The 57,671-nt window shown below is 54.2% G+C and carries 46 protein-coding genes and 2 pseudogenes (2 of these 48 only partly in view); 38 read left to right on the forward strand and 10 right to left on the reverse strand.

What is annotated here, in order from left to right:
- On the reverse strand, window positions 1-500 hold the 5' portion of the coding sequence (locus tag FHT67_RS06075; protein ID WP_167196371.1) for a GNAT family N-acetyltransferase. 31 nt of this gene lie to the left of the window's left edge; 500 of the gene's 531 nt are visible here — the first part of the coding sequence; its start codon is at window positions 498-500; its stop codon lies beyond the left edge, outside the window.
- A 137-nt stretch (window positions 501-637) separates the two neighbouring features.
- On the opposite strand from FHT67_RS06075, the gene FHT67_RS06080 reads away from it, so the two are divergent.
- Window positions 638-1,753, forward strand: a complete 1,116-nt coding sequence (locus FHT67_RS06080) for a DNA alkylation repair protein (protein WP_132304881.1) — start codon at window positions 638-640, stop codon at window positions 1,751-1,753.
- 170 nt (window positions 1,754-1,923) lie between these two features.
- Here the strand turns inward: FHT67_RS06080 and FHT67_RS06085 are convergent, their stop codons facing one another.
- Complete coding sequence (locus FHT67_RS06085; protein ID WP_132304883.1) at window positions 1,924-2,355, reverse strand: VOC family protein; 432 nt, start codon at window positions 2,353-2,355, stop codon at window positions 1,924-1,926.
- Window positions 2,356-2,543: 188 nt separating this feature from the next.
- On the opposite strand from FHT67_RS06085, the gene FHT67_RS06090 reads away from it, so the two are divergent.
- The 3 genes from FHT67_RS06090 to FHT67_RS06100 all read left to right on the forward strand — a co-directional run bounded on the left by FHT67_RS06090 (window position 2,544) and on the right by FHT67_RS06100 (window position 7,263).
- Entirely contained in the window at window positions 2,544-3,809 is a 1,266-nt protein-coding gene (locus FHT67_RS06090; protein ID WP_167196374.1) for a class I SAM-dependent methyltransferase, read from the forward strand.
- A 2-nt stretch (window positions 3,810-3,811) separates the two neighbouring features.
- Window positions 3,812-6,400: a metallophosphoesterase gene (locus tag FHT67_RS06095; protein ID WP_167196376.1), complete on the forward strand. Its 2,589-nt coding sequence runs from the start codon at window positions 3,812-3,814 to the stop codon at window positions 6,398-6,400.
- 185 nt (window positions 6,401-6,585) lie between these two features.
- Complete coding sequence (locus tag FHT67_RS06100; RefSeq protein ID WP_167196379.1) at window positions 6,586-7,263, forward strand: HAD family hydrolase; 678 nt, start codon at window positions 6,586-6,588, stop codon at window positions 7,261-7,263.
- A gap of 24 nt (window positions 7,264-7,287) precedes the next feature.
- On the opposite strand, the gene FHT67_RS06105 is transcribed toward FHT67_RS06100, so the two are convergent.
- Both FHT67_RS06105 and FHT67_RS06110 read right to left on the reverse strand, forming a co-directional pair.
- Complete coding sequence (locus FHT67_RS06105) at window positions 7,288-7,896, reverse strand: hypothetical protein (protein ID WP_132304890.1); 609 nt, start codon at window positions 7,894-7,896, stop codon at window positions 7,288-7,290.
- 271 nt (window positions 7,897-8,167) lie between these two features.
- Window positions 8,168-11,641: a glycoside hydrolase family 2 TIM barrel-domain containing protein gene (locus tag FHT67_RS06110; protein ID WP_167196382.1), complete on the reverse strand. Its 3,474-nt coding sequence runs from the start codon at window positions 11,639-11,641 to the stop codon at window positions 8,168-8,170.
- 219 nt (window positions 11,642-11,860) lie between these two features.
- Between FHT67_RS06110 and FHT67_RS06115 the strand changes: the two genes are divergently transcribed.
- The 22 genes and pseudogenes from FHT67_RS06115 (at window position 11,861) to FHT67_RS06210 (ending at window position 39,007) form a co-directional block, all read left to right on the forward strand.
- Window positions 11,861-12,061 (forward strand): hypothetical protein, encoded by a 201-nt coding sequence (locus FHT67_RS06115; protein ID WP_132304894.1) that lies wholly within the window; start codon window positions 11,861-11,863, stop codon window positions 12,059-12,061.
- A 145-nt stretch (window positions 12,062-12,206) separates the two neighbouring features.
- Window positions 12,207-13,064, forward strand: coding sequence for an AraC family transcriptional regulator (locus tag FHT67_RS06120; protein ID WP_243866992.1), 858 nt, complete (start codon window positions 12,207-12,209; stop codon window positions 13,062-13,064).
- Window positions 13,065-13,473: 409 nt separating this feature from the next.
- The gene (locus tag FHT67_RS06125) at window positions 13,474-14,475 is read left to right on the forward strand and encodes a LacI family DNA-binding transcriptional regulator (RefSeq protein ID WP_132304898.1); all 1,002 of its coding nucleotides are present in this window, start codon (window positions 13,474-13,476) and stop codon (window positions 14,473-14,475) included.
- 15 nt (window positions 14,476-14,490) lie between these two features.
- Window positions 14,491-15,363, forward strand: coding sequence for a carbohydrate ABC transporter permease (locus tag FHT67_RS06130; protein WP_132304900.1), 873 nt, complete (start codon window positions 14,491-14,493; stop codon window positions 15,361-15,363).
- A gap of 13 nt (window positions 15,364-15,376) precedes the next feature.
- Complete coding sequence (locus FHT67_RS06135; RefSeq protein ID WP_167196385.1) at window positions 15,377-16,228, forward strand: carbohydrate ABC transporter permease; 852 nt, start codon at window positions 15,377-15,379, stop codon at window positions 16,226-16,228.
- 126 nt (window positions 16,229-16,354) lie between these two features.
- Entirely contained in the window at window positions 16,355-17,656 is a 1,302-nt protein-coding gene (locus FHT67_RS06140) for an ABC transporter substrate-binding protein (RefSeq protein WP_167196389.1), read from the forward strand.
- A gap of 70 nt (window positions 17,657-17,726) precedes the next feature.
- Window positions 17,727-18,992, forward strand: a complete 1,266-nt coding sequence (locus FHT67_RS06145) for an amidohydrolase family protein (protein WP_167196392.1) — start codon at window positions 17,727-17,729, stop codon at window positions 18,990-18,992.
- A gap of 28 nt (window positions 18,993-19,020) precedes the next feature.
- Window positions 19,021-21,060 (forward strand): YyaL domain-containing protein, encoded by a 2,040-nt coding sequence (locus FHT67_RS06150; protein WP_208403119.1) that lies wholly within the window; start codon window positions 19,021-19,023, stop codon window positions 21,058-21,060.
- Between the two features lie 13 nt (window positions 21,061-21,073).
- A complete protein-coding gene (locus FHT67_RS06155; RefSeq protein ID WP_167196397.1) occupies window positions 21,074-22,459 on the forward strand; it encodes a sedoheptulokinase in 1,386 nt (461 codons plus the stop codon).
- Complete coding sequence (locus tag FHT67_RS06160; protein WP_167196400.1) at window positions 22,449-23,120, forward strand: aspartate/glutamate racemase family protein; 672 nt, start codon at window positions 22,449-22,451, stop codon at window positions 23,118-23,120. Before FHT67_RS06155 ends, FHT67_RS06160 begins: the two co-directional genes overlap by 11 nt.
- 3 nt (window positions 23,121-23,123) lie before the next feature.
- The gene (locus tag FHT67_RS06165) at window positions 23,124-24,044 is read left to right on the forward strand and encodes a class II fructose-bisphosphate aldolase (RefSeq protein ID WP_167196403.1); all 921 of its coding nucleotides are present in this window, start codon (window positions 23,124-23,126) and stop codon (window positions 24,042-24,044) included.
- A gap of 25 nt (window positions 24,045-24,069) precedes the next feature.
- The gene (locus tag FHT67_RS06170; RefSeq protein ID WP_167196406.1) at window positions 24,070-26,502 is read left to right on the forward strand and encodes an alpha-mannosidase; all 2,433 of its coding nucleotides are present in this window, start codon (window positions 24,070-24,072) and stop codon (window positions 26,500-26,502) included.
- Window position 26,503: 1 nt separating this feature from the next.
- The gene (locus FHT67_RS06175) at window positions 26,504-27,175 is read left to right on the forward strand and encodes a class II aldolase/adducin family protein (protein ID WP_167196409.1); all 672 of its coding nucleotides are present in this window, start codon (window positions 26,504-26,506) and stop codon (window positions 27,173-27,175) included.
- Window positions 27,172-28,482 (forward strand): four-carbon acid sugar kinase family protein, encoded by a 1,311-nt coding sequence (locus FHT67_RS06180; protein ID WP_167196412.1) that lies wholly within the window; start codon window positions 27,172-27,174, stop codon window positions 28,480-28,482. The genes FHT67_RS06175 and FHT67_RS06180 overlap by 4 nt, the downstream gene beginning before the upstream one ends.
- Before the next feature lies 1 nt (window position 28,483).
- A complete protein-coding gene (locus FHT67_RS06185; RefSeq protein WP_167196415.1) occupies window positions 28,484-29,116 on the forward strand; it encodes a D-sedoheptulose-7-phosphate isomerase in 633 nt (210 codons plus the stop codon).
- Window positions 29,113-30,087 carry an ROK family protein gene (locus tag FHT67_RS06190; protein ID WP_167196418.1) on the forward strand — a complete coding sequence of 325 codons (975 nt, stop codon included), beginning with the start codon at window positions 29,113-29,115 and terminating at the stop codon, window positions 30,085-30,087. The genes FHT67_RS06185 and FHT67_RS06190 overlap by 4 nt, the downstream gene beginning before the upstream one ends.
- Window positions 30,088-30,108: 21 nt before the next feature.
- Window positions 30,109-32,268: a Sip1-related alpha-galactosidase gene (locus FHT67_RS06195; RefSeq protein WP_167196421.1), complete on the forward strand. Its 2,160-nt coding sequence runs from the start codon at window positions 30,109-30,111 to the stop codon at window positions 32,266-32,268.
- A gap of 51 nt (window positions 32,269-32,319) precedes the next feature.
- Window positions 32,320-32,835: pseudogene (locus tag FHT67_RS30625) on the forward strand (FAD-dependent oxidoreductase); the annotation flags it as partial.
- A 681-nt stretch (window positions 32,836-33,516) separates the two neighbouring features.
- Window positions 33,517-34,011 (forward strand): annotated as a pseudogene (locus FHT67_RS30630) (FAD-dependent oxidoreductase); the annotation flags it as partial.
- Window positions 34,012-34,038: 27 nt separating this feature from the next.
- A complete protein-coding gene (locus FHT67_RS30635) occupies window positions 34,039-35,487 on the forward strand; it encodes an FAD-dependent oxidoreductase (RefSeq protein ID WP_481856684.1) in 1,449 nt (482 codons plus the stop codon).
- Window positions 35,484-36,980: an FGGY-family carbohydrate kinase gene (locus FHT67_RS06205; RefSeq protein WP_167196426.1), complete on the forward strand. Its 1,497-nt coding sequence runs from the start codon at window positions 35,484-35,486 to the stop codon at window positions 36,978-36,980. The genes FHT67_RS30635 and FHT67_RS06205 overlap by 4 nt, the downstream gene beginning before the upstream one ends.
- A 575-nt stretch (window positions 36,981-37,555) precedes the next feature.
- The gene (locus tag FHT67_RS06210) at window positions 37,556-39,007 is read left to right on the forward strand and encodes an AbfB domain-containing protein (RefSeq protein WP_167196429.1); all 1,452 of its coding nucleotides are present in this window, start codon (window positions 37,556-37,558) and stop codon (window positions 39,005-39,007) included.
- A 103-nt stretch (window positions 39,008-39,110) separates the two neighbouring features.
- Here the strand turns inward: FHT67_RS06210 and FHT67_RS06215 are convergent, their stop codons facing one another.
- Window positions 39,111-39,986 carry an AraC family transcriptional regulator gene (locus FHT67_RS06215; RefSeq protein ID WP_167196432.1) on the reverse strand — a complete coding sequence of 292 codons (876 nt, stop codon included), beginning with the start codon at window positions 39,984-39,986 and terminating at the stop codon, window positions 39,111-39,113.
- A gap of 112 nt (window positions 39,987-40,098) precedes the next feature.
- Between FHT67_RS06215 and FHT67_RS06220 the strand changes: the two genes are divergently transcribed.
- Window positions 40,099-41,229 (forward strand): glycoside hydrolase family 88 protein, encoded by a 1,131-nt coding sequence (locus tag FHT67_RS06220; protein ID WP_207918107.1) that lies wholly within the window; start codon window positions 40,099-40,101, stop codon window positions 41,227-41,229.
- Between the two features lie 47 nt (window positions 41,230-41,276).
- The gene (locus tag FHT67_RS06225; RefSeq protein ID WP_167196435.1) at window positions 41,277-42,419 is read left to right on the forward strand and encodes a DUF2264 domain-containing protein; all 1,143 of its coding nucleotides are present in this window, start codon (window positions 41,277-41,279) and stop codon (window positions 42,417-42,419) included.
- A 52-nt stretch (window positions 42,420-42,471) separates the two neighbouring features.
- On the opposite strand, the gene FHT67_RS06230 is transcribed toward FHT67_RS06225, so the two are convergent.
- The gene (locus FHT67_RS06230) at window positions 42,472-44,403 is read right to left on the reverse strand and encodes a glycosyl hydrolase family 18 protein (RefSeq protein WP_167196438.1); all 1,932 of its coding nucleotides are present in this window, start codon (window positions 44,401-44,403) and stop codon (window positions 42,472-42,474) included.
- A gap of 192 nt (window positions 44,404-44,595) precedes the next feature.
- Between FHT67_RS06230 and FHT67_RS06235 the strand changes: the two genes are divergently transcribed.
- The 6 genes from FHT67_RS06235 (at window position 44,596) to FHT67_RS06260 (ending at window position 51,885) form a co-directional block, all read left to right on the forward strand.
- Complete coding sequence (locus tag FHT67_RS06235) at window positions 44,596-45,300, forward strand: methyltransferase domain-containing protein (RefSeq protein ID WP_132304944.1); 705 nt, start codon at window positions 44,596-44,598, stop codon at window positions 45,298-45,300.
- The gene (locus FHT67_RS06240) at window positions 45,293-46,480 is read left to right on the forward strand and encodes an NAD(P)/FAD-dependent oxidoreductase (protein ID WP_167196441.1); all 1,188 of its coding nucleotides are present in this window, start codon (window positions 45,293-45,295) and stop codon (window positions 46,478-46,480) included. The genes FHT67_RS06235 and FHT67_RS06240 overlap by 8 nt, the downstream gene beginning before the upstream one ends.
- Window positions 46,453-46,941: an SRPBCC family protein gene (locus FHT67_RS06245; protein WP_132304948.1), complete on the forward strand. Its 489-nt coding sequence runs from the start codon at window positions 46,453-46,455 to the stop codon at window positions 46,939-46,941. The genes FHT67_RS06240 and FHT67_RS06245 overlap by 28 nt, the downstream gene beginning before the upstream one ends.
- A gap of 1 nt (window position 46,942) precedes the next feature.
- Window positions 46,943-48,175, forward strand: a complete 1,233-nt coding sequence (locus FHT67_RS06250; RefSeq protein WP_167196444.1) for a beta-ketoacyl-[acyl-carrier-protein] synthase family protein — start codon at window positions 46,943-46,945, stop codon at window positions 48,173-48,175.
- Window positions 48,176-48,413: 238 nt separating this feature from the next.
- Window positions 48,414-51,644: a fused isobutyryl-CoA mutase/GTPase IcmF gene (gene icmF / locus FHT67_RS06255; RefSeq protein ID WP_167196448.1), complete on the forward strand. Its 3,231-nt coding sequence runs from the start codon at window positions 48,414-48,416 to the stop codon at window positions 51,642-51,644.
- 82 nt (window positions 51,645-51,726) lie between these two features.
- Window positions 51,727-51,885, forward strand: a complete 159-nt coding sequence (locus FHT67_RS06260; protein ID WP_167196450.1) for a hypothetical protein — start codon at window positions 51,727-51,729, stop codon at window positions 51,883-51,885.
- A gap of 71 nt (window positions 51,886-51,956) precedes the next feature.
- Here FHT67_RS06260 and FHT67_RS06265 read toward each other — a convergent pair whose 3' ends face one another.
- Together FHT67_RS06265 and FHT67_RS06270 are read right to left on the reverse strand one after the other, a co-directional pair.
- On the reverse strand, window positions 51,957-52,241 hold the full coding sequence (locus tag FHT67_RS06265; RefSeq protein ID WP_132304954.1) for a YxcD family protein: 285 nt from the start codon (window positions 52,239-52,241) through the stop codon (window positions 51,957-51,959).
- Entirely contained in the window at window positions 52,242-52,670 is a 429-nt protein-coding gene (locus tag FHT67_RS06270) for a hypothetical protein (RefSeq protein ID WP_132304956.1), read from the reverse strand.
- A 138-nt stretch (window positions 52,671-52,808) separates the two neighbouring features.
- Here FHT67_RS06270 and FHT67_RS06275 point away from each other — a divergent pair, with 138 nt between their 5' ends.
- On the forward strand, window positions 52,809-53,342 hold the full coding sequence (locus FHT67_RS06275; protein WP_132304958.1) for a DUF309 domain-containing protein: 534 nt from the start codon (window positions 52,809-52,811) through the stop codon (window positions 53,340-53,342).
- Between the two features lie 29 nt (window positions 53,343-53,371).
- Here FHT67_RS06275 and FHT67_RS06280 read toward each other — a convergent pair whose 3' ends face one another.
- The gene (locus FHT67_RS06280; protein WP_132304960.1) at window positions 53,372-53,935 is read right to left on the reverse strand and encodes a beta-class carbonic anhydrase; all 564 of its coding nucleotides are present in this window, start codon (window positions 53,933-53,935) and stop codon (window positions 53,372-53,374) included.
- Between the two features lie 31 nt (window positions 53,936-53,966).
- On the reverse strand, window positions 53,967-54,287 hold the full coding sequence (locus FHT67_RS06285) for an iron-sulfur cluster biosynthesis family protein (protein ID WP_132304962.1): 321 nt from the start codon (window positions 54,285-54,287) through the stop codon (window positions 53,967-53,969).
- A gap of 135 nt (window positions 54,288-54,422) precedes the next feature.
- Between FHT67_RS06285 and FHT67_RS06290 the strand changes: the two genes are divergently transcribed.
- The 3 genes from FHT67_RS06290 to FHT67_RS06300 form a co-directional block, all read left to right on the forward strand.
- The gene (locus FHT67_RS06290; protein WP_132304964.1) at window positions 54,423-55,934 is read left to right on the forward strand and encodes a carboxypeptidase M32; all 1,512 of its coding nucleotides are present in this window, start codon (window positions 54,423-54,425) and stop codon (window positions 55,932-55,934) included.
- A 240-nt stretch (window positions 55,935-56,174) separates the two neighbouring features.
- The gene (locus FHT67_RS06295) at window positions 56,175-57,185 is read left to right on the forward strand and encodes an ABC transporter substrate-binding protein (RefSeq protein WP_132304966.1); all 1,011 of its coding nucleotides are present in this window, start codon (window positions 56,175-56,177) and stop codon (window positions 57,183-57,185) included.
- Between the two features lie 78 nt (window positions 57,186-57,263).
- A protein-coding gene (locus FHT67_RS06300; protein WP_132304968.1) for an ABC transporter ATP-binding protein crosses the window boundary here: on the forward strand, window positions 57,264-57,671 show its 5' portion. It continues 387 nt past the right edge of the window; 408 of the gene's 795 nt are visible here — the first part of the coding sequence; it begins with the start codon at window positions 57,264-57,266; its stop codon lies beyond the right edge, outside the window.

Genomic DNA, 57,671 nt, shown 5'->3' on the forward strand with positions numbered 1-57,671 from the left:
GTATCATGCGCCTTCCCGTATTGAACCATATAATCTCTCAAAATGCCTTCTTGTTGAAAGCCGAGCTTCGCAAGCAGACGACTCGAGGCCACGTTGTCCGTAAATACCACGGCGCCAATGCGGTTGAGCCCAAGCTCCCGAAATCCGTACCGCAGAACTGCGGAAATTGCTTCGGAGGCGTAACCATTCCTCCAGGATTCGGGAAGAAGCTCATATCCGATCTCTGCCCTTCTATGCTTGGGGGACCATAAATGAAAGCCGATGGTTCCGATGAGTCCCATTGTTCCCTTGCGTTCGATTCCCCAGCGTATGCCGCGCTTTTCCGCGTAGCCCGCTGCGAAATAATCGATAAGCGCTTGCGCTTGGTCCATGCGCTCCAACGCTTCTTGTCCGTAATATCGGGTAACCTGTTTGTTTGAAAAGCAAGCAAAGATATCTGCTATATCCCCGCCGGTGATCTCTCGTAAATGCAAGCGGTCCGTTTCTAAAACAGGAAACATGCCATTCCTCCCTCTCACCGGCGAACATGATCCGGATTGTGTTATTAGTCTGCTTATCACGCTTTGCAAAACAGGAACAAATGTTCTATAATGGACGTATGACTACGACAAAGAGATTATCGAAGAGAGGTACTCCATTGGCTGAGCCGTTAAAAGATATTTACGATGAAGCCTTCCTGCGGCAATTCGCGGATAAAGTGCTGGCCGCTTATCCGCGGTTTGCGAAAGAGGCTTTTGTAACCCAAGTTATGAATGATGAGTGGAACGATCTGGCGCTGAAGGGGAGGATCAGGAAAATCTCGACCGTGCTGGGCAGGCATTTGCCGGCGGATTACAGGGACGCGCTGGAAGTCTTGTATGCGATATGCGAGAAGTGCAGCGGATTTCCGTATCTGTTCTTCCCGGATTTTGTTGAGGTATACGGCGGAGCAGAGGAGCATTGGGACGTGTCCATGCAGGCTCTGGAGAGATTTACCTCGAAATCCTCGGCTGAATTCGCCGTACGCGTCTTTTTGCTTCGCGATCCGGAACGGATGATGAAACAAATGTTCACCTGGGCAAGCGACCCGGATGAACATGTTCGAAGATTGGCAAGCGAAGGCTGCAGGCCGCGTCTTCCATGGGGCCAAGCCCTTCCCGTCTTTAAGAAAGACCCAGCGCCGCTGCTTCCGGTGCTTGAATTGCTGAAGGCGGATCCTTCGCTTTATGTTCGCAAGAGCGTCGCCAATAATCTGAACGACATTACCAAGGATCACCCGGATGTTGTATTGGACATAGCCCGGAGATGGCAGGGAGAGCATCCGTACACGGATTGGATTATCCGTCACGCTTGCCGGAATCTGGTCCGCCAAGCCAATCCGGAGGCGCTGGCCATATTCGGATACGCCATGCCGGAAGACTCTGCTCCTATCGTTATCTCCGCAGACCTTCAGGCCCGGCCTTCCGTTCTGGAGATCGGCGACAGCTGCAGACTGGAATATGCCCTGCAAGTTCAAGAGGGCGAGCCGCTGCATCTTAGGATTGAATACGGAATAGATTTCGTGAAATCCGGAGGCAAAACCTCCCGTAAATTGTTTCTGTTATCGGATAAGACGGTGCCCGGCGGTTCAAAGCTATCCGGCAGCAGGGTTCACCGGTTCGCGGATTTATCCACCAGGCGTCATTATGCGGGAGAGCATCGCATCGTGCTGCTGGTGAACGGCGTTGAAACGGCGTCCGCAATGGTTGAGCTGCGACCGCAAACGGTTCAATAGTGAGTAGAAGAGCTATGCCGATGCCTCAAGCATTGGCTTAGCTCTTTATTTTGTATTGGTAAAAGGCAGCCGGGTATCTCTCCATGGTTAATCTCTCTCCAACCGGCACGAAGCCATGCCGTTCGTTAAAATTGACGCAGCGCGGCGGTCTTCGCAATTCCCCTATCCAGTTAGAACGAGATCATTGCGCCTCGCTCGTCAAATACGGCAGTGGGGTTCCACGCCACTTCCCACAGGTTGTTTTCCGGATCCGCAAAATACGCCGTACGCCCTCCCCAAAACGCATCGCTTGGTTCCCTTAAGACAGTTCCGCCAATCTCCCGGATTTGATCAATGATTGAATCTACTTGCGAGGGCTCGTCCACGTTAATGGCATATGAAACCGCGCGGTAGCTATTTCTGTCTTGCGAAAAAGTGATTCCGGCGTCTTTGGCTAGTTCTTCAATCGGGAATAGGGTCAAGATGACGCCAGCTGTCAGAAATGAAGCATAGTTATCTGAACTATGAGCGCCCTCCGCCCAACCGAGCTTCAGGTAGAAAGCGCGAAGCGCAGGCAAATCGTAAGCACCAATCGTTATCAGGCTGACACGTTGAGGGATCATAACACTTGTCCTCCTAAAATTTTTGGAATATTGATCCAATTATATCGTCTTAAAATCTGGAGTGGCAATAGAGAAATGCATAGAAGCTGCTCTTTTTGCCTGCGTCGTAATACTTTTGCCATGTTCGTTCACGGATAAATATGTAAAAATCCGAAATAGAAGCTGCTAAGAAAGAGGGGATGAACCATATGGCAATCGTTCAATTGAAATCTACAAATCCGCAATTTACTTATTTGATAAAGAAAAATCCAAGTTCCGGCATGCAAATCCGGTCCGTCCGGAAAGGGCTGGCCTATGGCTGGTATACCGACGAATCGGTCTACAACGTGTATTTCAAGGATGCGGATAACGAAGTGTCTTATAAAGAAAACGAGCAGGAGCAATTCGAATATTTGAATGTATCCCGATACCATACACCGCTTTTCCCGCTGAACGCGATTAATGAGTTTTTCTCGGCTCCGTACAAAAACCGGCACGAGCAGGATGCAGACGGTTATGAAAACACCTTTCATATCAACATGATTCATGTGGAATGGATCCGTTACATTGAAAGCTTCGAGAAACATATGAGGGATTGCCGCTTCGAACGCCAAATGTTATCCAACAAAAGCTATTCCTTAACGATTATTACGGATAAAAGCTTGTACCATCTGCTTCATGTGGTAAGCGTTTTATGCTTGTTCCTGGCGATGTCGGGCCATGAGTATATCGATCTTAATGACGAGATTCTTGACAAATATATTCAAAGCATTCAAGTCATTGACGCTCCTTTCTACATTCGCAGCTTATTCGCAAGAAACTTCCTGACATCCAAGACAAACTTCTGGAAATATAAAAAAGCTTTGGAGAGCACGGACCGCTATGCTATTGACTTCGATTTTGGCGGAACCGCCTTTCAGAGGAGAAATTATATCGGGAGTTGCCTTAAATTCGATAAATCGATTCTGGATGTAGGCTGCGGGGAAGGCTTTTACGCCATACCGTTCGCCAAAAAAATAGAAGGCTGCTATTATGCGGTCGACATTAATCAAGATTCACTTGCGACTGTTGAACGAAAGGCAAATGCGAAAGAACTGGATAATATCTCGCTTTACCCGTCGATTGAGCGTTTCCTTGCGGATTACAACGGAGAGCAGGTCGATATTATCATGACCGAAGTTATTGAGCATATGAGCAAGGATGAAGCCAAACAATTCATTCAAACGATTTGCGCGAATATCGATTTTGATCAATTTATTATTACTACGCCAAACGCTGATTTCAACCCTTACTACGAGCTTCAACACATGAGGCATGACGATCATAAATGGGAGATGGGGCAAGAGGAGTTCCGGCAGTGGTTCAGGGATGTCGTTCAAGAAATCAAATGGGAGGTTGAATTCATTGCCATCGGTGACGGCGTGAACAGCATCCGGACGACACAAGGCGTTATTTTGAAGAAAAGAGGGGCTTAAACATGGAAATCTCAACGAAAGTGCATACCATCTTTCTAATGGTGGGACCGACGGAATGCGGGAAGTCTACTTTTGCGAATGAAATCCTTATTCCAGGCCTGCAGTTTCAAGCGAAAGAGAGTGGCGTAAAATCCAACATTCAATATTTGTCTTCCGACTCCATCCGCCAGGAAGTACTTGGGTTTGACTATGACAAGTACGACCGGGTCATGCTGGAAGCCAGCGAGCAGGCCTTTCAATTGCTGTTTGCCAAGCTGAAGCTGGTCACTTCCTTCCCGGTTAATGCAGAGTTTGTGATCGTAGATACAACCGGCCTCGCGGATGACTTCCGGTCAAAAGTGAGAGAGATTGCTCACGAGAACAACTATAACGTAGAGGTTATTTTGTTCGACTATCGCAACCGTGCCGATTACTATGCGTCGGAGCGGTCCAAGAAGCTCATTACGGCTCACATCAACCGGATTAAAACCGAAGTTTTGCGTGCCTTGTCCAAAGAAGGCTACTCCGCTATTCATAAGATAAGGGCCAAGGACTTTTATTCGGTAACCGAAAAGAAAGCAAATCCCGAATACCGGGTTCATATTGAAAATCGGGATGAATACCTCGATACCGCGCTGCCAAGCCGATATAAATATATCGTTGTAGGAGATATTCATGAATGCTTGGATACGTTTAAAGCCCTTTTGCGCAGCCACGGCTTTCAGATTGACGGAAATGTCTTGACTGCAGCTGACCGTGTAAAGGATACAAAAATCGTGCTGGTCGGAGATTGGATCGATAAAGGCAAACAGACAAGGGAAACGATCCAGTTTCTGCATGAGAACCGGGAACACTTTTATTTTGTAATGGGCAATCATGAGAATTTCGTCCACAAGTATTTAAAAGGAGAAGTGCAGGGAGTCGACGAGGAGCTGCTGCATACGTATTTCGATTCCACGCGGGAGCTGCGCAGCCATCCCGAATTGCTAGAACAGTTTCAACGGCTGATCGCCGTTTCCAAACCGTTCTATCGTTTCGTTGGCGCAAACGGTGCGTCCTTTTACGTCACACATGCGCCATGCCGGAACAAATATATCGGTAAGCTGGACTCGAACTCTAAGCGGCACCAGCGAAACTTCCGGATCGACCGGGAAGCCGACCTCGAGGCACAGCTCAGATTCCTGGAAGAAGAAGCGGTAAGCAATTATCCTTTCCATGTATTCGGGCATGTCGCTGCGAAGAACGCTTTCCGGATCAAAAACAAAGTCCATATCGATTCGGGCTGCGTACATGGAAACGCGTTGACCTCCGTAAGCCTGTCCTATAAACCGTTCTTCAAATCCCAAATTTCCAGTCAGGCTTTCATGGCGGAGGAGCTGCGGCCGTTATTTGTTTCGGAACGAAAAGCAGCGATTCAGGATTTAGGGGAAGAGGAGCTCCGGCGCCTGCGTTACGCGTCTTATAACAAGATTAATTATATTTCGGGGACGATGGCTCCGGCAGATAAGGATGATGAATCCGGACAGTTGGAATCCATTAGCAAAGGCTTGCGCTATTTCGCAGAACGTGGCGTGAAGGAAGTCGTATTGCAGCCGAAATATATGGGTTCGAGATGCAATATTTATCTCTATTCCGATGTGGAGCAATGCTTTGCGATCAGCCGAAATGGGTACAAGATCAAGAAGGTCGACTTAAGCGGGATTTATGCCGGTCTTCTCGGTAAATTTGGCGGTTACATGAAGGAAAACAATATCGAGATGCTTCTGCTCGACGGCGAGCTGCTGCCATGGCAGGCGATGGGGGAAGGACTGATTCAGCGGCAATTCAAACCGATCGAGAAGGCGCTGGAGACAGAGATTGCTTTTCTGCATCAGAATGGATTCGAAGCGGCGCTTCGACAATTAACGGAGGATTACCGAGCTAGCGGCTTTGAAAAGGATCAATATCATATGCCGAAGGCGGAGTTAAGCCGAAAATACGGATCGACTGCTTATCAGAGCTACAAGCATCTGCGTGCCGTTCTCGATTCTTATATGCCGCTTGATGTACATGAAGCTGCTTACGAAACCTATAAGCACCAAATGAAGCTGTACGCGGAAGAAGGCGAGCTTGCCTACAAGCCGTTTGCGTTATTGAAAATTATCTATGCATCCGGCCGGGAAGAAATGCCGGCGAACCGGAAAACCTCTGAGATGTACCGTTTTCTCTCGGAGGATGAATTCCTGCTTGTTGATTTGTCGGATGAAGAAGCTGTCGGTAAAGCGGAGAAGTTCTTCGCCAAGCTTACGGTTGACCAGCAGATGGAAGGCGTTGTCATTAAGCCGGAAATCATCGGGGAGAATATGGTACCCTTTATCAAGGTCCGAAATCCGGAATACTTGTCCATCGTTTACGGATATGATTATCGATTCCCTCATAAATACAATAAGCTGATGAAACAAAAGAATGTGAGTCAAAAGCTTCGCACTTCGGCCAACGAATATCGGATTGGCCAGCGGATGCTCGCCGTTCCGTATGCGGAGATATCGCCTGAAAATAAGCTGTACAAAGAAATCGCGGCGGGACTGCTTTTCGAAGTAGCCAAAGAGAGGGAAATCGACCCGAGGCTTTAAGAGGAAGCATCGAGAGAAACGCACTTTAGCAGGTGCGTTTTTTTCTATTGCCAATGTACAGACTGTTGTGGCCGTCATCAGGTGAAAGATATTCAGGGAATTTCCAGTATTTTATAATGGTTCCGCCTGTGATATTCTCTTTCTATCATAGGAATATAAGGACCATTCGATTAAGGAGTGCCTGGATGAATAAAATAACTGCCGTTATCTTCGATCTGGACCAAACGTTACTGGATAAGCATCAATCGTTAATCGGGTTCGCCAATCATCAATTTGATACATTTGCCCTTGCAGCCTTCGGTATAGCCAGGGAGGAGTTTGTGGAGAGATTTACGGAAATGAATCATGTCGTCCGTCCGAAGGAAGACGTCTACATGGACTTATTCGAGTTATTTGCAATCGACCGCGCTTTATTTCCTGCCATGCTGGAGGATTTGAACGGGAACTTCTCGGAATACGCGATTGGTTATCCGGGACTTCTTGATATGCTGAGCGAATTGAAGAAAGCCGCGGTCAAATTAGGCATGATTACGAACGGCAGGGCGTTTTATCAGCGGAATAAAATAAGGGCTCTCGGCATTGAAGGTTATTTTGACGACATTATTATCTCGGAAGCAGTTGGTTTAAGAAAGCCGGATCCTGCAATCTTTCAGTTATCCTTGTCCAATCTGAATGTATCAGCAGCCGAGACTGTCTTTATAGGCGACAACTTGAAGAAGGATATGATACCGGCGAAGGAGCTTGGGATGCGGACCATTTGGAAACAAACGGCTGGTCTCAACGAATACACCGATATGGTCTCCGATAATTTGGCAGAAATACCGATGCTCATTCAACGCTTTATCCAAACAAAAACCGGGTAACACGATGGTGTTCCCGGTTTTGGTTTACTTTTTATTCGCGGCCAAATAGTTGTCCATCTCATCGCGGTTCGCATGATCACCGGAGGGAACGGTGTCTGTTACACCCCAGTAATCTCTCTGCACGGTATCTTTATTAGGGAATGCGTATAAGTCCAAATCATGCAGGATGCGGTGCATAAAACGCAAAGCTTCCGGATCATGCTTCTTGCGGGCAATATCGGCGAGCGCGATCAAGGTATTCATATCAAGCTGCAAGCCTTGGACGCTTGCAAGGGTCTTGCCAATCTCTTCGTAATTTTTCGTATCGAAGACCTCGGACGCCAGAAACTCATCCCATGCGGTTTTATTATCGGACTTGAAATTATCCAGACCTCCGCCGGTTACCTTAAGATCAAAGGTAGAATGGTACTCCTTAATCTTGGTTACCGCACGCCCTTCGGCTGAATTCGCAGCAAAGTCAACCTGCGGTACATGAATCGGCTCGGCCTTAGTGGTTGTTTCCGCAGGATCCGACGCTTCTGCCTTATCCCCGCCGCCCATGGCTTTAAGAACGTAATTCGCGCCAATGGCACCGGCACCGCAAATCAGTACAAAGGCGATAGCGGCGCCAATCAGATTCTCTTTTACTCGCAATATAAATCCTCCTTAGCTGACTGTGACAATGGTAACGTTTAGTGTACCAAAATATGATCCCTTATGGAAATCTTCGAAAGTACCAAAAGTGCCCGCATCGAATTATAGGATTTCGTAAAGAAAGGTCAGGATAAGACGGTAACCTCGTTCTTTTAACCTTCCCTAATTCCTGATTTATACAATTGTACGTATTTTTGTAGGGGTAGTTGCGGTGGTACTTGGAAAGAAAAGACCTCAGCTGTCCGCTGAGGTCCGTTTGGCTCACGTTTCATTACTCCTGGAAAAACTGAAACGATTTGAAGTTGAATTGACTGCCCGGCAGAAAAATAAAGGTCACGGTCTGAAGGCCGGTAATCCGTTCCAGCATGTATTCGTTCTCGCAATAGCCTTCCGAATAAGCAAATTCCACAAGCTGTTTGGTCTCGCCGTTCGTGCCGCTGAACAAGATATGAATGGTATTGTTGTCGATTGGCGATTGACCGCAGATCGCAAGCCTGCTTGCTCCCGATTCTCCAAAGTCCATATCCTGGAATACAAGCGACACGTTGTTACCGATGTTTTCGATCGCATCATCCTTCAGGGTGTAGGAGTCCCCGTAAATCTGATTATTCTCCCGTGCTTCCAGACGTTCGAATGCCTTGACGGCTTGCCTGAACTGAAAGCCCTTTAGATGAATTTTGCGCTGCAGGACAAAGCTTAGCGAAGTTATTCCTTTGAGCCTGCGAGGCAGGCGATACGTTTCTTCCTGGTACACGTTCCATTTCGTCGGCTTTTGATAACTAATCCGCGCAAGCAGGGAGGCAGCTGTCTCGCCGGGAATGCCTTCCCAAATGTCTATGAAGAATTTTTCGCTGTCTAACGAGAAGATCGGAAGCGTTATCTCGTCTGCCCCATAGCTTCCGAAGTCAATGTTATCGAAGCAAATCCAGCTTTCGCCGTCCCGGCTGGTCGCAACGCCACGTTCATTGCCGTTCGTCAGGTTGCGGCTGGACCCGCTATGGTAGCCAGCGGATACAAATTCGTACGGATTTATAAAAGTCTGTCCAATGCCGTCTATCCGGAATTCCATTAAGGCATACATCCGGACTTTGTCCGAGCCGTTCCTTGTTGAGCAGCGGATATAGAACTCGCCGTCGCTTAATGCGGTAACCATAGCATGATGTCCGGCCGACTCAAGGCTGGCAATATTGGCGTCTACGCCGGCCGCATTTGTTACCCGCCATTCAACCTCCTGATAGGTTGCGTTGCTTGGATGAATAACTACCTGAACGGGCACGGAGCGGTTGTCTGCCGTGAGGGCATTGCCTTGCGGGCAAATAATCTCCAGCTTGCGCACCGGAATTTCATCGGTGGGTTCGGTTACGCCCGAAGTTTCGGCTGCTTGTCCCGGCGCATAGGCATACAAGGAATATTCTTCACCGGGTGCAGCAGGTTCAGGCATGACAGATTGGAGCACCGCTTCACCAGCAATCAGACCTTCGGAAGCAGCGCGCACAGTGATTGTTCCGCTCTCCAGCGTAGGTGCAATAACAGCCAGAAGCTTGCCGCTGAACATGCGGCGGTTCGTGCCTTTGTACGAATCGTAGTCGGTGCTGTCCCCATTATCGAGTCCAACGAGGCGGCCAGGCCCTTCCACGGTAACGCGTATGCGATTATTGGCATTGGCTACCGGCCGGCCCTCTAGGTCAAGGGTTGAGATTTCGATAAAGACCAGATCGGAGCCGTCTGCCGCCATGGTTGTTTTATCCGGAATCAGCAGGACGGAAGCCGCGTCTCCGAAGGAAGACTGGATATCCGTTGCGATAGGTTGACCGGCTTCATCGTAAGCGACAGCTCGGAGGAGTCCTTTCGCGTAAGGAATCCGCCATTCGCCAAGCAGCTGCTGGCCGTGGACATGATCGATATCGCAGGTTCCCATTGATTCGTCGTTGAAGAATAGCTCAATCTTTGGCGCATTCGAGCAGACGCGTACATCAATCAGCTGTCCTTCAGAGAAATCCCAATACGGGAAAATATGAACCATCGGCTTCACTTTATAGTCGGTCCATTCCGCTTGATAAATGTAGAAGGCATCCTTCTTGAATCCCGCTGTATCGATCTGTCCGAAATAAGAGTTCTTCGTATGGTACGGCGTCGGCTCGCCAATATAGTCAAAGCCGGTCCACAGAAATTGTCCAAGCGAGAAGGCGGCGTCGCGGTCCGCAATGATGCAGGCCTCCGTGCTCTTTGCGCCCCAGCTGGTCGAGCTGTTGCCAAGCGACGAGCATTGCTCATCGTCATCCGCCAGAACGGATTGGGCGAGAGGGAAATGATAGATCCCCCGGCTTTGTACCGTCGAGCAGGTCTCGCTGCCATAGATGAACCAATCCGGATGCTCCGCATGATGCTGCCGGTAATATTTATCCCCGTAGTTGTAGCCGGCGAATTTGACAAGATCCGCGCATTTCCGCGCATTTTCCCAAGGCATATAGTTCGATCCAATGGTCACGACGGCATTGCCCTTCGGATCAAGAGAATGAACCTTATCGCGCAGCTGGATGGTCAGCTCCTGTCCGCGTTCATCGGCATGCGTATCGTAAATCTCGTTGCCGATACTCCACATCAGCAGGCTTGGATGGTTCCGGTCTCTGCGAACCCAGCTGGCGACGTCTTTTTCCCACCAGTCCTTATAAAATCTCGCGAAGTCATAAGGCGTCTTGGCCCGCTCCCACATGTCATACGCTTCAGAGACGATAAGAATCCCCATCTCGTCGGCCAATTCCATGAGCTCAACCGCAGGCATGTTATGAGCGGTACGAATCGCATTAACGCCCATCTCCTGAAGAAGGGAAACTTGTCTTCGAAGTGCCGTTTTATTAACGGCTGCACCCAGAGAGCCGAGATCATGGTGCTGACAGACCCCTTGCAGCTTGACGTGTCGGCCATTTAGGAAAAAGCCTTTCTCCGAGTCGAAGCCGAAGGTGCGGAATCCGAACGTTTGCCGATGCTCATCCACTACTTCGCCATTAAGGAGCAGCTCGGTATGGAGCCGGTAGCGGACCGGTTCATCCAAATCCCAAAGCCGGGGCTGCCAAACGGCAAGTAATTGATTGATGGTTACCGTCTCGCCTGCTATCGGTTGAATCGTGGTTTCCGATTGGCCAATTGCAGCCGCTGCTGCATCCAGAATCGTATGGCGCAGCTTATAGGCGGATGAAGGGTCGGCCAGCTCCGCAAATACGACCTCGCTGTCGATATCAACGGACCATGCGTCATCGTTATTCTTTTTAGCGGAAATATAAATGCCGTCTGATGCAAGATGAGTGTCAGGTGAGGCGACAAGCCAAACAGACCGGTAAATGCCTGCGCCGGAATACCAGCGGGAGTTCGGAGACTCGTGAATAACCTGGACGAGAACTTCATTATCGCCCGCGGTCAGGAAAGTGGTTATATCCAATTCAAAGGTCGAGTAACCGTTTTTCCAGGTACCTGCAACACGGCCGTTCACATAAACCGATGAATTCATGTAAACGCCTTCAAACCGCAGCGCAAACCGGCTATTAGAAGGGATTTCTTCAAAGTGGATCGTTTTGCGGTACCAACCGACGCTGTTCTCGTACAAGTTATTCGTGTCATAAATTAACCAATCATGCGGGAGAGTAACGGGGGACCAGTCTGCTCCGCCTTCGAGTATGGCATCGAGCTCCGTGCCAAGCGGGTGCTTGGAGAAATACCAGTCATTGTTCAGCTTTTGTTTCCGGCTCATGGGAGAACTCCTTTCAATCTGACGATTCTACTTCGATAGTGGCATCAGGTGTGCGGGAGTGCAATGAAATTAGAAAAGAAGTAATATTATCCAAGTATATTATTTAATTTTCTAAGTATCGAAAGATTGAATTGTGCATTGCGTAATGATCTATTAGAATTAACGAATAAGTCCCATTTTTGTATAACTAACGGAGTAGTTCCGGTAGCAGAAGGGGAGATGAGAACAATCTCAACCATTCGACTGCACTTATTACATGCACAGATTGCGCAGCAGGCTGTGGCTGTTCGGACCAACAAGGGAAAAACGTGGAGCGGGAAAATCGAAAAGGTGGAGGATCAGTTCGTGCAAATCCGTTACGAGTCCAATTTACTGGTGCATTTACCGATCTCCGTCATTGAAGAAGTTAGGCAAGCATAGCTAGTCAAGCAGGAGGCAGGCCGAGCGGCTTGTCTCTTTTACATAAACCAGTCAATATCGTGCATGAAATGTCGGATAGGCAGATTCGATTTTTGCTAATCTAATGATGAGGAAAGGAGGGATGCGGGTGAATACGCTGGAGCATATGAATCAGGCTTTGAGCTATATCGAAGATCATTTAGCCGAGGAGATCGATCTCAAGGAAGCGGCTAAACGGGCACGCTGCTCGGAATATCATTTATCGCGGATGTTCTCATTCCTTGCCGGTGTCACCTTGTCCGAATATATCCGGCGAAGAAGGTTAACGCTGGCGGCCTTTGATCTGATGAACTCGTCAGACAGAGTGATCGACGTTGCAGTCAAATACGGTTACTCTGCCGCCGACTCGTTTGCCAAAGCGTTTCAAGGCGTTCATGGGATTACACCGTCTGAAGCAAGGCAGCTCGGGCACTCTCTGAAAAGCTTTCCCCGCATGTCCTTTCAATTATCGATTAGAGGGGGAGACGAAATGAATTACCGGATTGAAGAAAGGGAAGCCTTCCGCATTGTTGGCCTGATGAAGCGGGTACCCATTGTATTTGAAGGAGTAAACCCGGATATAGCGTCGATGTGGCAAAGTCTGACCGAAGAGCGGATTACTGAGCTGAAAGCTTTGTCCAACGTGACGCCGAAGGGGCTGTTAAGCGCATCCGTCAATTTTTCGGAAGGGCGCATGGAGGAAAAAGGGGAGCTGGATCATTATATCGGAGTCGCTACGACCGCAGCTTGTCCGAAGCACTTTAGCGAACTGAAGGTTGCGGCAGGAGCATGGGCTGTGTTTGAAGCGGTAGGCCCATTCCCGGCGACCCTGCAAAATGTGTGGGGACGAATCTATTCGGAGTGGTTCCCGTCCTCGAATTACGAAGCGGCGGAAGGTCCGGAGCTCTTGTGGAACGAGCATAAGGACACGACTTCGCCAACGTTCAGGAGCGAGATCTGGATACCTGTGGTGCCGAAGGGCTAAATGATCGAGGGAGAAGAGGAGAAAGTCCTCTTCTTTTTTTGCGCGAACACCAGGCGTGTTATCGGCTTCCCGATGGCTCGGCACCTCAAAATTTATGATTGACATTCGCCTATCGAAAGGGTATATTATTTTCACAAAGCTGAAATCGCTTACAGGCAATAAGAGGCTTTTTTATTTTGCACAAACTGGGAACGTTCCCAAAATGACAAGAAAATGATCGGCAGTGTAAAATCGCAAAGAGGCGCATCTTTTTAGGTTCAAAATGGGAACGTTCCCAAAATGATCGCAGCAGCGAACGGGTTATGACAGACAATTATTTGTTTCTTTTTGGGAACGTTCCCACAATTGGGTGATAATCGTTTATAATAGGGAACAATATCATCCAATTCCGGAAAGGCAGGGATTCCAAATGGGTCCAACCATTCATGATGTCGCAAAATTAGCCAACACTTCTAAAAGCACCGTGTCCCGATATTTAAACGGACAGCAGGTGAAAAAGGCCACTCAAGAAGCGCTGGAGAGGGCAATCAAAGAGCTGAACTTTCACCGCAACGCAAACGCGCGCCGGCTCGTGATGGACAAAACGTATACGATCGGCATCGTCATCGACGATATTTCGAACATTTTCTACTCCGGCATTATTAAAGGGATCGAAGAGGTCGCAGGCAATAACGGCTACAATTGCATCTTCCTTAGCTGGACGTCCAATTACGACAACGAAATTTCGTTTATGAATTTGCTGTACGAAGGACAGGTCGACGGCATCATCATGGTCAGCTTCCGCAAGAGAAGCGTGGAGGATCTGCTGCTGATCCGGGAGGCCGGTTATCCGATCGCGCTGATCGGCGACCACGGCGAACTGGAAGGAATCTTCTCGGTGGACGTCGACAACGCTGCCGGAATCGCGGACGTCGTTCACTATCTGCATGACATCGGACACCGCAAAATCGCTTATATTTCCGGTCCCGAGACCGTCTCGGCGAGCAAATACCGGTTCAAGGGCTATAAGCAGACGTTGGAGGAGCTTGGCCTCGAGTACAACCCGGAATGGGTCGTCGAATCCGACTGGACGAATCAGGGCGGCTATGCCGCGATCAAAGCCATTCTCGAGAAGCCGGAGGTTACCGCGGTTGTTGCGTCTAGCGACGAAACCGCGATCGGGGCGCTTCGCCGGATCCAGGAATCCGGCCGGAACGTTCCCAAGGACATGTCGATCGTCGGCTTCGACGACGTAACGGTATCGAGCTGGGTTTACCCCTCGCTAACGACGGTAAGGCAGCCGTTCCGCGATATCGGACGAATGGCTGCAGAAGGGCTGTTTCTAAAAATCGCCGGCGAAGAAGAAGAGGCGAAGAGCCACCTGCTGAAACCTCAGCTCATTATTCGCGATTCTTGCGGAAAACTTCTCTGAAAAGGGTTGTGTGATATGAACAGTAAAATAAACAAATCGCATTACGGTTACTTTTTTATCGCTCCGTTTTTTATCGGATTCGCGGTGTTCGGCCTTATCCCGATCCTCTACACGTTCTACTTAAGTTTGACCAATTGGGACGGGTTCAGCGATCCGGTGTACACAGGCTGGGACAATTACGTCAGAATCGTTCAGGACACGTTCTTCTATCAGGCGGTTTTGAACACGCTTATCATTTGGGTGATTTCGATCGTCCCGCAGCTTATTCTGGCGCTGGTGCTGGCGCTCATCCTCAACGAGAAGTTCGTGAGGGGAAAGCATTTCTTCCGGGCCGTGTACTACTTCCCGCACATCATTACCCCGATTACGCTTGGCGTCATGTTCAGTCTGATGTTCGACTGGCAGACCGGCAGCGTCAATAAGCTGCTGATGGAGTTCGGATGGATCTCCGAGCCGGTCAACTGGTTCAACAGCCACTGGTGGTCCCGGGCAATCGTGGGTCTGGTCATCTGCTGGCAGTACTTCGGCTTTAATCTGATCGTCTTCATTGCGGGGCTCCAATCGATCCCAAGCGAGGTGTACGAAGCCGCAGAGGTCGACGGCGCCTCCAAGCTGCAGACGACTTGGTGGATAACCTTGCCCATGCTGAAGCCAGTGTTTCTGTTCACTTTCATTACGTCGGTTATCGGCGGGCTGCAGCTGTTCGACGCGCCGCTTATGCTGGGCAACGGGCCGGATAACGCGACAAGAACGATGGTTATGTACCTCTTTGAAACCGCTTTTAAAAACTTTAATTACAGCTACGGATCCGCAATCGCCTATGCCATCTTTATTGTAGTAATGTTCTTCACGCTCATTACGGCGAAAGCTTCCAAGCTGAAGGATTAGGAGGCCTATCGATATGAATGAAGCAAGCAGAGGGCCGATTCGCTTTGGATCAATCATCGCAAAAACCGTTATGTACCTGTTTCTCATTCTCGTCGCGATAACGTGTCTCGTGCCGTTCTACAGCATGTTCATCACGTCGACCCACGCGAACTCCGATATCGCCCGCAGTCTGCTGTTCTGGCCTGGCGACCAATTCATGGACAATTACGACCGGCTTATCTCGACGGTCCATATCTGGCGGGGCTTTGCCAACACGATTTTTATTACGGTGACATTTACCTGCCTTAATCTGTATTTCGCCGCGCTGGCCGGCTACGGCTTCTCCAAATACAACTTCAGGTTCCGCGGCGGCTTATTCCTGTTCGTGCTTGGCACGATGATGATCCCAGGGCAGCTCGGCATCATTGGCTTCTACAAGCTGATGAATGCGCTTCATATGCTCAATACGTATTGGCCGCTGATCCTGACCGGGATCAGGGATGCGTTTGGCATCTTCTTGCTGAAGCAGATCGCGGATTCCTCCGTGCCGAACGAAATCATCGAATCGGGCAGAATCGACGGCTACGGGGAGCTTAGAATTTTTCACAAGCTTATTCTGCCGTTGATGGCTCCGGGCCTCGCGACGCTTGGCATCTTCTCGTTCATCGGGAAGTGGAACGACTTCCTGACGCCGATGATCATTTTGTTCAACAACGACTTGCAGACGCTTCCCGTCATGATCGCCAGCGTGAAGTCGCAGTTCTCTTCGGACTTCGGCGCGCAGTACGTGGGCATCGTTATTTCGGTCGTGCCGATTCTCGTGTTCTTCTCGTTTATGTCCAAGCGGATCATTAGCGGCGTTGCCGCCGGTGCCGTGAAGGGCTGACGCTTGAATTTCATTGAAAGAGGTGATGCTCGGACTTATAGCGCAAGGGTGCACGGAAGCATGGTCACACGAGACAAGGCAAGGGTTACGTTAGGCAATCAATCATGCATTGAAGGGGAGATTCGATTGAAAACGACAAAATGGTTTTCTTTGATGGTGGCGCTAGTTATGGTATTGACCATCGCGGCCGGATGCGGGAACAACGCGGGCGGCAACAAGCCGGCACAGACAGAGACGCCGTCGGCCGATGGAACAAAAGAACTGAAAGGCAAGCTGGTCGTGTGGACGTTCTTTGACCAGGTGAAGGAAATGGGTGCCAAGTTCGAAGAGAAACACCCGGGCGTCAAGGTGGAGGTTAACATCTTCCCTGGCGACCAATACCAGACGAAGCTGCTTTCCGCGATGCAGTCCGGAAGCAACGTGCCCGACGTATTCGACCTGGAAAGAGGCTACATCGGCAAATTCATTGACGCCAAATTTATCGCCGACCTGTCCGCCATGGGCATCGAGGATCAATTAAAGGACTATATCCCTTACGTTCGCGAACTGGGCAGAGCTTCCGACGGCACGATTCGCGCCGTATCCGACCACTCTTCCCCGGGCTCCTTCTGGTACATCCGCGAGAACGCGAAGAAATACCTCGGTACGGATGATCCGGATAAAATCAGCGAAATGGTCAGCAGCTGGGACAAAATCATCGAGCTGGGCAAAAAAGTGTACGAGCAAAGCGGCGGCAAGGTGCATTTGATGCAGAACGCCGGCGACGTATTCGATATCGGTGCTTACAACACGGAGCCGTGGGTGAAGGACGGCAAGCTGAACATCGATCCGAAGTGGAAGACGTACTACGAAACGCAGCAGAAAATCCGCGCGAACAACGTCGATGCCAAGCTGGGCTTTATGTCCGCCGGCTGGGGCAACGCGCTGAACGACGGCTCGGTCGTACTTAGCGCGATGCCGGCTTGGGCAACGTTTATGATCGACAACAAGGACGACAAAGCCGTCGGCAAATTCGGCGTTGCGAAGTCGCCGGAAGGTTTCTACACGGGCGGCACTTACCGCGGCATTTACCAGAAATCTCCAAACAAAGAGCTTGCGTACGAATTCATCAAATATATTGCAAGCCCGGAATGGCAGACATACAACCTGGGCAAAACCGGCAATATGCCGGCGAGCGGAAAGGTTTACCAAGACAACATGGATACTTTCAAAGTAAATCTGCTCGGCGACCAGAATCCGATGAAGATTTACTACGAGCTCGTAAGCAGCATGCCGGGCATCGCGCCTGACAAGTACGGCGAAGACGTGCTCAGCAGATGGCGGAAGGTTGCGGGACAAGGCATTACGGATAACAAAAGCTACGACGACGTGGTAGCAAGCTTCAAGAAAGAAGTAAAAGGCGCATTCCCTGACATTCAAGTCGATTAACGCCACAGAGAAAGCGACTGCTTCCTGCAAGAAGCAGTCGCGATTTTTTACCATTGGAAGGAGCAGGCCGATGAGCAGCATTCGTGAATACATTAGAGACCTTCGCATAATAGACGGCCACGAGCATTTGGCGACGCAGGTACTCAGAGAGAAGGATAAGACGGATCTATTCGGACTGATGCATTATTTGGATTCGGACATGATCACATCCGGGATGCCCCGCGGCATACTGGCGAAACGGAACGGCTTAGGTGACGAGCAAAAAGCAGCGCTGTTCATGAAGTATTGGGAGAGAGTGAAAAACACGACTTACGCCAGAGTGTTCCGTACCGCAATGGAGGATTTGTACGACATGCGCGACTGGAGCGAGAGAGGGCTGCTCGAGTTAAACGAGAAGGTGCTCGCCGCAACGCTCGACAAGGAATGGTACGGCAAGGTCATGACGGAGAAATCCAAAATCGACCTTGCGTTTACGCTGATTTATACGACGGACGTCAATTTCGATATGTTCCGACCGATTATGTTCATGGATTTTACCTATAAGCTGCGAACGCAGAAAGATATCCTGGCCGTCGAACGGGCTTCCGAGCAGCAAGTCAATACGCTCCAGCACTATTTGACCGCCGTGGATGCTTTATTAAATAAATATGTCAAAGAGGGCATGGTCGCAACCAAGCTCGGTCACGCCTACTGGCGGACGCTCGCCTGCGAGAAGCCGACGTTCCACGAAGCGGAGCTGGTATTCAACCGGCTGATGGCCAGCTCGCTGGACGAAGGACTGTCCCAAGCGGAGACAAGACCGCTGCAGGATTATCTCATTCATTTCGTTATCCAGCGTTCGACGGCCTACAACCTGCCGGTTCAAATTCATACCGGGCATCATGAGACTAGCGTGTCCGGAAATGGCAATATCATTACGAATTCGAAAGTATCTTCGCTGCTTCCGCTCTTATTGGAATATTCGAATACAAAGTTTGTTCTGCTGCATTGCGGCTTCCCGTACGAGCAGGAATATTTGACCATCGCCAAAAACTTCGCGAACGTATACGCGGACTTTACGTGGATGTATATTATTTCCCCGACGGCGGCAAAGCATATTCTTCATCAGATGATCGAGATGGTGCCGCAAACGAAAATTCAAGGCTTCGGAGGGGATTACAACTTTATCGAAGGAACTTACGCGCATTTGAAGCTCGCCAAAAAAATCGTCGGCGACGTGCTTGTGGAGAAGGTGGAGGACGGCGCGCTGGACGAGGACGAGGCGATCGGCTTCGCGAAGGCGATCTTCCGGAATAATCTGATCGACATTTACGGCCTGGACGAAAAGCCGGTATAAGCATGCGCGAAACGAGGAGGAATGGATGATGAAACCGGAATGGTCGATAGCGCGGAACGAGGAGGGCTGCGAAATCCGGCTGCACCCGCCCGGCGGCAGCCTGTCCAGTCTGCAATTCGCGGATCTGATGCGGGCGGAGAGCGTTGACGGGATCACGGAAACGGTTGCGATCGCCGCCGCCGAAGCCTCTGGAAGTGTCCTTCGTGCTTCCGGCAAGTCGGCGAGGTTCGAAGCGGAAGCAAGCTGGACGTACGTTCACGATGAATGCCCCTATTACGAGGTAATGGTCGAGCTCTCCTATACGGGTGAACGGGCAGGGGCTTGGAATTTGCAGATCGGAGCGGATCTGATCGGGGATGGGAGACCGGATTGGATGATCCCCGGCGCGTTTTACAAGGAAAACCGATTCGAGAGCAATCTCCGCCAATATCCCCGCTACGACTTTAACGGGGGAGACGCCTCTCATATGGTGTCGGACTATTGGGCGTTCCGCGCCGACCGGGCGGCATTGCCGGCGATATTCGCCTGGAACGATCACATGTGCGGCGCGCTTTGCACGGACGAAATGTCCGCCGTCGGTTTGAACGGTCTCGGCTTCCGCGGCAATGCCGACGGCACGCGAATCTGGCTCAATTTTCCCTACCGGGAAGAGCCTGTTACGTTTGTCGGAAGCGCGGTTCCGAGCCCGGCCGACTTATCGGTCTATTCGTTCCAGCCGGGTGAACAGGTAACGCTTCATTTTAAAGCTTATGCGTCAAGCTCGGATCCCCATGCTTATAACCCGTTCGTCCGGCAAATGTATAAGCTCCATCAAAACGAGCATGCGCTTAATCCTTGGATGGGGCTTGAAGAAGCAGCCGATCTGACCGCTCACGGGCTTTATACTTGGCACTATAGCAAGGAGCATCAAATCTTGTACGAGACGGCGGCATTCGACCGCGAGTTCAACAACAACGTGAAGGGCATGGGCGACCGCCCTCATATGCATGTCGGTTGGGTCAGCGGAGCTCCGTATGCCTACAGCCTGTTGACCTACGGCGTGAAGAGCGGAAACAAGGAATATATCGATGCCGGGGCTGCCGTTATCGACAAAATTGCGTCGGGCCTCGCCCCGTGCGGAACGTTTTGGGCTTCCTGGATCGTCGATAAGGGCTGGACATCCGGTTGGAATCCCCGCAAGGATTGGCTGCAGGCGCGCACGATTGCCGAAGCGACGCTGTTCATGGTCAGGGCGTTGAAGTTCGAGAAGGAACGCGGGATGTCCAGACCCGAATGGGAGACGGCTGCGTTGTCCAATTTGCGTTTTGCGGCAAACTGTCAGCGGAAGGACGGGAATTTCGGTTCCTATTACAACAGCGACAGCGGCGTGGTCGAAGAATGGGACGGCGCAGGCGGCATGCTGTGGATTGCGGCGCTGCTCGAAGGCGCGGACCTGCTCTCGGAGCCCGCCTTTGCGGAAGCCGCGGTCCGGGCAGGCGGTTACTATGAAAAGTTTATTCGGAACGAGTATATATACGGAGCGCCGGAGGACGTGCATTTGACGCCTACGAGCGAGGATGCTTACAACGCGGTTGCCGCTTACGTCGCGCTGTACGAATTTGACCGGAACGGGGAGTGGCTGCGGCTTGCCGCAAGCGCGGCCGATTGGATGATGACGTTCCGCTGGACGTACAACCTTGAATTTCCGCGATTCTCGCTTCTCAAGCAATATGATTACCGTTCGCGGGGCGCGGATCAAGCCTCTGCCTCGAATCAGCATCTGCACAATTACGGCTTGTTCTGCGTGCCGGAAATGCTGCGGTTATGGAGCTACACGGGCGATAGATATTACTTAGACCGGACACGGGATCATATTTCCTGCTTCCTCCAGTTTATCGCGCGGGAGGACGGCGATTTCAACGCCTACAAAGGCATGGTGACGGAGCGCTTCTACAACACGAACTGCTTCCAGCCAAAAGGGATGATGCTGACGCTGTCCCATTCCTGGTGTATCGGGTTGATTTTGTACGCCTCCCAGGAAGCGCTGGCGTACTCGGATGAGCTGGATTTACAGGGCCTTAAGCGATAAGGGAGATGAGAACATGCACGTAGCGGGCATTGATATCGGCACAAGTTCGATTTGCTGCGTCGTGGTAGATACGCAATCCGGCGAGCAGGTTGCCGCGGTCGGAAAGCTGAATGATTCGGGTCTTGCTTCCGCAAACGAATGGGAGCGGGCGCAAGACCCCGAAAGGATTGCCGCGATCGTTCAAGAACTGATTGGCGAGCTTGGAGGTCACTGGGACGTTGTTGCCGCTGTCGGCATCTCCTGCCAAATGCACGGCGTGCTGTACGTTGACGGAAACGGCGATGCCGCCAGTCCGCTCTATACGTGGCAGGACCGCCGGGGGGACTGCCAATTTGACGATGCAGCTACTTATTCCGGTTATATGCGGAGCCGAACGGGTTATCCGCTTGCTTCTGGCTATGGCCTCGTGACGCATTTCTATAACGCGCGTTGCGGTCTCGTGCCGCAAGCTGCCGTTTATCTGTGCACGATTGGCGATTATATCGCGATGCGGCTTTGCGGCTCCAGTATTCCGATGATGGATGCTTCAAATGCTGCAAGCCTTGGCCTGTTTGACCTGGAGGCAAGGCAGTTCGACATTGACCGGATCAGGGAGCTTGGGCTGGATCCCGGCATATTGCCGCCTGTTGCCGTGGCGGATGATCCGGCCGGGAGGACGGCGGACGGCAAGCTCGTCGCTTGCGCCATCGGCGACAATCAGGCAAGTTTTCTCGGAAGCGTTCCTTCACTGGCCGAAGCGATGCTTGTCAACATCGGTACCGGAGCGCAGGTGTCGGTATTCTCGGAGACGCCGGACGCAAGGCCGGGCATCGAGGTCCGGCCGTTCCCGGGAAGCGGCTATTTGCTCGCTGGCGCTTCGCTTGGCGGAGGAAAATCTTATGCGCTGCTGGCGTCATTGTTCCGCGACGTCTTGTCAGCGTTTGGGGAGGCGCCAGCCGCCACGTCTTCCATGTACGAGCGCATGAACGAAATGGCCGAGGAAGCACTTCGGGAGGGCGGTACGCGGCTCCGGGTATCGGCTTCGTTTTTCGGAACGCGTGAAAACCCGGCCGCTACGGGCTCGATCTCCGGCATCGATGAGAGCAGCCTTACGGCAAAGCAGCTTGTTCTCGGCGTGCTGAGCGGCGTGGCCGACGAGCTGCTCGGGTTCGCGGCATCGTTCCCGGGCCGTTTGCGAAGCCGGATATCGGCCATTGCCGCCTCGGGCAACGGCATCCGCAAAAACCGCGTCATGCAGCAGCTGCTTCGGGAGAAGCTGGGGTATCCGCTCCGCTTGTCCCGGGCGGAAGAGGAAGCGGCATTTGGAGCCGCTCTATATGCCGGCGTTCAGGCTGGCCTATTCCCAAGCTGCGAAGCGGCCATTTCCCATTGTCAAAGGAGCGAAGCTTATGACGGCTAAAATCGCAATTATTCATACGACACCTGTCACAATCGATCCTTTAAAAGCGCTGGCCGCGGAACTTATTCCGGGCTGTACCGTCGTCAACCTCGTCGATGATTCGATTCTCCCCGAGCTCGGCGAAAACGGCGGGAATGTGAGCGCGATCGTGGACCGCTGGAGGCAGTATGCCGCCATTGCGGAGAGTTTGGGAGCTGGCTGCATCTTGAATGCTTGTTCCTCTATCGGGGAAATACCGGCGCTCGTGCAGCTGCGTATCTCGGTTCCGATCGTGCGGATCGACCAGGCGATGGCGGAATACGCTGTCCGGAACGCATCGGTCATCGGCGTGGCGGCAACGCTCGCGACGACGCTGCGGCCGACGGAACGGCTGCTTATGCAGACGGCCGAAGCGGAAGGGCGGGAAATCCGCCTCGTGCCGGCGCTGGCGTCCGCCGCTTACGGCAAGCTGCTCGCCGGCGACAAGGAAGGACATGACATGGAGCTGGCTGCCGCGCTGCGGGAGCTCGCTTCGAAGACCGATATCGTCGTGCTTGCGCAGGCCTCGATGGCGAGGGTACTGGAGCAATTCGGAGACGAAGAGAAAAAGCAATTCATCAGCAGCCCGCGGCTCGGCATGAAGAAGGTAGCCGCCGTGCTGTCCGACCTAAAGGAGACATGACAAATGACGAATGGTATACGCAGCGGAAATGTAATGACGTTAAAGAAAGCGCTGGAGATCGCGGAAGCGAATCATTTCGCGATCGGCTCGTTCTCGCCGAGATATACGCCTATGATCAAGGCGGTGCTTCAGGCGGGGCAGCAGGCTTTGTCCCCGCTTATCGTTCAAATCTCCCATAAAGAGCTGGTTCGCTACGGGATTACGCCCGGCGAATTCGCGGAGGAGTTTTACCGCCGGATCAAGGATGACGGAATAACGGTGCCGGCCGTGCTCCACCTAGACCATACGAAAGAATTGGGAACGATCCGGGAAGCGGTCGAAGCCGGATTCACTTCGGTTATGATAGACGCCTCCGAGAAGCCGTTCGCGGAGAACGCCGCGATCAGCAAGGAAGTTGCGGAATACGCGCACGCGATGGGCGTGTCCGTGGAGGCCGAGCTCGGCATGATCGGCACGACCGACTTCGTCGAGACGGACACGGACGAAGAGCTGTTCACGGATCCGCAAGAAGCGGCCGAATTCGTTAGGCTGACGGGCGTTGACGCGCTGGCCGTGTCATGCGGCACCGCGCATGGCGTCTACAACGTCCGCAAGCCGAGAATCGATTACGACCGGCTGTCGGCGATCCGTGCTTTAACGCCGGTCCATCTGGTGCTGCACGGCGGCTCGGGCGTCCCCGCGGATATGATGCGTCAGGCGTTCCAGCTGCCGGGGGGCGGCGTGAGCAAGGTGAATATCGCGACCGATCTCGAGCTGGCGCTGCTGGAATCGCTCGGCCGCGAGGAGCGCATGACCAACGAGGAGTGCAAGGCGCTTGACGCCGATCGTCTGCGGACGGGACGCCAAGCGGTTACGGATACGGTAATCGGGAAGATGAATACGTTTTTGCTCAGTGCCGGCAAGGCGCCAAGCTTTCATAACTAACAGCGCTACGAGGAGGGTTTAAAACATGAAGGATAAACAGCTCTACATGATTGGCAACGCGCATTTGGATCCCGTTTGGCTCTGGCAGTGGCAGGAAGGCTTTCAGGAGACGAAAGCGACCTTCCGTTCCGCGCTTGACCGGATGAACGAATCGGAGGATTTTATCTTTACGTCGAGCTCGGCGGCCATGTACGAATGGGTGGAAAATAACGACCCGGCCATGTTTGAAGAAATCAAGCAGCGCGTGAAGGAGGGCCGCTGGCATATCGTCGGGGGCTGGTGGATTCAGCCGGACTGCAACATTCCAAGCGGCGAATCGTTTGTCCGCCAAGGCTTGTACGGTCAACGCTACTTCAAGGAGAAGCTTGGCGTAACGGCTAAGGTCGGCTACAACGTGGACAGCTTCGGCCATAACTCGATGCTTCCTCAGATTCTGAAGAAAAGCGGCATGGACTATTACGTGATGATGCGTCCGATGCCAAACGAGAAGGCGCTGCCGGGCCGGCTGTTCTGGTGGCAGTCCGACGACGGCTCCAAGGTGCTGACATTCCGGATCATGTACGAATATTTGTCCTGGGGCAAGGATTTGGAGAAGCATGTCCGCCGATGCCTCGGCGAGTTCAAGGAGCCTGTCAACGACCTGATGCTGTTCTACGGCGTGGGCAACCACGGCGGAGGACCAACGAAGGAGAATATCGAAAGCATCCGGAGGCTGAACGGCGAGCCCGATCTGCCGAAGCTGACCTTCGCGACGCCGGACAACTATTTTCATGACATGGAGAACAAAGGGCTTGAATTCCCCGTCGTGCACGACGATCTTCAGCATCACGCAAGCGGCTGCTACGCGGCGCACTCCGGCGTGAAGCAGTGGAACCGCCAGGCCGAGAACAAGCTGGCTGCCGCGGAGAAATATTCGGCGCTCGCCTCCTGGATTACCGGACAGCCGTATCCGAAGGAATTCGACCGCGCCTGGAAGAACGTGCTGTTCAACCAGTTCCATGATATCCTGGCTGGCACAAGCCTCGAGCCTGCGTATCAGGACGCCGCTTATTTGTACGGGGAAGCGATGGCTATCGCCGACCGTTCGCTGAACTATGCCGTCCAATCGATTTCTTGGAACATCGGCATCGAGCAGGATGTGCGGACAACGCCAATCGTCGTGTTCAACCCGCATGCTTGGCAAAGCCGCGTGAATGTGGAGCTTGAGATTGGCGGCATTAAACCAAACGCGGTGCTGCTGGACGATATGGGCAATGCCGTGCCGTTCCAGACCGTCAAGTCGCAGGCGGCGGCAAGAGGCCGGTTCCGCTTGAGCTTTATGGCCGATCTGCCGTCCATGGGCTATCGCGTGTATAAGCTGCTGAAGGAGTCCGATTCGGCGAAGCCGGTTGGCGAACCGATCAAGGCGAGCGACCTTGTGCTCGAGAACGGACGGTTCCGGCTCGAATTCGATCCGGTCAGCGGCGGCATCAAAAGCTTGTACGACAAGAAGGCGGAGCATGAAGTGTTTAAGGGCGAAGGCGCACGGCCTGTCGTGATCGAGGACACGTCGGATACGTGGAGCCATGACGTCCTCCATTTCAACAAACAGGTTGGAAGCTTCCGGGCGAAGAAGGTGCATCGCATTGAGCACGGACCGGTCAAATCGGTTATCCGCGTCGTAAGCGAATACGGCAGCTCGAAGCTTGTTCAGGATTTCGCGATGTATCCGGACAAGGATCAGATTGACGTGCAGGTTACCGTCGATTGGCGGGAATCGTTCAAGATGCTGAAGCTGATGTTCCCGATGAACGTGGTATTCAGCAAGCATACGTACGAGATTCCATACGGCACGATCGAGCGGGAGCATAACGGTGAGGAAGAGCCGGGCCAAAGCTGGGTTGACTTTACGGGTCTTATTCCGGACAAAAATACCATTCACGGCATGAGCTTGATTAACGATGCGAAATACAGCTACAGCATTCATAACAAGGAGCTCGCCCTGACCGTGCTCCGCAGTCCGATCTACGCGCATCACGTTCCTTACGAGCCGGATCCGGACGGCGAGTACTCGTTTATGGACCAGGGGATTCAGCGTTTCCAATATACGTTATTGCCGCATGAAGGCTCATGGGAGGATGCGGGCACCGTCCGCTGCGCGGCGGAGATCAACTGCAAGCCTACGGCGATTATCGAGTCGTTCCATGAAGGAAAGCTGCCGCAAACCGATTCCTACGCAACCGTGGACAAGGACAACATCGTCATCAGCGCGATTAAAAAGGCCGAGGATAATGACGACCTTATCATCCGCTGCTACGAGACCTCAAAGAAGGCGACAACGGCCGAAATCCGGCTGCCGAAATGGGACCGTGCGGTAACGGCTGCCTTCAAGCCGTCGGAAATCAAGACGTTCCGGATTCCGAAGAAGGCGGATCAGCCAATCAAGGAAACCAATATGCTCGAATGGGATGAGGCTTAACATGAAGGCGAATCCGGAACAGGCATTGTGGGAGCAGCTTCGCGATACCGGCAAGTATATGCTGGACAACGGCCTGGCATGGGGCAACTCCGGCAATATAAGCGCGAGGGCAGGCAATGACAATTTCTTGATTACGGCTAGCGGCACGGATATGGGCGAGCTCACCGAAGGGGACTTTGCCCTCTGTCCGGTCTCGGGCCATATGGAGTCCCGCGAAGGCAGTCCGAAGCCGTCCAAGGAGGTGCCTATGCATCAGGCTGTGTACGAGCTTCGTCCGGACATCAACGCCGTGCTGCACGCCTCGCCGTTCTACGGCACCATGATAGCCTGCGGCGGCGAGCCGATCCCGGCGGATTGGTTCGTCGAAGCGATGTACTATCTGGAGCGGGTGGAAAGAGTGCCTTATTATCATCCGGGCTCGCGCGAGCTCGGCGAAGCGGTAAGAGCGAAGACGGGCGCGGCGAATATCCTGCTGCTGGAGAACCACGGCGTGCTCGTGTACGACACCAGCTTGCGCGAGGCGAGAATGGCTCTGCATACGCTCGAAACGGTATGCCGGATGATGGTGGAATCCCGGAGCTCGGGAACAAAGCTGCATTCGCTTCCGGCAAGGACGGTCGACGGTTTCCTGAATGATTCGGGCTACCGCTCGAGAAGGAAGTGGAGCAAATGATCGGCGTTGTGGCGGACGATATAACCGGAGCGGGCGATATCGGCATCATGTTCGCGAAGTCCGGCATGGACACGCATGTCTATCCGCTGAGGGACGCGGTTTCTGCGGTGCCCACGGGCGCTTCAGGTCCGGATGCGCTTATTATCGATACGAATTCGCGGCTGGACCGGCCGGAAGAGGCTTATGGCAAAGCTTTTGAGGCAACAAAAAAGCTTGCCGAGGCAGGCTGCGCAACCTTTTACAATAAAACCTGCTCCGTCTTCCGGGGCAACGTCGGCGCCGAGTTTGACGCGATGCTTGACGCGTTGGGCGTTTCCTTCGCTATCGTCGTGCTTGGCTTTCCAAAGACGGGAAGGACGACCATTGGCGGCATTCATTATGTACGAGGCGTGAAGCTCGAGCAATCGGAATTCCGGCATGATCCGGTGCATCCGATGACGCGGTCGGATTTGGCGGGGATTTTACAGGCGCAGACGAAACGCAAGGTGGATCGCATCGACATCGGCATCGTCGATAAAGGCAGCGAAACGCTTCGCAAGGCAATTGCCTCGAAGAAGACGGCTTGCGGTTACTTGATTATCGACGTACGCGACCAAGCTTCTCTGAGAATCATTGCCGAGGCGGTGAAGGATGAGCCCGTGCTGTGCGGAAGCTCCGCGCTTGCGGAGGAGCTGGCTGCGTTATGCAGGCCCGATTTGCCTGAATTGGGAACGTTCCCAGAATCAGTGAAAGCTTTACCGTCGAAACGAGGAGGAGTCCTGTGCGCCGCCGGGAGCCTGATGCCGCAGACGGCGGCTCAGACCCGGTATCTAAGGGAGAAAGGCGTGGCGGCGATCGAGCTTGATTCGCTGCTGCTCCTTAATGCGGAGCGAAGCGCGGAGCATCAGCGGGAAGTCGCGGACGAAGCCGCGCGTCGCCTCGCAGCCTGCGAGGATGTGCTCATATATGCCTCAAACGTGCCGGAAAAGGTCGCGGAGACGAAGAGGCTGGCGTCGCTACAAGGGTTGGAGAATACGGCAGTATCGCGCCTCGTTTCGGAGGCGCTGTCCGAAACGGTGAAAAGCGTGTGCGACAGGACGGGACAGCGCCAGATTGTCGTAGCGGGCGGGGAAACCTCCGCGGCCGTATGCGGCAAGCTTGGCATTTCCGCCTTCCGTATTCGGAAGGAGATCGAGCCCGGCCTGCCGTCTTGCGAATCGCTGGAGCCTGGGAGGCGGTTGTTTGTCCTCAAGTCCGGCAGCTTCGGCGGCGAGGATTTTCTGTGGAAGGCGATCGGGCATTTAAAAGAAGAGGGAGGCTGGACTTGATATGAGTCATGCGCTGGAGAGATTGATGGGGAAATACCCGGAGCTGGAAAGCTGCCGTGAAGATATCTTGAAAGCCTTCGGTCTGCTGAAGGCGACGTACGAGAAGGAAGGCAAGCTGCTGCTGGCCGGCAACGGAGGCAGCGCCGCCGATTGCGAGCATGTCGTAGGAGAACTGATGAAGGGCTTTATGTCGAAGCGGCCGCTTCCTCCGTCCGAGAGGGAGAAGCTGCTTGTCCACGGCGAGGAGGAAGGCTCGTATTTGTCCGATCACCTGCAGGGGGCGCTGCCTGCGATCTCGCTGGTGAGCCACTCCGCGTTAGCGACAGCGTTTATCAACGACGTGGCGGCGGACATGATGTTCGCGCAGCAGGTGTACGGTTACGGACGCAAGGAGGATGCGCTCGCCGTCTTCAGCACGTCGGGCAATTCCGTTAATGTCATCCGCGCCGTGCAGGTGGCGAAGTCGCTTGGCCTCGCGACGCTTGGCCTGACGGGCCAAAGCGGCGGACGGCTGCATTCGCTGTGCGACGTCACGATCCGCGTGCCGCACGAATCGACGCCGGACATCCAGGAGCGGCATTTGCCGATTTACCATACGCTGTGCATCATGCTGGAGGAGGCGTTCTTCGGATGACGACGCTGCTTGGCGGATTGGATATCGGCGGAACGAAATGCGCCGCCGTCCTCGGACGTGCGTCCGAGGACGGGATCGAAATCGTTGCGAAGCGCAGCTTTCCGACTCCGGCTAGTCCGCAGGAGGCGCTAGAAGCGCTTGGCGCCGTATTGGCGGAACTCGCGGATGAGCATCATGCCTCCGGTTTACAGGCAATCGGCATCAGCTGCGGCGGTCCGCTGGACAGCGGGGCAGGGCTTATCCTGTCGCCGCCTAACCTGCCGGGCTGGGACCGCATCGATGTCGTGACTCCTTTTAAGGAACGCTTCGGCGTGCCGGTCGGGCTGCAAAACGACGCGAACGCCTGCGCCCTCGCGGAATGGAAGTGGGGAGCGGGGCGAGGCTCGCGGAACATGATTTTTTTAACGTTTGGCACCGGAATGGGAGCTGGGCTTATCCTTGACGGCCGATTGTATGCGGGAACAAACGACATGGCTGGCGAAGTCGGCCATATGCGTCTGGAGCAGGATGGGCCGGAGGGCTATGGCAAATCCGGCTCGTTCGAGGGCTTCTGCAGCGGAGGCGGTATCGCTAAGCTTGCCCGCTCGAGGGCGCTCGAATGGCTGGCCGAAGGGAAATCGACGCTGCTCTGCTCGAAGACTGGCGAAGTTGACGGCATTACGGCTAAGCTTGTCGGGGAGGCGGCCAGAGCCGGCGACGAGCTCGCGCTGGACGTGATGGGCAACGTCGGCAGGCAGCTCGGACGGGGCCTTGCGGTTCTCGTCGACGTGCTTAATCCGGAGCGGATCGTGATTGGCAGCATTTACGCCAGGCAGCAGGCATTGCTTGATCCGGGCATGCTTGCGGAGCTTCAGGCCGAGGCGTTATCGCTCTCGCTTAAGGCTTGCCGAATCGTGCCGGCCGGGCTCGGCGAAACGGTAGGAGACGCGGCAAGTTTGTCAGTCGCGCAATATGCTCTTGCACGCGAATAGAAATGAGGAGGCAATGCCATTATGTTGACTTGTAACGATTCATCCGCGGCTTCCGTTTCCGACGCATGCCGGACATGGCTTGGCGGCGTAGGCATGACCGCCAACCTGGACCAAGGAGAGAAGGAGCTCTTGTTTGTATCGGAGGAGAAGAAAAGGGAGTCTGACACGCTTGGCGTCTATACGGCGATCGAGCGGTTATACCAGGACGACGCCGAGCAGCCTGAGGTGATTGTCCGGCTCAAGCTTCGCTGCTACGACCGGTTCTTGCTCGCCTTCGTGGACGGCAGCGTCGTCTCCGAGAACGACTTCGGCAACCACCGCGCCTTCGCGCCGGACAATGCCGTAACGATCAAGCTGGGGCTGCCGTCAGGCATCGAAGGCGTGCTGGCCAATTACCAGCATAAGGATTGGTGGACGCGTCCGCATTTCGATACGGACCTTACGAAGCTGCCGGACCGCACGCTTTCGCTGCTCTGGCGCTCGGAGGATTCGTATTATCACCTGCTGCCGGTTTGCGGTCCGAAGTACCGCACGGATCTCGCTGGCGGCTCGTCGGAAAATGAGGCTCTGCAGGTCCGAGTTTCCTCGCATGTAGGCGGCATGACGCGCTGCGATACGTTCGCGTTCCTGCTCAGCTGGGGCGATGACCCTTATGAGCTGGCTGAGAATGGAGTGGATACGGCGCTTCGCGAGCTCGGCTACCCGGCTCTGCCCCGTCAGAAGAAGGAGTATCCGGAAATATTGGATTTTTTGGGCTGGTGCAGCTGGGATGCCTTCTACCATCAGGTGGACGAGAAGGGACTGCTCGCCAAGGCGGGCGAGCTGCATGACATCGGCCTGCCGGTCAAGTGGGTCATGATCGACGACGGCTGGTCGGAAATCGAGGACCGCAAGCTTCGCGCCTTCGACGCGGATCAGGAGAAGTTCCCGCAAGGCCTCGCGCATACCGTCGGCGCCTTGAAGGAGCGGTTTGGGTTAAATTGGGTCGGGGTGTGGCATACGATTGCCGGCTACTGGAACGGCGTCCATCCGGACAGCCGGCTTGCGGCCGAATACGCCGATTTCTTGTTTGAGACGAAGAGGGGCAACGTTATCCCTTATCCGGACGAGGCAAAGGGCTTTGGCTTCTGGCATGCCTGGCACGGGTATTTGAAAAATCAGGGCGTCGATTTCGTCAAGGTGGACAGCCAGAGCGCGGTGAACAACTTCCTGCGCCACCATCGCCCGGTAGGCGCTTCGGCGTCCGCGGCGCATAGCGCGCTGGAGGCGTCGGTAACGATGCATTTCGGCCGTACGATTATTAACTGCATGGGCATGGCTTCGGAGAATATCTGGCATCGCCCGGTATCTGCCGTCTCGCGAAACAGCGACGACTTTGTCCCCCAGGAGCGAAGCGGGTTCCGGGAGCATGCGCTGCAAAATGCGTACAACTCGTATTATCACGGCCCGTTCTATTGGGGCGACTGGGACATGTTCTGGACGCAAAATCACGACGATGTGCAAAACGCGGTTCTGCGCGCGGTCAGCGGCGGACCGGTCTACTTCAGCGACGCGCTAGGGAAGACTGATCCGTCCAAGCTTTGGCCTCTTATTTACCGGGACGGCCGAATCATCCGCTGTGACCGGACGGCGAATCCGACTCCGGATTGCTTGACCGTTCTGCCATCGGAGGCCGGCATGCCGCTTAAGCTATGGAACACGGCTGGAGGCGCCGGCGTTGTCGCAGCGTTCCATGTTGGAGACGGCGGCGGATCCGCCGATGGTACGGTCTCATCGTGCGACGTGCCCGGCTTGACCGAAGGGCCGGTGCTGCTCTATGACTTTTTTGCGAAGAACGCACGCATGCTAGCCGCGGGAGAGAAGGCGGATTTCAGGCTCGAGGAGGAGCAGTGCAAGCTGTACCTGCTTATACCGGCAGCGGAAGACGGCGTGATTACTCCGATCGGCCTGACGAACAAGTATGTTTCGAGCCATGCTATAAAGAGCCATCACATAGAGGACGGCGTTACCGTGGTAACGCTGATCGAAGGCGGCTCCTTTGCCTTCGCGGCGGACCAAAAGCCTTCCGGCGCGCGCGTTAACGGGACGGAAGCCTCCGTTAACGAACAGCCGGGCGGATATTACGAAATAGACTGCAGCCATGCCGCAGGAGAAGTCACGATCGAAATCGTCCAAGCCTAAGCTTGGACGATTCGTGTATGCGGGCTTACAAAAGCAAAGGATGTGAAGAAGATGAACGGTATATTGCCTGCCGGCGAACTGCCCGTGCTGTTCGAGGCGGATGCGGCCGTAATCGGCGGTTCCTTCGCAGGAATCGCCTGCGCGGTTCGGCTGGCGCAGCGAGGGATGAAGGTTGTCGTTCTCGAGCCTAGGACGTACCTCGGAAGGGAATTGACCGCAACGCTCCGGCCGTGGTTAACGATCCCGCAAAGCATACCTCCCAAGCTGCTGCCGCTGCCGATCCGCCAAGCGTTGAGAGGGCAAGAAGGCTCTGCGGAGGGAGGGAATTATGTGCCGCTTCACCCCGATTCGTTGAAGCGCGGACTGGAGGATCTGCTCGCGGAGCATGGTGTTGAGCTGTTGTACGCAACTTTGCCAATCGCAATCATCCACGCTGCCGGAGAAGCGGCGGGGCTTGTTGTTGCTAATAAATCGGGCCGGCAAGCGGTCTACTCCCCGTTGATTGTTGACGTGACCGAAACGGCGCTTTCCGCAGCCTTGTGCGGCGAGCCGGTGCCCGAATATGCGGAAGGTGATACCGCGTTATTCAAGCGAACGCTGGAATTCACCGGCGTTGACCCGGATGCGGATTCCGAGCTGGCGGTTCCGGCGGTGATTGGAGTCGGCAGCCGAATCACGCTTCGTCAAGGCTACCTTGGCAAGAAGCATCGCTTGGCGGAATTTGTTATTGCCGCTGCCAGCGGCAATTCGCATGAAGCGGACAGGGAACGCGAGATTGAAGCGAGGCGCATCGGCATGCGGCTTGCGGCCTATTTGATGAACGAGGTTCCGGCGTTCCGCAAGGCCGCATTCACCGCGTCTTCCCATGAACTGCTCGGCCCGTTCCCGATCCGTAAGGAAGCATCACGGGAAGGGAGTTTCGGAGCTGAAGCAGCAGCCGCTTCCGTCTCCGGCGTCTATGCGCTCGGCACGCGTCTCTACCGCAATTGCGAAGTGTCTTTGCTTGATCCGGTACAGGCCGCCTTGGCAGGCGAACGTCTCGCGGACGCGCTGATCGAGGCGCGATCTCCTTCCGAATCCAGGCATCTTGAAACGTATGAGCTCGTCTCGGGAGCAGGTTACTCTTCAGACTCCGCGCAAAACGGGGAGATAGCCGTTCCGGCTTTTACCGGCAGCGACGGGACGGGACGTACGATTCGCGTGCAATCCCAGCCGATTCCCTTGCTGACGCAGGTCGACGTTCTTGTGGCCGGCGGCGGTACAAGCGGAGCCTGCGCCTCGATTACGGCGGCGCGGGAAGGGATGGATACGCTTCTGCTGGAACTCAATCCCGGTCTTGGCGGCACCGGCACGTTCGGAGGCGTCGACAGCTATTGGTTTGGCAAGCGGGGCGGTTATGCGGCCCAGATCGCGGAGGAAGTGCTTAGCATGCAGCGCGACATCCGCTATAAAGGGCATAAATGGAATCTCGAAGCGAAAATGTATGCCCTGCTGAAGCAAGCGGACGAAGCAGGCGTCCGGCCGGTGTTCAACGCCATTACGTTCGGCGCGGTCAAACGCGGGAACCGCGTATGCGGCGCGGTTGCGGCAACGCGCTGGGGCGCTTACGCGGTTACGGCGCAAGCCGTAATCGATTCGACCGGCGACGGAGACGTGGCGGCGATGGCGGGTGCATCATTCGAATACGGCTCCGAAAAGGACCATACGGTCATGTGGTATTCGCTTGCCCAATTCCAGACGCCGGGCAAGCTGCAAAACAATTTTACGAGCATGGTCGACGTATCCAATGCGCTTGATTATACCCGTGCGATTCTGGCCGGCCGCCGACGCGGCAGCGCTTGTCATGATCACGGCATTTACGTTGCGACGAGGGAGAGCCGGCATATTATCGGCGATGTCGTCATGCGTCTCTCCGATCAGCTGCTGCACCGCCGATGGCCGGATGTGGTTAACGTTCATTTCAGCAACCATGACGTGAAAGGCGTCAGCGGGGCGGAGTGGGTTAACGTCGGTTTAATTCCGCCGAACCTGGAAATCGAAGTGTCTTACCGCATGCTGCTGCCCAGAGGGCTGGAAGGTATGCTTGTCGTCGGCAAAGCGATATCGGCAACGCATGACGCCCTTCCGGCAATCCGGATGCAGTCGGATCTTGAGAACCTGGGGGCCGTCGCCGCGCTGGCCGCGGCGCAGGCTGTCCGGTCGAAGCAAACGCCGAGAAGCATCGACATCCGTACTTTACAGCATGTATTGGCTGATAAGGGGCTTATCCCCGAAGAGTCGCTTACAAGACAGCTTGCCCCGATGCGCTATAGCGACGATGAGCTTATCCGGTTAGTCGATTCCATCGAAACCGAGGAACCGCTGTACGAATACTCGAATATGCGGATGAATGAGGTCTACCGAACGGAGATCCCGTTTGCCGAGATTTGCTCGGCGGGACCGCGGATCATTCCTTACGTCGAGAAGGCTTTGAAGCGGGCAGAGGGCGTGAAACGCATCCGGCTGGCACAGGCGCTTGCCATGCTTGGCTCCAAGGAAGGCGTGCCGGTCCTGGTCGACGCGATCATGAACGAGTTGACCGGCGAGGAACTTCCGATTCGAACGGCGGAGATTATGTACGTGCAGCTCCCGCCCGATCACGGGGCCATGCCGGATGTCACTTATTTGCTCTATTCACTCGCAGTGGCCGCGGATCCGCGCTCGATTCCGGTATGGGAGAGAGTGTCGACGCTGCTGCGTCCGGACGAGGAAGATTTCAAAGATACGTTGAAGGGCATCTTCTATTACGTCGACTGCGTATGCCGCGGCGCGGAGCGTCTTGGCGACAGGAGGGCTCTGCCCGCGCTCGAACGGCTTCGCGGCATTGCACTGTTCAAGGACCAGCAATGCCGCGGCGGCGCGCAGCCGGACTACTTCCTGGAGCGCCGGTCGATGCTGGAGCTCGCGATCGGAAGGGCGTTGGCGAGATGCGGCAGTCCCGATGGCTATCACATTTTGATCCGTTATTTAGAAGACGTCCGGTCGCTGCTTGCGAAGAGCGCGCTGCTCGAGCTGCGTAGGCTAAGCGGTCGAGAGGACGGGAAAGACGCACGGCAATGGCGCCGCTGGGTGGACACGGAGAAGCCTTACGAACGAACCTATCCGCTTGGGATGCAGCTGGACATCGAGCTGGACAGCGAAACTCTGCTGCGGAAGGCTCTAAGGGGTGAAAACGTATGATAATTAGCCTGGATATCGGAACGACAAATATGAAGGCCGGTCTCTTCGACGAGCGGGGCAGGCTGCTGGCGTCGGCGAACCGGCCGAATGAAATTCGAACCGCTGCGGATAGCTTTTCCTATTACGACCCCGAGCAGCTATGGGGCAATATTGCCGCTATGATCCGCCAACTGACTGCGGGAAAACCGGGGTTGGCGGTCCGGGCGATCGGCATTACGAGCATGGCGGAGAGCGGTTTGCTGGCGGACAGGAGCACGGGAAAGCCGCGTTCCCCCATCCTTCCGTGGTTCGAGCGTTGTTCGCTCGATCAGGCCAAGGCGATCGAGGATGAAGTGGACGCGTTCGAGCAGTTCCAAGCGACCGGTCTTCGGCCGTCATTCAAATATGGGCTTGCAAAGCTGCTGTGGCTGAAGGAGCGGAACGAGGATTCACTTCGCTCCGCCGTCTGGCTGTCGGTTTCTTCCTACATCGCAAGCCGCCTGACTGGCAAGGTGGCGGAGGATTATACGCTTGCGGCGAGATCCTACGTTTTCCGCATCGCGGAAAAACAATGGGATGCGCCGCTGCTTCGGCATTTCGGCTTGGAGGAAGAGCTGCTGCCGCCTGTTGTTCCGACCGGCTCTGCCGCTGGCAGCGTCACGTCAGCGGCCGCGGGCGCTTTGGGTCTGACAGCCGGCACGCAGGTATTCCTGGCCGGTCACGATCACGTGTGCGCCTCGCTCGCGGTTGGCTTGTCGCCGCGCGGGGGGATCTACAATTCAATCGGAACGGCCGAAACGGTTGTCGGCAGTTTTGGGGAGAGAACGCTTACGGAGGCGGATTATGCGTCCGGGCTGGCTTACGGGCTGCATCCGGTACCCGGGCAGCTGTTCTGGCTGGGCGGTCACTCTTCATCCGGCGGTTCCGTCGAGTGGCTGCGGGAGGTGATCGGGGAAGAAAAGGCGGGCTATGAGCGTATTTTGGAGCTGCTCGACGAGGCTTCTCCAATGCCCAGCGGCATCATCTACCTTCCTTATTTGTCGGGTTGCGGGGCACCGGCTCCCGATCCTTACGCCAAAGCCGCTTTTATTGGCCTTGCAAAGTCCCATGGCCGAAGAGAGCTCCTGCGAGCCGTGCTTGAGGGCAACGCCTACCAGATGGAATCGATCCGCCGCTGCGCGGAGGCCGTGTCCGGCAGCCCGATCCGCAGGCTGCGAGTCGTAGGCGGCGGCGTCCGGAACCGCCACTGGCTCCAGATCAAGGCGGATGTTTCCGGCATCGCGCTGGAGGTGCCGGACATTCCGGAAGCCGCTCTGACAGGAGCCGCAATAACAGCCGGCGTCGGGTCTGGTGTGTATGCCTCCTTCCAGGAGGCCTCCAAGGCACATACCGGCGAAGGAAGCGCTAAGGCGGTCTTCACGCCGAATCCGGAGCGCCATGCCCGGTATAGCGAATTATACGAGCACCGCTTTTTGACGTACAGCCGCATGTTGTCGGAGGCAAGGCTGGATTGAAAACCTCATTTTGCCCCCGGTCAACAGACCGGGTTATTTTTTTGCGTATTATGTCGCGATAATGGCTTGCAGCCCGCAATATCGGAGCATCCTTGGCGGGAAGGGCAGCAACTCCCGGTGAAGGATACGAACGTAGATAGGATCGGGATCGGTACAGGAAAGCAGATTGAAATATTATTGTTTTTATAATCAATTAGATATATAAATAATGTTTTATGTATATTATAATCCAAAATATAAAGCGCTTTCATAAATTAGCGAAGTCTGCAGCTTCCTAAAAAGGTGCTTACCCTCAGCCTTACAGCTCCATGCAGCGCCTGTCTGTATGCCTCTTCTTTTTGGCCCACACTCTGAATCGCCATGCCTATCACCCAGACGAAATTCTTAACTTGCAGTAATGAATGCCTGACGGAAGGCTGGATTTCTGCCAATCATCCCGCTTCCGATCCCAAACAAGAAAAGAGGAATAGCGAATGGGGAAAAAGATAAAAAGGATGTGGATAAAAACAATAGGCTTAGCTTTATTAGCCTGTTTGATAATCGTTGGGGAAGCGAACGCTTTTGGACCTTCAACGATGTATTCTTCACCTTCGACGGATCCGGGGCCGGGCACGCTGTACCCAAGGGCTATCCGGTTGCAGTATAACGGAACCTCAAATGGCACGATGCTGGCGACCTTTGAGCATTATGTCAATGGTACGCCGACGTTCCCGGTCTATCGCAGCACGGACGGCGGAGTATCCTGGTCCAAAATTTCCGAAGTCTCCGACACGGTAAACGGCTGGGGACTGCGGTACCAGCCATTCCTGTACGAGCTTCCTCAAGCAATCGGCAGCTTGCCCGCGGGTACGCTTCTCTGTGCGGGGAACTCGATCCCCTCCGACCTGTCTCAAACGAAGCTTGATCTATACAAAAGCACGGATAAAGGCTTGACCTGGACTTTCGTAAGCTCCATTGCAACCGGCGGCCGTGCAGACCCTAGCGGTGCTTATGACCCGGTATGGGAGCCCTTCCTTCTGGTCGCGAACAACAAACTCATTATGTACTACTCGGATGAGAGGGATGCCGCGCATAACCAGAAGCTTGTGCACGTCACTTCGACTAACGGAACGGCATGGAGCACGCCGGTTGAAGATATTGCTCTCGCCGATTCGACGAAACGTCCGGGCATGACTACTGTAGCCAAGCTTGGGAACGGCAATTATATCATGACCTATGAATACGGCGGGTCGCCAAACGGCAACTTCGCTGTCTATTACAAAATCTCCTCCAACCCCGAGAACTTTGGCGCGGCGACCGATCCGGGCACTCTGCTGAAAACAAGAGACGGAGTTGTCCCATCAAGCTCCCCTTACGTGGTATGGGTGCCGGGGACGGGGCCAAACGGAACCATTGCCGTAACCACGAATTCCAGCACGGAGCTGTTTCTGAACTCCGAGAACGGGGCATCCGATACTTGGACGCGGGTCAGTACCGTGGTTCCGCAGGGCTACAGCCGTGCGATCCTGCCTCTTGCGGACAATCACAGCGTATTGATTCTATCGGGCGGCCCGCTTGGCAGCGGACACAACTCGGTAACTTACGGAAGCAAAGATCTGGGAGACGCGGCGCTGCTTCATCAAATCGAGTCCAGCCGTTATGCCGGATACTATATCCGCCACTACAACTTCCTGGCCCGGATTGATACGAATCCATCGCCAATTAACGATTCCAAGTTCAGAATGGTACCGGGTCTGGTGGATTCAACCGGCGTCTCCTTCGAATCGGTTAACTTCCCGGGCTATTATCTGAGACATTACAATTATGTGATGCAGCTAAGCCGTAACGATGGAACAACAACCTTCCAGCAGGATGCTACTTTCTATCAAACGGCGGGTCTTGCGAATTCTTCGCAAGTATCGTTCCGCTCCTACAACTTCCCAACGTACTACCTCAGACAATTGAGCTACACCAGCATGCGCATTGATCCAATCAGCGCGTCAAGCGCAACTGCCGATAAGCAGGATGCAACGTTTATTATCCATTAAGCAGGAAAGCTGCCGGGGAGCCGCAACGTCATTAGGTAAAGCACCTAATGACGTTGCGGGAACCGGCAGCTTTTTATTTGCAGAAGCCCGGCATCTCGTCTGACTACTGATACGTATGTTTGACTGCGCTTCGATAGAGGTTAGGCGACACGCCTTTATGCTTTTTGAACAGCTGGGAAAAATACGGCGCGCTAAAGCCGCCGATGATACGGCCGATCTCATTAATGGAGTAGTCCGTATTCTCAAGCATTGCGCATGCTTCGCGAATCCTCCGGCCGGATACATAATCGGAAATGGTCATTCCGGTCTGTTGCTTGAACAAGTGAGAGATATGATAAGGAGATAAATGGAGCTCTTGAGACAACGACTCCAATGACAGCGACTGCCGGTAATGCGTTTCGATCCAGTCCAGTATTCGTTCGACATGTCCCGAGTTTTTTTCGGTTGAAGACGGTATGTCGTCTATTCCAAAAACATGCAGCTGAAGATACCTCAGCAGGGATAGCAGAAAGAGCACCCGATCCTCAACGCTTGGCTCGCCGCCCGCAACCATTCGCATTTTATCGTAATCCTGCAGCAAATTAGCTAAAGTCCGGTCTTCGCAAAACGTAAACGCCTGGCGCTTAAGCGAGCCCTTCATCAATCGGCGCAAAAAAGACTGCAGTTTGGGATACGGCTGCAGATAGGGGGTCAGGATGCGGGGATCAAAGGTGAGGTTTGTTCTTATATAGGTGGCTCCGTCTTGTAAAGGCACATCTACTTTATGGAGCTGGTAAGGTTGAAAGCAAAACAAGGTGTTCTCTTCAAGCCTATATTGCTGGCTTTCCAGCGTTACGGTCCCCGACCCTTCGTGAATATAGAGCAATTCAATCCCCTGATGCGCATGCAGCATCAGCCAATTCTCGTTGCGGGTCTCGTATCTGTAAGTGAAGGAAAAAGCGTTAGCTCCAAGGTCCATAGGCTGAACGACAGTCGGCACAGCACACCTCCCGGCAGGGTCAAAATCGCAATTTAGCTACATTATAGCACAACCTGCCTTAAGTCTAAGAGATTTATAATGAGGCTGTAAACCTAATCGGGAGGGTATCGGAATGTGGAAAAAAGCGATTGAAGATACGCTGCAGGTAACGAGAGCCAACATAGAACGATTCGGGAGCAAATTCCCGCATGTCAGCGAAAATAGCAGCGGCAAATATGTACTGATCGAAAATGAAGGCTGGACGGAAGGCTTCTGGCCCGGGATCCTGTGGCTGAGCTATGAGTACTCCGTTGACGGCGCATTCCGCGAAGCAGCCTTGCGGACGGTTGAAAGTCTCCGGAACCGGCTTGAGAACCATTTGAGCTTGGACCATCATGACATCGGCTTCTTGTATTCCTTGTCAGCCAAGGCGCAATGGATATTGGAGAAGGACGAAGCAGCCAAGCAAACCACGATAGACGCAGCGAAAGTTCTGATGAAGCGCCGGCGCGAAAATATGAATATTTTGCAGGCTTGGGGGCCTAAGGATGATCCCGTTAACGGCGGCCGCATTATCATCGACTGTATGATGAATCTGCCGCTATTGCACTGGGCTTATCTGCAGACCGGGGACAAGTCGTTCAGAGAGGCCGCGGAGCAGCATACGGAGATGAGCCGCCGCTTCCTTGTGCGCGGAGACGACTCCTCTTACCATACTTTCTGGTTTAATCCCGAGACCGGCGATTCGAGCCGGGGAGGAACCCATCAAGGCTTTAAAGACGGCTCGACCTGGACGCGCGGACAGGCTTGGGGGATCTACGGATTTGCGTTAGCTTATCGTTATTTGCGGAAGCCGGAGTACCTGGAGACGGCGAAGCGGCTTGCCAACTATTTTGCGGAACGAATTCCGGAGGATGGCGTGGTGTATTGGGACTTTGACGCGCCTCAGGTGCCGGAGACCAAAAGAGACAGCTCGGCTTCGGCCATAGCGGCTTCCGGCATGCTGGAGATTTGCGGCTTCCTGCAGGGCAATGATCCCGCGTACAAAAAGCTGATGCAAGCGGCGATCCGCTCCATGGAAGGTCTCGTCAGCCATTACTCGACGAACGGAGAGAAAGAGGCGGAAGGCTTCTTGAACCGCGGATCGTATTCCGTGCGCACCAATACTTCTCCGGACGATTATACGATTTGGGGCGACTACTTCTACCTGGAAGCGCTGATGCGTCTCGAAAAAGGCATCCCGGGTTACTGGTACGAGCGTTAAATCGAAATTATAATGCAATGAAAACAAGTCGGCAGGGGGCATACACGATGGCTGAAGGTAATAAAGACCGGGAGCAGTGGATAGAATGGATGCTTCGAATCGGAAGGCCGGTACTGGGGGCTTTGGCAGAACGAAAGCTGAAAGAGAGGATGCCGGTCCAAGCGCTGGCGGGTGACCGCGGCGAATATGCATACCTGGAAGCCTTGGGGCGTTTGCTGACCGGTATGGCTCCCTGGTTCGAGCTGACCGGCTTATCGGGTGAAGAGGAGAGGTTGCGAAGCGGGATGGCGCAATTGGCAAGAGAAGCCATTGATGCCGCAACGGATCCAGCTTCGCCGGACCTGATGAACTTCGCATGCGGCTATCAACCGATTGTGGATGCCGCCTTTTTGTCCCATGCCCTTGTCCGGGCACCGCAAGAACTGCTGGGCAAGCTTGATGACCGGGTTAAGCAAAATGTAGTCAACGGCTTGAAGGCGACCCGGTCAAGAAAACCGGTCTACAACAATTGGCTGTTATTCGCAGCAATGACCGAGACGGCATTGTATCTGCTAGGCGAGGATTGGGATCCGATGCGGATCGATTATGCTCTGAAGAAGCATCAGGAATGGTATTTGGGCGATGGGGTATATGGGGACGGACCGGAATTTCATTGGGACTACTACAATGGATTCGTTATTCAACCGATGCTTGTCGATATTCTCCGGACAGTCGGACCGGAATTGCCGGAGTGGGAGCAATTAGCGACTGTTGCCATCCGCCGGGCGGCCCGACATGCTTCGCAGCAGGAGCGCTTGATCTCTCCGGAAGGCACTTTCCCGCCAATCGGGCGCTCGCTTGCTTACCGGTTTGGCGCATTCCAGCTGCTGTCGCAGGCCGTGCTTCAAGGCTGGCTTCCGGAAGACATTGCTCCTAATCAAGTAAGATGCGCGCTGACGGCGGTTATCCGCCGAATGATGGGGCAGCCCGGAACCTTCGACAAGGAAGGCTGGCTGCGGATCGGATTTTGCGGCGACCAAGAGGATATCGCCGAAGGATACATCTCGACAGGCAGCTTGTATTTATGCTCCGCCGTGTTCCTGCCGCTTGGCCTGCAGCCGGATCACCCGTTCTGGCAAGGTGAAGCGGACTGGACTTCCAAGAAGGCATGGTCCGGCAAACCGTTTCCGATAGATAAGGTGCTTAAATGATTGTTATTAAAAACCCCCGGTTCTCGCAAGCTGCGAGAATCGGAGGTTTGGTTTATCCTTGCTTCAAACGAAGCATCATCGTCCAGAGATCAGCTGTCTCGTAGCCGAGGCGCCAGGCGGCAACGCCGGCGAGGTCGTATTTGATCGCGAGGTTGATCCGCGCCTGCACGCTGCTCGCGGTCTCTGCCCAGAATACATAGGTGAAGCCGTCCTTCACGTATTTGTATTTGGTCTGCCCGGGAGTGGCAGGATCGGAGACGCCAACGGCATTCGTATCGGCGATCAGCTTCGGAATGTCGCTCATCAGGACCGCGCGGTTGCTGACGAGATTGCCGGAGCCGTCAATCTTCCATTCCCGCACATAGAACGGAATGCCCAGCATCAGCTTACTGCGGGGTACGCCGTATGCGAGGAACTGCTGAACGCCCTTTTCCACCCAAGGCAGGCTTGCTACGGAACCCGCGGAAGAGCTTCCGCTCCAATGCTCGTCATACGCCATAATGATGATCGTATCGACCGCTTGAGCAAGCGCGGCATGATCGTAGGCGGTGAGATGATCCCAGGTGACGTCGCCGCGCGGAAGGTCGATGGACACCTTCAGTCCCTTTGCATGCGCGGCTTTCGATAAAGCGGTAACAAAAGCGGTATATTCATCCCGGTCCGTACCGGCAACTTCTTCGAAGTCGATATTTACTCCGTATACCCCGAGCGAGCCAAGCTTGCTGATCAGGGTGGAGATAAACAGCTGCTGCGCATTTGAATCCGCAAGAAACGCCGTCGTCATCTGCTTATCGAAGTCGTTCGACACGAGAGGCATCACCTGAATGCCCTGCGCCTTCAGCGTAGTTACAATCGTCGGATCCGTGAGATCCGTTAACGCGCCGCTGCTATCCTTCAGCTCGAACCACGAAGGGGAGTCGATGGACAGCCCTTGCGTCTTCGACGTTTGGTTCAGAATCGTCTGGCTGTTGGATGAACCGTTCCATGCCAGATAGACAAGACTTTTAGTATTGCTCCACAATTTACGGCCGTCTGCGTTCATGACATAGCTGTTGGAGTAGCCTTTGGCAAACGCAACGGCAGGCGAGCGCGTAAAGAATGATTTCAGCTTTTTGTCTCCTTGATAGACCGAGAGATAAGGCGCGCTGGTCCACCAGGTTGTTCCGTTATGCTTGATTTCGGAATTCCCGAAATATTTGGCATATTGCAGGGCAGGCTGCAGAGCGACAAAGGATTTGATCGTTTTGCCGCTTTGCTGGACATCGTAGGATGGCACATTGGAATGCACGACCAGTCCGGATAACTCATTGACAACGGTGCTGCTCGGAATGGCTGCAGCCGCTTTTATCGCATCATACAGAAAAGCATACGTTTTCGTCCCATCCACCGGTTCCTGATCTACCCGAATGGAGTAGACCGGGCTGCCGCTCCGTATTTTTTTCTCCGTTTGCTCCGTCATGTTGTCCCAGATCCAGCTGTTCGAGCTGAGCTCCATAATATGCGCGTTTGTCCAGCGCTTCGCTTCCTGCTTGGCTGCATCGAGGGTCGTATAACCCCAATTCGCATTTGTATTGTCGCCTTGATAGAGCTGATATTTCGGATAGGATTGATAAATCCAGCCCGGGCTTTCCAAATCCCGGATATGTACGTTTTTCATCTTCTTGGCTGCGGCCAATGCCTCGTTGTACGTGCGGAATTCCCATTTGGTGCTGGATTCGCCGCCTTGATAGATTTTGTACCTGGGCAGGTTGTCCCATACCCACTCACGGCCCGTAATCGCTTCCACATGACTGTACTCGAAACCCGACGCGTAAGCAATCGCCTGTTTATCGGTAGCAAATTCACGCAATGCACGATCGTTCTGATAGACGCGATACTTGGTCATTGTGCCGGAAACCGGGCTGGCTGCCATGCTGATCGCAGACGTCCCAATGGTTTGGGCAACGAACAGAAGCAGAACTGCCGCCGATAGTTTTTTGAACATGCTTTTCTACCACACTCCTCTCAAAGTCTACAAAATTAGACGCAATTGAGAGGGATAGGTTGCGATGATTTTCAGCCGGCATTCAGGTGTAAATTATGGCAGAGGATTTGCAAACCTTGGCATGGACGGATAAAAGAGGTGGAAAAGAATAACAATAAGGGCATGAAGGGAAAAACGGGATGAGGTGATGGCATGGCACAGCTGTTCGAACGGCTGGACCTGAAGGAATGGCTGGACGGGGATAGCGTAGAGCCGGTGGAGCTGGAAAAAAGTCTCCGGGAAGTATGGGGCGTAAATCGGTATCTTGGCGGAAATCCGTCTTTGTTTGTTCATCTGGAGAGGCTGATGCGCAAGCTGGCGCCAAGCGAACCGCTTCGGGTATTGGATGTAGCGACGGGGCTGGCGGATCTTCCGGTTGCATTTGTTGGCTGGTGTGAAAAAAGAGGCAGGAAGGTCTCGCTTGTCGCGGTGGACAACCATCCGCAAATCGTCCAGCTGGCGGCCCGCCGGACGAATGCTTATCCGGCCATTGAAGTCTTGCAGGCGGACGGAACGGACCTGCCCTTTGCGGACCGCAGCTTCGATCTGGCTTTTTGCAATCTTGCCCTGCATCATTTGGACGAGCGATCTGCGGTCAAGCTGCTTGCCGAAATGGCCCGCGTGACTCGCGTTGGCTGGGTCGTAACGGATCTGGAGCGGCATCGCCTCGCCTATTTGGCAGCGAAGCTGCTGGCGAGGTTCGTATGGAAAAGCCCGGTCACAAGGCATGACGGACCGCTCTCCGTTCAACGCTCCTTCACTCCGCAGGAGGCCCGGGAGCTCGTTGAGCTTGCCGGCGTGAATGCGGCGGTACATAAACATTTTCCGTTCCGGTTAGCCGTGGTTGGACATGAATAGGTATGACGTCATTGTCGTAGGTGCCGGTCCCTCCGGCAGCGCATCCGCCAGATTGCTGGCTGCCAGCGGGGTCCGCGTCTTGCTGCTCGATGCGGAAGCCTTCCCTCGGCGAAAGCCTTGCGGCGAATCCTTGAATCCGGGCGCGGTTGCCGCTCTGGGGAGGATAACGGGTTATGCGCATGCCCGGGAAGCCTTCGATTTCCCGTCCAGTCCGATACAAGGCTGGAGAGTAAGCAACGGCAGGGCTTCGCTTGAAGCCGTATTTCCGGAAGGGCAGTACGGGGCGGGATGCCGCAGGGAACAGGTCGATCACTGGCTTGCCGAGCAGGCCGGCAGGGCTGGTGCAGCATTCGAACAGCGAACGAAGGCGGAGCGTCTCATCTGGGAAGGAGACAGAGTGGCCGGCGTAATCGCCCGCTCTCCGGCAGGCATGCCGATGACCATACGCGCCTCGCTAGTTATTGGAAGCGACGGCCTGCGGTCCGTTGTGGCGAGAAGCGCCAAGGTGAACCGCTACGGTTCGCTTCGCAAAGCTGCTTTTACGGCGCGCTTGAACGGGGTGCTCGGGCTAAATGGCAAGGTCGAGTTGTTTACGGCCGGCGATGGTAAAGTGATTGGTCTTGCTCCGATTGGAGGCGGCCAGGCGAACATGACCGTTGTGCTTGGCAGCGCCGAGGCCGCGTCATTGGCAGACAAAGACCGGTCCGGCCTAGTTCTTCGCGAAGCGAGGGCTGTACCGGAGCTGGCGGAGCGGCTGCGGGATGCGGAGATTGAAGGCGGCGTGCTGACATGCGGTCCCTTCGACCGACCGGTTATTCCGCATGACATAGCTGGCATGGTTCTGCTCGGCGATGCGGCGGGTTATTACGATCCGTTAACCGGACAGGGGATCTACCGGGCATTAAGAAGCGCGGAGCTTGCGGCACCTGCCATCGTACAGACGCTTCAGACGCGCGATCCCGAGCCGCTCCGGCAATATAGAATGGCCCGGCAGACGGAATTTGCAACCGGCACCAGAGTGCAGCACATCATTGAACGCTTAAGCAGACATCCTCTCTTATGGCGCTCAGCCCTTCGAGTCATTGGCGCTTCCTCGCTGATGACCAATAAGCTGGCCGAGATCATCGGAGATTGCCCGAAGGAGACGAATACATGTATACCCGTAATGAAGTCACCATAAATTGCGATAAAAAAACGGCTTTCGATTATGCCCGGCAAGTGGAGAATTGGCCGGCGCTGCTTCCGCATTACCGCGGAGTGCAGTTCGAGCAGGGCAGCAGCGATCGGGGCGGACTTGTCATGATGCGGGCGGTAAGACCGTTTAAGCCGTTTAAATGGCCGGTCTGGTGGGTTAGCGAAATGAAGGTGGACGAGCGGTTATGCTCGGTGTATTACAAGCATATTCGCGGCGTTACGACCGGAATGGAAGTCGAATGGCTGATAGAAGCTCTGGATGAAAAGGATCAGGTCAAGGTGACGATCATCCACCGCTGGCTGCAGCCGCCGCTGGGAAGAAGACTGGCAGCCGACATGATCGGCGAGGTATTCGTTTATGCAATTGCAGACCGGACTTTGCAGGGCTTGAAACAGCGGATCGAAGAGCGTGGGAACCAGCAAGACATCCAGGAAGAGGTGGGCTAATATGAACGAGATTAGAGCGGTGGTAACCGGCATCGGCTGCGTAACCCCGATTGGCATAGGAGTCGAAGCGCTATGGGCGGGCGTGCAGCGGGGGGAAAGCGCCGTCAAACCGATCGATCGATTCGCACCGGAGGGGCTTCGCAGCCGGATCGCCGCGCAAATTCCGCATTTCGAAGCGACGGCTTTCATGGACAAGAAGCGGGCGCACCGGATGGACCGATACTCCCAGCTTGCCGTAGCCGGCGGCATTATGGCGCTTCGCGATGCCGGACTGGATGCGGAGGATCTGGAAACCGAGCGGGCAGGCGTCTTTATGGGCTCGGCTCTAGGCGGGATCGCTTTTGCGGAGGAGCAATGCGGGCAATATTTCCAAGGCGGCTTCCGTTCGGTGTCCCCAACGCTTGGATTCTCCGTATTTGGCGGTGCAGCCTCCTGCAATCTCGCCATGGAGTTCGGATTTACCGGACCCAACGAAACAAATTCGATGTCCTGCGGCTCCGGCGCGGTGGCCATCGGCAGGGCTTTGCAGGCTATCCGGCGAGGCGAAGCGGATGTCGTGCTGGCCGGCGGATCGGAAGCACCGCTTGCTCCGTTGTCTTTTGGCGCTTTCGATATGCTGCGCGCGATGTCGACGCGCAATGAAGAACCGGCGAGCGCAAGCAGACCGTTTGACCGGACCCGGGACGGCTTTGTCATGGGAGAAGGCTCCGCTATCCTGGTTATCGAAGCCGAGCATCACGCCCGTGCCCGCGGCGCAAGGATTTACGGAGAGCTGGCTGGCTTTGGATTAACAAACGACGCCCATCATATGAGCGTGCCTCTTCCAACGGGGGAACAAGCGGCGCGGGCGCTCAAGCTGGCGCTCTCCAGCGCGGATATGTCGCCGGATGACGTCTCATACGTCAATGCGCATGGTTCTTCCACGCTGCTTAACGATGTGACGGAATCAAAGGTGATCCGAAGCGTATTCGGCAGCCGCCCGGTAGCGGTAAGCGGAACGAAAGGCCTATACGGCCATCCGCTTGGAGCATCCGGCGCGATAGAAGCGGCGATTACGCTGCTTTCCTTGAATCAGGGCTGGCTGCCGCCAACAACGAATCTGAACGACCCTGATCCGGAGGCCGAGATTGACCTGGTCTCCCGGCAGGCAAGAGAGGTGAAGGCCGAAGCCGCCGTTTCGAATTCCTACGGCTTCGGCGGGGTTAATGCGGTATTGGCATTCCGCAAAGCATAATGAAGAGGCAGTTTCCGTTAAGGATAGCGGGAACTGCCTTTTTTTATTTCAGCTCTTGCGCGGGCATCAGATGAATACCCTCCGAATCCCTCGAATCCTTCGAATTCTTCACCGTAACGAGCGACCTAGCGTAAAAGCAAGCTGATCGGCAAGCATCACTTGCCCGCAAGCGAATATTGTAATTATAGGATGGATGGAGCCGAAGCGGTATAACCTGATCGGAAGGGCGGGAACCAGCATGGAAATACCCGTATATCGCCCGCAAAATCATGTGCGGTTCATTACGGCAGCCGCTTTATTTGACGGGCATGACGCATCAATCAACATTATGAGGCGGATTCTGCAAGCCTCCGGAGTCGAGGTTGTTCATATCGGCCATAACCGGTCGGTTCAGGAGGTGACCAGCGCTGCGATCCAAGAGGATGTTCAGGGCATTGCGATCAGCTCTTACCAGGGCGGCCATATCGAATATTTAACTTATATGTTTGATGTGCTGAAGCAGGCCGGAGCGGGGCATATCAAAATTTTCGCTGGCGGGGGCGGCGTCATTATTCCCTCCGAGATTGAAGCGTTGGAGCGCTACGGCATCGCCAAAGTCTTCTCCCCGGAGGACGGCCGCAGGATGGGGCTGCAGGGGATGATCAATTTGATGATTGAAGCCTGCGATGAGCCGACGCCGAGACAGGCCGAACAGGATCTTAGACTGGCGAAGCAGCGCGATTGGGGAGCCATGGCTAGGCTGATCTCCTCGGCCGAGGATCAGGCTGCGGGCGTGTCTGCCGATGATTGTACAGCTGCCGTACTGCAGCAGCTAAGGGAGAATGTCCCCGGAGTGCCGGTGCTGGGAATAACCGGAACGGGCGGCGCCGGCAAAAGCTCCTTGACGGATGAGCTTGTACGCCGATTCCTGGACGATTTTCCCAACCGCTCGATTGCCGTCATCTCGGTGGATCCGACCAAGATGAAGTCCGGCGGAGCGCTGCTGGGGGATAGGATCCGAATGAATGCCATTCATGATCCGCGGGCATTCATGCGCAGTATGGCCACAAGAAAATCAAAGACGGAGATCAGCGAAGCCACAAGCGACGCGATTGCGATCGCCAAGCACGCGGGATACGACTTTGTTATCGTGGAGACCAGCGGAATTGGCCAAGGGGATGCTGCAATAGTAGAGCTGTGCGATATCGCCATGTATGTAATGACCAGCGAATACGGCGCCGCTAGCCAGTTGGAGAAAATCGATATGATTGATTACGCCGACGTAATCGTCATAAACAAATTTGAGCGCCAAGGCTCGGAGGATGCCTTGAGGGATGTCCGCAGGCAGTATAAGCGCAGTAGACGGCTTGATACGGCTCCTAATGAGCAGCTTCCCGTATTCGGAACGATGGCGAGTCAATTCAACGACCCGGGCGTAACGATGCTCTTCCGGCACGTGATGAAGCTTGCCCAGGACAAAACCGGCGGCAGTTGGCCGGTTCGGCTGGATGAGTCCGGTTTAAGGGCTACAAAGAGAAACTTGATTATTCCGCAGGACCGTACCGGATATTTGCGAGAGATTGTTCAGACGGTCCGGCAATACAAGAAGGATATCGAGGAGCAGGTTGCGGTTGTCCGCACGATTGCCCAGCTGAAGGGTACGAGACAGCTCATTTACGCCAATCAGGAACGGCTTCTGACAAGAGAGGAAACGGCGTTTTTCGCGGATAAGCTGGACGCGATGGCTGCGGAATGGGAAGACCGGCTGCATCCCGATTGCCGGAAACAGCTTGCCGATTGGCCGACCATCCGCAATCTTTACCGGCCTGTTGTTCTGGAATCGCTTTCGGGCAGCGCGGTGCCTAAAGTCAGCCTTCCCAAATTCCATGAGACGGGCGAGCTGCTCCGCTGGCTTCTGAAGGAGAACTTGCCGGGGTATTTCCCGTACACGGCGGGTGTATTCGCCTTTAAGCGAACCGACGAGGAACCCAAACGCCAGTTTGCCGGAGAAGGCACGCCGGAGCGGACGAACCGCCGGTTCCATTATTTGTGCCGGAATGACGAGGCCAAGCGGTTATCCACAGCCTTCGACAGCGTGACCTTATACGGCCAGGATCCAAGCAACCGCCCGGATATATACGGAAGGATCGGGAACAGCGGGGTCAATGTTTGTACGCTTGAGGATATGAAAAAGCTGTACGAAGGCTTTGATCTCTGCCATCCGTCGGTCAGCGTGTCGATGACGATTAACGGGCCGGCGCCTATCCTGCTGGCTATGTTCATGAATACGGCGATCGATCAGCAGGCGGATAAATTCATTGCGGAAAACGGCCGACAGCCGGATGAATCGGAGTACCGGAACATCAAGGCGGGAGCGCTCCGATCCGTGAGAGGTACGGTGCAGGCGGATATTTTGAAGGAGGACCAAGGTCAGAATACCTGCATTTTCAGCACGGAATTTTCGCTTAAAATGATGGGAGACATCCAGCAATATTTTATCGATCACGGCGTACGCCATTATTATTCCGTCAGCATAAGCGGATACCACATTGCGGAGGCTGGCGCCAATCCGGTCACGCAGCTGGCTTTTACGCTGGCTAACGGCTTCACTTATGTCGAGTATTATTTGGCCAGGGGCATGTCTATCGATGACTTTGCTCCAAATCTATCGTTCTTCTTCAGCAACGGCCTTGATCCCGAATACAGCGTAATGGGGCGCGTGGCGCGGCGCATCTGGGCAACCGTCATGAAATTTAAATACGGGGCTAACGAACGAAGCCAGAAGCTAAAATACCACATCCAGACATCCGGCCGTTCGCTGCATGCGCAGGAAATGGATTTAAACGATATCCGGACCACGCTGCAAGCGTTAATGGCCACTTACGATAACTGTAACTCCCTGCATACCAACGCGTATGACGAGGCGGTCACGACCCCTACGGAGAACTCCGTCCGCAGGGCAATGGCGATCCAGCTTATTATCAATCGGGAATTTGGACTCGCGAAGAACGAGAATCCTCTCCAGGGCTCTTTTATCGTGGAAGAGCTGACCGACCTGGTGGAGGAGGCCGTGCTGGAGGAGTTTCTGCGCATCCATGAGCGCGGCGGGGTGCTGGGCGCCATGGAAACCCAGTATCAACGGGGGAAGATCCAGGAGGAATCGTTATTTTACGAACGGAAAAAGCATGCCGGTGAGCTGCCGATTATCGGAGTGAACACGTTCCTCAATCCCAATCCCGAAGAAACGCGAACGGATATCGAGCTGGCACGGTCGACGGAAGCAGAGAGGTTGGCTCAAATCCGCCGATTGCAGGCTTTTCAGAAAAAACATCAGGAGGAGTGCCCGGACGCGCTCGAGGAGCTGAAGAAGGCGGCGGTAACCGGCGGCAATCTGTTCGAAGCCTTAATGGAGGTTGTAAAAAGCGCCTCGATCGGTCAAATCACGGATGCGTTATTCGAAGTTGGGGGGCAATACAGGAGGAATATGTAAGGATGGGATAGAAAATATAGGAAAATAGCTATGGCGAGATAAAGCCGAATGAAAAGCTAAGACGAACAGGAGGGAAGCATCCGTGCTTGTGTTGACATTCATTTTAACTTTGATGAACTCGATATTGCTGCTCGTTATTTACCTTAATCTGCCGAAGCGGGATATCGCGCAGGAAGCCGTTGAACGGGCATGGGCGAATGATCGGAGGAGACAAGAAGAGAAGCAGGCGGGCGACTCTTAAAAACTAAACATAACTCTTGAGAATAGAAAAACCTCCAACTCATAAGAATTGGAGGTTAATCTCATACCCGGCTAATCCTCGATATCCGCCCACATTTCCTCTTCGTCCACATCCAGCTTAATGTTGGTGCGGAAGACGCGGCGGTTGTATTGCCGGTACATATATTGCTCGATGGCCTCGAGCAGATTCGCTTCAATGATATATTGGCTCCGACCGTTAACCCATACTTCCGCGGTGAAGCCGTACTCTTCGTCCCAAGCCAGCTGCACCTCCACGTCCGAAGGTTGCACGCCTCTTCGATCTGCCATATGCAGACAAACGGCATTGATAATTTCGTCCGTGTAAATTCTTGTCATTTAGTAGGGTCTCCGTGGATCGGGATTATTTTTTTTCTTGAACATGCGGAACAGCGAAATCACGATTCGTACCAGAACGAAGATCGCAATCAGGTTAATGAGGAGGCCGAAGAACTGACCCATGCCGCCCATATTGCCAAGCAGACCGCCGAACAGCATGCCTGCGAGACCGCCGATCAGCATACCCTTCATAAAGCTGCCGCCGCTGAAAAAGCCTTTGTTCGTTGTCGCAGCGCCGGTTTTATTCGTTGTAGCGCCAGTCTTTGTACCGGAAGTCGATTCCTGTACGTTAGCTTGTTTCTTGGGGGTTTGCGTGTAACTTTGTTTTGGAGATTTGAATCCTCCTCCGCGCTTTGCCGCATCCGCTTGGCCTAGACCAAATGTCAGAAACAAAGCGAAAGCCATGATGACCAGTAACCCTTTTTTCATTGTGTACGTCTCCTCCTGCTTCGATGTGTAGCTCAATAATTGCTATGATACACATTTACGGCTAATATTAACGGAGGTTTCAAAAATATTTTTGTACACAATGTTCCAAATCATATATATGCAAAGGAGAGAACCCCTATGAATTACCCATCTGCTTATATATCGTACCTAGCGGAGTTTAACGGGACGCGGGATTTCTTCGAATGTCATGAGCTACTGGAGGAGCACTGGAAGGAGCATCCGGACGATCCCCGGGCGTTGTTGTGGGTTGGACTCATTCAGCTTGCCGTCGGCCAATATCACGAGCGGCGGGGGAATTCGAATGGTGCTTTAAAAATGTACGAAAAGGCGCTCGGGAAGCTGGATCTGCTCTCCCTTGAGCAGTTAGGTCTGGACGGAACGCGGACGATCGAGGATCTTTCGCGCCGGTACGACTGCCTGCGAAAGGGTCAATCGCTGCCTTACCGAGACATGACGCTTGTCGTAACGGATCCCGAGCTGGAGCGGCATTGCATTCAGCTATGCGATGCCTTACAGGTGAAATGGGGAAGCAGCAGCCCCATGAATGCGGATGCTTTGATTCACCGGCATAAATTGCGTGACCGCAGCGACGTATTAGCGGAGAGGGCAGCAGCAATCGAAGCGAAAAAAAGGAACCGGACCGCGGAATAACCACGCGTGCCCGGTTCCTTTTTTGTATGTTATTTTTGGTAGCCGTCCACGATCAGGTCAAGAGCGCCTGTGTCCGGGTGAATGGCAAGGCCGTGTACCGGAGTGTTAGGCGGAAGAAGCGGGTGGTTGCGCACGATGCTAACGCTCTTCTCGACGCTGTCGCGCAGGTTGTCAAAGCCGGTCAGCCAGCGGTTCAGGTCTACGCCGGAATGACGGAGCGTGTTGATCGTTTGCTCGGAAATGCCGCGTTCCAGCATGTGGCCGACAACAGTCTCCGGATCGATGCCGGTCATGCCGCATCCGTGGTGCGCAATAATAAATACCTCGTCTGCCTTCAGCTCGTAGAGGGCTACAAGGACGCTGCGCATAATGTTGCCGAATGGCTGCGTAATAATCGCGCCTGCGTTTTTGATGATTTTGGCATCGCCGTTTTTCAGGTTCAATGCTTTAGGGAGCAGCTCAACAAGCCGGGTGTCCATGCATGTGACGACAACGATTTTGCGGTTAGGGAACTTATCCGTCAGATATTGCTCGTATTCCTTGTTTTCGACGAAAGCTTTGTTGTGGTTCAAGATTTTTTCCAAGTTGTTCATTTGATTACCTCCTAATAATAACAATAAAAGATTAGTTCTTCAGAAAACGAAGGTCAAGCGTATAGATCTGGCTGTCGCTCTTGAGGCTGTACGCTTCGCGGGCGGCATCATAATCAATACGAAGCTCCGGCTCGAAAAACACTTCGTGGCGAGGCTCGAACCAGAACGGGAACGGGTCGCCTTGGGCAAGCCGGTCGTCCGGGCCGCCTTGCTCAATGAGCTGAAGCGCCGGGACGCCGCTGACGACGCAGCCGCAGCCTTCGGTATCATGCAGCAGCTTCAGCTGCTTGCGGCCTTCCTCTATGTAAGGGGCCAGCGACGTAACGGCAGCAGGAGTAAAAGTTATGCGCATGTCGTATTCTCTCCTTCTCTCTACTCTATTAACGACAAAAAAGGTTAAAGTTGATTATACGTTTTGTAATCGTTAAGATCAAGATAGGCTCTGTTCAAAATGAGCAAATTTGGAATGGGGAAGGTGGATGGAATAATGACGGTACATAAGGAAACAACCGCAAAATTTATGGAAACAATCCGTAAAATGAAAAGCTACGAGGAAGCGCTTGGCGTCCTGTATTGGGATCTTCGGACCGGAGCGCCGCGCAAAGGCATGGATACCCGCTCGGAGGTTATCGGCGCTTTGTCCGGCGACATGTTCAAGCTCTCGACTTCGCCCGAGCTTGGCGAATATTTGAACGAGCTGGAGCAGCCGGCCGCCCGTGAGCAATTATCCGATATTGAACGGAAGCTCGTTAGCGAAACGCGCAAAGACTACGATCGAAGCGTCAAAATTCCGCCAAAGCTTTATCAAGAATACGTTGTGCTTTCATCGCAAGCGGAATCCAAATGGGAGGAAGCCAAAGCAAGCAACGATTACGCCGGCTTCCAGCCGCTGCTCGAAAAAGTCATCGATTATACGCAGCAATTTATTGACCTGTGGGGGCCGAAAGCAACCCGCTACGATACCTTGCTTGACCAGTATGAACCGGGTATGACGACGGCAGAGCTGGACCGCGTGTTCGGCGGCTTGCGCGAGCAGCTGGTTCCGCTTGCTGCCGCAATTGCGGCGTCCCCGCATCAGCCGGATACTTCCTTTCTGGGGCAAAAATACGATAAGCAGGCGCAAAAAGCGTTCAGCTTGTATATTTTGAACCAGATGGGCTACAACTTCGAAGCAGGCCGCCTCGACGAGAGCGTTCATCCGTTTGCAACCGGGCTTAACCCGGGCGATGTCCGCATCACGACCCGTTACCTGGAGAATGATGTGACAAGCGCGCTGTTCGGTACCATACATGAGGGCGGACATGCCTTGTACGAGCAAAATATTATGCCCGAGCTGATCGGCACTACGCTGTGCACGGGTACTTCGATGGGCATTCACGAATCGCAGTCGCGCTTCTGGGAAAATGTCATCGGACGAAGCAAGCCGTTCTGGGAGCAATATTTCGGCAAGCTGCAGGAGAAATTCCCCGGCCAGCTTGACGTGTCGGTCGAACAGTTCTACCGCGGCATTAACGTCGTGCAGCCGTCCCTGATCCGGATCGAAGCCGACGAGCTGACGTACAACCTGCACATTATCATTCGTTACGAGATCGAGAAAATGATCTTTAATGAAGGCGCAAAAGCAGCGGACCTCCCGGCGATCTGGAACGACAAGTACAAGGAGTACCTGGGCATCGTTCCGCCGACTAACGCGGAAGGCGTGCTGCAGGACGTTCACTGGTCCGGCGGAGCGTTTGGCTACTTCCCGTCGTATTCGCTTGGCAATATGTACGCCGCGCAAATCGCCGACACGATGGAGCGGGAGCTCGAAGGCTTCTGGAGCCTGATCGGCCGCGGCGAGTTGCTTCCGATAAAGGAATGGCTGACCGAGCGCATCTACAGGTACGGCAAGCTGAAGTCGCCGTCGGAGCTGATCCAAAGCGTTACCGGCAAGCCGCTGGATCCTCAGCATTTGGTGAGTTATCTCGAGCGCAAATACAAGGATATTTATAAGCTGTAAACCACAAAGTGGCCGTCCCGAGTCGGGGCGGCTTTTTTTTGCTTGGCACGCGGGTATTGTTTCAACTCGTAAACTGCTGCAGCGCGGAAAAAGCCTGCTAATCGGTGGCAAGCAGCCGTTGTGTTTCAGGATTCCAAGCCAAGAGTTCCCATTGTTCGGAATTCACCGACTTTTTTCCTCCTGCATAGGCTATTGTACTTTACTACTTACTTTAATTGAGTAATCACGGGAGGTTTACAGATGAGAAGGAAGCTATGGCTGTCGCTGCTCCTGATTGTGGCGCTTACGACAACGGCCGCGCTGGCCGGCTGCGGCAAGGGAAGCTCGGAGAAGGTTAAGCTGACGATCGGCGAAGTAACGAGGTCGGTTTTTTACGCTCCGGAGTATGTTGCTCTGGCGAAAGGGTTTTTCGCTGACGAAGGACTGGACGTGACGCTGACAACAACGGCGGGCGGGGACAAAACGATGACCGCGCTGCTCTCCAACACGATTGACGTCGCGCTTGTCGGTTCGGAAACGTCGATCTACGTGTACCAGCAAGGTTCCGACGACCCGGTTATCAACTTTGCCCAAGTGACGCAAACCGACGGTACGTTCCTGGTTGCCCGCAATGACCCGAATTTTGACTGGAACAATCTGAAGGGGGCAACATTCCTCGGCCAAAGGAAAGGCGGCATGCCGCAAATGGCGGGCGAATTCACGCTGAAGAAGCATAACATCGACCCTCATGCGGACCTGGAACTCATTCAAAACGTTGATTTTGCGAATATCGCGCCTGCCTTCGCATCCGGCACGGGCGATTATGTACAGCTGTTTGAGCCAACGGCGTCCGTATTTGAAAAGCAAGGAACCGGCAAGGTTGTCGCATCCTTTGGCGTAGAGAGCGGGCATTTGCCGTATACCGTCTTTATGGCGAAACAAAGCTATATCAAGAAAAATACGGCTGCCATTCAATCATTTACGGATGCTGTGCACCGCGCTCAGCTTTGGGTACAAGAAAACGATGCCGCAACGATTGCGGACGTTGTTGCCCCTTACTTCGACAACGTGGATAAAGACATTCTGGTCAGTTCCATTGACCGTTACAAACAACAAGGCTCTTACGCAACGGACCCCGTAATCGACGAAGGCGAATGGAACAACCTGCTGGACGTGATGACGCAGGCAGGCGAGCTCAAGGAACGGACGGAGTACGGCAAAATCGTGGATAACAGCTTTGCGGAGAAATCGATACAAGACGTGAAGAAATAAGCTTGCGTTTAAGAAGCAAGAACGACCATGGCTGTTTAGATGTTCAACAATTAAGCGAACTTTTAGGAGGGACTTTCGATGGCTGGCGAAGATAATCGGCTGGAACTGAAGGATGTGTCCCATGTCTACGTAAACGAAAAGGGTGCTTCCTTGGCCGTCGAGAATTTGAATTTGACGGTTCGGCGCGGTGAGTTCGTCAGCCTCGTCGGTCCGAGCGGCTGCGGCAAGACAACGATTCTTAGCATGCTTGCGGGTTTATTTTCTCCTACGGGAGGGCAGGTGCTTCTCGCAGGAGCGCCCGTCCTTGGTCCGTCCCGGCTGGTTGGTTACATGCTGCAGCAGGATTTCTTGTTTCCGTGGCGGACAATTCGGGATAACGCGGCAATAGGCCTGGAAATTACGGGCGGAAAAACGAAAGAGGCGATGACGGAAGTCGATCGCCTATTAACGGAGCTGGGACTGCCGGGCTCGGGGAGCAAGTATCCG

It is taken from the genome of Paenibacillus sp. BK720 (genome assembly GCF_011761545.1).
Classification (GTDB): domain Bacteria; phylum Bacillota; class Bacilli; order Paenibacillales; family Paenibacillaceae; genus Pristimantibacillus.

Coding starts and splice junctions, on each gene's coding strand:
- FHT67_RS06085 (WP_132304883.1), bottom strand. CDS start 2,355: ATGATCCCTCAACGTGTCAGCCTGATAACGATTGGTGCTTACGATTTG.
- FHT67_RS06090 (WP_167196374.1), top strand. CDS start 2,544: ATGGCAATCGTTCAATTGAAATCTACAAATCCGCAATTTACTTATTTG.
- FHT67_RS06095 (WP_167196376.1), top strand. CDS start 3,812: ATGGAAATCTCAACGAAAGTGCATACCATCTTTCTAATGGTGGGACCG.
- FHT67_RS06100 (WP_167196379.1), top strand. CDS start 6,586: ATGAATAAAATAACTGCCGTTATCTTCGATCTGGACCAAACGTTACTG.
- FHT67_RS06110 (WP_167196382.1), bottom strand. CDS start 11,641: ATGAGCCGGAAACAAAAGCTGAACAATGACTGGTATTTCTCCAAGCAC.
- FHT67_RS06115 (WP_132304894.1), top strand. CDS start 11,861: ATGAGAACAATCTCAACCATTCGACTGCACTTATTACATGCACAGATT.
- FHT67_RS06120 (WP_243866992.1), top strand. CDS start 12,207: ATGAATCAGGCTTTGAGCTATATCGAAGATCATTTAGCCGAGGAGATC.
- FHT67_RS06125 (WP_132304898.1), top strand. CDS start 13,474: ATGGGTCCAACCATTCATGATGTCGCAAAATTAGCCAACACTTCTAAA.
- FHT67_RS06130 (WP_132304900.1), top strand. CDS start 14,491: ATGAACAGTAAAATAAACAAATCGCATTACGGTTACTTTTTTATCGCT.
- FHT67_RS06135 (WP_167196385.1), top strand. CDS start 15,377: ATGAATGAAGCAAGCAGAGGGCCGATTCGCTTTGGATCAATCATCGCA.
- FHT67_RS06145 (WP_167196392.1), top strand. CDS start 17,727: ATGAGCAGCATTCGTGAATACATTAGAGACCTTCGCATAATAGACGGC.
- FHT67_RS06150 (WP_208403119.1), top strand. CDS start 19,021: ATGAAACCGGAATGGTCGATAGCGCGGAACGAGGAGGGCTGCGAAATC.
- FHT67_RS06155 (WP_167196397.1), top strand. CDS start 21,074: ATGCACGTAGCGGGCATTGATATCGGCACAAGTTCGATTTGCTGCGTC.
- FHT67_RS06160 (WP_167196400.1), top strand. CDS start 22,449: ATGACGGCTAAAATCGCAATTATTCATACGACACCTGTCACAATCGAT.
- FHT67_RS06165 (WP_167196403.1), top strand. CDS start 23,124: ATGACGAATGGTATACGCAGCGGAAATGTAATGACGTTAAAGAAAGCG.
- FHT67_RS06170 (WP_167196406.1), top strand. CDS start 24,070: ATGAAGGATAAACAGCTCTACATGATTGGCAACGCGCATTTGGATCCC.
- FHT67_RS06175 (WP_167196409.1), top strand. CDS start 26,504: ATGAAGGCGAATCCGGAACAGGCATTGTGGGAGCAGCTTCGCGATACC.
- FHT67_RS06180 (WP_167196412.1), top strand. CDS start 27,172: ATGATCGGCGTTGTGGCGGACGATATAACCGGAGCGGGCGATATCGGC.
- FHT67_RS06185 (WP_167196415.1), top strand. CDS start 28,484: ATGAGTCATGCGCTGGAGAGATTGATGGGGAAATACCCGGAGCTGGAA.
- FHT67_RS06190 (WP_167196418.1), top strand. CDS start 29,113: ATGACGACGCTGCTTGGCGGATTGGATATCGGCGGAACGAAATGCGCC.
- FHT67_RS06195 (WP_167196421.1), top strand. CDS start 30,109: ATGTTGACTTGTAACGATTCATCCGCGGCTTCCGTTTCCGACGCATGC.
- FHT67_RS30635 (WP_481856684.1), top strand. CDS start 34,039: ATGGTCGACGTATCCAATGCGCTTGATTATACCCGTGCGATTCTGGCC.
- FHT67_RS06205 (WP_167196426.1), top strand. CDS start 35,484: ATGATAATTAGCCTGGATATCGGAACGACAAATATGAAGGCCGGTCTC.
- FHT67_RS06210 (WP_167196429.1), top strand. CDS start 37,556: ATGTATTCTTCACCTTCGACGGATCCGGGGCCGGGCACGCTGTACCCA.
- FHT67_RS06220 (WP_207918107.1), top strand. CDS start 40,099: ATGTGGAAAAAAGCGATTGAAGATACGCTGCAGGTAACGAGAGCCAAC.
- FHT67_RS06225 (WP_167196435.1), top strand. CDS start 41,277: ATGGCTGAAGGTAATAAAGACCGGGAGCAGTGGATAGAATGGATGCTT.
- FHT67_RS06230 (WP_167196438.1), bottom strand. CDS start 44,403: ATGTTCAAAAAACTATCGGCGGCAGTTCTGCTTCTGTTCGTTGCCCAA.
- FHT67_RS06235 (WP_132304944.1), top strand. CDS start 44,596: ATGGCACAGCTGTTCGAACGGCTGGACCTGAAGGAATGGCTGGACGGG.
- FHT67_RS06240 (WP_167196441.1), top strand. CDS start 45,293: ATGAATAGGTATGACGTCATTGTCGTAGGTGCCGGTCCCTCCGGCAGC.
- FHT67_RS06245 (WP_132304948.1), top strand. CDS start 46,453: ATGTATACCCGTAATGAAGTCACCATAAATTGCGATAAAAAAACGGCT.
- FHT67_RS06250 (WP_167196444.1), top strand. CDS start 46,943: ATGAACGAGATTAGAGCGGTGGTAACCGGCATCGGCTGCGTAACCCCG.
- icmF (WP_167196448.1), top strand. CDS start 48,414: ATGGAAATACCCGTATATCGCCCGCAAAATCATGTGCGGTTCATTACG.
- FHT67_RS06265 (WP_132304954.1), bottom strand. CDS start 52,241: ATGACAAGAATTTACACGGACGAAATTATCAATGCCGTTTGTCTGCAT.
- FHT67_RS06270 (WP_132304956.1), bottom strand. CDS start 52,670: ATGAAAAAAGGGTTACTGGTCATCATGGCTTTCGCTTTGTTTCTGACA.
- FHT67_RS06275 (WP_132304958.1), top strand. CDS start 52,809: ATGAATTACCCATCTGCTTATATATCGTACCTAGCGGAGTTTAACGGG.
- FHT67_RS06280 (WP_132304960.1), bottom strand. CDS start 53,935: ATGAACAACTTGGAAAAAATCTTGAACCACAACAAAGCTTTCGTCGAA.
- FHT67_RS06285 (WP_132304962.1), bottom strand. CDS start 54,287: ATGCGCATAACTTTTACTCCTGCTGCCGTTACGTCGCTGGCCCCTTAC.
- FHT67_RS06290 (WP_132304964.1), top strand. CDS start 54,423: ATGACGGTACATAAGGAAACAACCGCAAAATTTATGGAAACAATCCGT.
- FHT67_RS06295 (WP_132304966.1), top strand. CDS start 56,175: ATGAGAAGGAAGCTATGGCTGTCGCTGCTCCTGATTGTGGCGCTTACG.